49 protein-coding genes (2 of these 49 cut by a window edge) are annotated in these 57,671 nt (G+C 55.5%); 23 read left to right on the top strand and 26 right to left on the bottom strand.

The genetic code is table 11. From position 1 onward, the window contains the following. The 3 genes in view from arsJ to Q4606_RS01065 are tightly spaced (at most 46 nt apart) and all read right to left on the bottom strand, a layout consistent with a single transcriptional unit that may run on beyond the window. A protein-coding gene (arsJ, locus tag Q4606_RS01075) for an organoarsenical effux MFS transporter ArsJ (RefSeq protein WP_303594757.1) crosses the window boundary here: on the bottom strand, positions 1 to 763 show its 5' portion. Its footprint begins 431 nt before the window's first position; the window shows 763 of its 1,194 coding nt (coding positions 1–763); its start codon is at positions 761 to 763; its stop codon lies beyond the left edge, outside the window. Between the two features lies 1 nt (position 764). Beyond that, positions 765 to 1,769 (bottom strand): ArsJ-associated glyceraldehyde-3-phosphate dehydrogenase, encoded by a 1,005-nt coding sequence (locus Q4606_RS01070; RefSeq protein WP_303606410.1) that lies wholly within the window; start codon positions 1,767 to 1,769, stop codon positions 765 to 767. Between the two features lie 46 nt (positions 1,770 to 1,815). Further along, the gene (locus Q4606_RS01065; RefSeq protein ID WP_303606409.1) at positions 1,816 to 2,580 is read right to left on the bottom strand and encodes a metalloregulator ArsR/SmtB family transcription factor; all 765 of its coding nucleotides are present in this window, start codon (positions 2,578 to 2,580) and stop codon (positions 1,816 to 1,818) included. A gap of 101 nt (positions 2,581 to 2,681) precedes the next feature. Here Q4606_RS01065 and Q4606_RS01060 point away from each other — a divergent pair, with 101 nt between their 5' ends. The 5 genes from Q4606_RS01060 to Q4606_RS01040 all read left to right on the top strand — a co-directional run bounded on the left by Q4606_RS01060 (position 2,682) and on the right by Q4606_RS01040 (position 7,039). Continuing rightward, positions 2,682 to 4,010 (top strand): permease, encoded by a 1,329-nt coding sequence (locus Q4606_RS01060; protein ID WP_303606408.1) that lies wholly within the window; start codon positions 2,682 to 2,684, stop codon positions 4,008 to 4,010. 43 nt (positions 4,011 to 4,053) lie between these two features. After that, the gene (locus Q4606_RS01055; RefSeq protein ID WP_303594764.1) at positions 4,054 to 4,284 is read left to right on the top strand and encodes a thioredoxin family protein; all 231 of its coding nucleotides are present in this window, start codon (positions 4,054 to 4,056) and stop codon (positions 4,282 to 4,284) included. Positions 4,285 to 4,313: 29 nt separating this feature from the next. Further along, positions 4,314 to 5,030 carry an arsenical resistance protein ArsH gene (gene arsH / locus Q4606_RS01050; RefSeq protein ID WP_303594766.1) on the top strand — a complete coding sequence of 239 codons (717 nt, stop codon included), beginning with the start codon at positions 4,314 to 4,316 and terminating at the stop codon, positions 5,028 to 5,030. 9 nt (positions 5,031 to 5,039) lie between these two features. Continuing rightward, positions 5,040 to 6,110, top strand: a complete 1,071-nt coding sequence (arsB, locus tag Q4606_RS01045; protein WP_303606407.1) for an ACR3 family arsenite efflux transporter — start codon at positions 5,040 to 5,042, stop codon at positions 6,108 to 6,110. Positions 6,111 to 6,241: 131 nt separating this feature from the next. Continuing rightward, positions 6,242 to 7,039: an undecaprenyl-diphosphate phosphatase gene (locus tag Q4606_RS01040; protein WP_303606406.1), complete on the top strand. Its 798-nt coding sequence runs from the start codon at positions 6,242 to 6,244 to the stop codon at positions 7,037 to 7,039. A gap of 155 nt (positions 7,040 to 7,194) precedes the next feature. Here Q4606_RS01040 and uvrD read toward each other — a convergent pair whose 3' ends face one another. Then, positions 7,195 to 9,360 carry a DNA helicase II gene (gene uvrD, locus Q4606_RS01035; protein WP_303606992.1) on the bottom strand — a complete coding sequence of 722 codons (2,166 nt, stop codon included), beginning with the start codon at positions 9,358 to 9,360 and terminating at the stop codon, positions 7,195 to 7,197. A gap of 241 nt (positions 9,361 to 9,601) precedes the next feature. On the opposite strand from uvrD, the gene Q4606_RS01030 reads away from it, so the two are divergent. The 3 genes from Q4606_RS01030 to Q4606_RS01020 are packed head-to-tail and all read left to right on the top strand — an operon-like array spanning position 9,602 to position 12,869. Next, a complete protein-coding gene (locus Q4606_RS01030) occupies positions 9,602 to 11,215 on the top strand; it encodes a methyl-accepting chemotaxis protein (protein WP_303606405.1) in 1,614 nt (537 codons plus the stop codon). 41 nt (positions 11,216 to 11,256) lie between these two features. Then, positions 11,257 to 12,444: a hypothetical protein gene (locus Q4606_RS01025; protein ID WP_303606404.1), complete on the top strand. Its 1,188-nt coding sequence runs from the start codon at positions 11,257 to 11,259 to the stop codon at positions 12,442 to 12,444. An 11-nt stretch (positions 12,445 to 12,455) separates the two neighbouring features. After that, positions 12,456 to 12,869, top strand: coding sequence for a phosphate ABC transporter substrate-binding protein (locus Q4606_RS01020; RefSeq protein ID WP_303594774.1), 414 nt, complete (start codon positions 12,456 to 12,458; stop codon positions 12,867 to 12,869). Positions 12,870 to 12,938: 69 nt separating this feature from the next. Here the strand turns inward: Q4606_RS01020 and Q4606_RS01015 are convergent, their stop codons facing one another. Next, the gene (locus Q4606_RS01015; RefSeq protein ID WP_303606403.1) at positions 12,939 to 14,393 is read right to left on the bottom strand and encodes an NAD-dependent succinate-semialdehyde dehydrogenase; all 1,455 of its coding nucleotides are present in this window, start codon (positions 14,391 to 14,393) and stop codon (positions 12,939 to 12,941) included. Between the two features lie 172 nt (positions 14,394 to 14,565). Between Q4606_RS01015 and Q4606_RS01010 the strand changes: the two genes are divergently transcribed. Continuing rightward, positions 14,566 to 15,579 carry a histone deacetylase family protein gene (locus tag Q4606_RS01010; RefSeq protein WP_303606402.1) on the top strand — a complete coding sequence of 338 codons (1,014 nt, stop codon included), beginning with the start codon at positions 14,566 to 14,568 and terminating at the stop codon, positions 15,577 to 15,579. 8 nt (positions 15,580 to 15,587) lie between these two features. Here Q4606_RS01010 and thiI read toward each other — a convergent pair whose 3' ends face one another. After that, the gene (gene thiI / locus Q4606_RS01005; protein ID WP_303594779.1) at positions 15,588 to 17,042 is read right to left on the bottom strand and encodes a tRNA uracil 4-sulfurtransferase ThiI; all 1,455 of its coding nucleotides are present in this window, start codon (positions 17,040 to 17,042) and stop codon (positions 15,588 to 15,590) included. Between the two features lie 110 nt (positions 17,043 to 17,152). Here thiI and ppnN point away from each other — a divergent pair, with 110 nt between their 5' ends. Further along, a complete protein-coding gene (gene ppnN / locus Q4606_RS01000) occupies positions 17,153 to 18,535 on the top strand; it encodes a nucleotide 5'-monophosphate nucleosidase PpnN (RefSeq protein WP_303594781.1) in 1,383 nt (460 codons plus the stop codon). 23 nt (positions 18,536 to 18,558) lie between these two features. On the opposite strand, the gene Q4606_RS00995 is transcribed toward ppnN, so the two are convergent. Next, the gene (locus Q4606_RS00995) at positions 18,559 to 18,894 is read right to left on the bottom strand and encodes a cytochrome c (RefSeq protein ID WP_303594783.1); all 336 of its coding nucleotides are present in this window, start codon (positions 18,892 to 18,894) and stop codon (positions 18,559 to 18,561) included. A gap of 218 nt (positions 18,895 to 19,112) precedes the next feature. On the opposite strand from Q4606_RS00995, the gene Q4606_RS00990 reads away from it, so the two are divergent. Continuing rightward, positions 19,113 to 20,216, top strand: a complete 1,104-nt coding sequence (locus Q4606_RS00990) for an enoyl-CoA hydratase/isomerase family protein (protein ID WP_303594785.1) — start codon at positions 19,113 to 19,115, stop codon at positions 20,214 to 20,216. A gap of 20 nt (positions 20,217 to 20,236) precedes the next feature. Here Q4606_RS00990 and Q4606_RS00985 read toward each other — a convergent pair whose 3' ends face one another. The 3 genes from Q4606_RS00985 to Q4606_RS00975 all read right to left on the bottom strand — a co-directional run bounded on the left by Q4606_RS00985 (position 20,237) and on the right by Q4606_RS00975 (position 23,548). Next, positions 20,237 to 20,944: an ankyrin repeat domain-containing protein gene (locus tag Q4606_RS00985; protein WP_303594787.1), complete on the bottom strand. Its 708-nt coding sequence runs from the start codon at positions 20,942 to 20,944 to the stop codon at positions 20,237 to 20,239. Between the two features lie 70 nt (positions 20,945 to 21,014). Beyond that, positions 21,015 to 23,171, bottom strand: coding sequence for a tRNA(Met) cytidine acetyltransferase TmcA (locus tag Q4606_RS00980; RefSeq protein ID WP_303606401.1), 2,157 nt, complete (start codon positions 23,169 to 23,171; stop codon positions 21,015 to 21,017). After that, on the bottom strand, positions 23,171 to 23,548 hold the full coding sequence (locus Q4606_RS00975; protein WP_303594791.1) for a DUF2237 family protein: 378 nt from the start codon (positions 23,546 to 23,548) through the stop codon (positions 23,171 to 23,173). Before Q4606_RS00975 ends, Q4606_RS00980 begins: the two co-directional genes overlap by 1 nt. Before the next feature lie 233 nt (positions 23,549 to 23,781). Here Q4606_RS00975 and Q4606_RS00970 point away from each other — a divergent pair, with 233 nt between their 5' ends. The 3 genes from Q4606_RS00970 to Q4606_RS00960 all read left to right on the top strand — a co-directional run bounded on the left by Q4606_RS00970 (position 23,782) and on the right by Q4606_RS00960 (position 28,028). Further along, positions 23,782 to 26,073 carry an ATP-dependent helicase gene (locus tag Q4606_RS00970; RefSeq protein ID WP_303606400.1) on the top strand — a complete coding sequence of 764 codons (2,292 nt, stop codon included), beginning with the start codon at positions 23,782 to 23,784 and terminating at the stop codon, positions 26,071 to 26,073. Between the two features lie 171 nt (positions 26,074 to 26,244). After that, positions 26,245 to 27,453, top strand: a complete 1,209-nt coding sequence (locus Q4606_RS00965) for an OmpA family protein (protein WP_303606399.1) — start codon at positions 26,245 to 26,247, stop codon at positions 27,451 to 27,453. Between the two features lie 83 nt (positions 27,454 to 27,536). Then, a complete protein-coding gene (locus Q4606_RS00960) occupies positions 27,537 to 28,028 on the top strand; it encodes a DUF4124 domain-containing protein (protein WP_303606398.1) in 492 nt (163 codons plus the stop codon). Here Q4606_RS00960 and Q4606_RS00955 read toward each other — a convergent pair. Together Q4606_RS00955 and Q4606_RS00950 are read right to left on the bottom strand one after the other, a co-directional pair. Then, on the bottom strand, positions 27,985 to 29,241 hold the full coding sequence (locus tag Q4606_RS00955) for a methyltransferase (protein ID WP_303606397.1): 1,257 nt from the start codon (positions 29,239 to 29,241) through the stop codon (positions 27,985 to 27,987). The two genes, Q4606_RS00960 and Q4606_RS00955, sit on opposite strands and share 44 nt — an antisense overlap. After that, entirely contained in the window at positions 29,238 to 30,509 is a 1,272-nt protein-coding gene (locus tag Q4606_RS00950) for a D-amino acid dehydrogenase (protein WP_303606396.1), read from the bottom strand. The genes Q4606_RS00955 and Q4606_RS00950 overlap by 4 nt, the downstream gene beginning before the upstream one ends. Before the next feature lie 197 nt (positions 30,510 to 30,706). On the opposite strand from Q4606_RS00950, the gene Q4606_RS00945 reads away from it, so the two are divergent. Further along, positions 30,707 to 31,516, top strand: a complete 810-nt coding sequence (locus Q4606_RS00945; protein ID WP_303606395.1) for a TatD family hydrolase — start codon at positions 30,707 to 30,709, stop codon at positions 31,514 to 31,516. Further along, on the top strand, positions 31,513 to 32,721 hold the full coding sequence (locus Q4606_RS00940; protein ID WP_303606394.1) for an HD-GYP domain-containing protein: 1,209 nt from the start codon (positions 31,513 to 31,515) through the stop codon (positions 32,719 to 32,721). The genes Q4606_RS00945 and Q4606_RS00940 overlap by 4 nt, the downstream gene beginning before the upstream one ends. A gap of 6 nt (positions 32,722 to 32,727) precedes the next feature. On the opposite strand, the gene Q4606_RS00935 is transcribed toward Q4606_RS00940, so the two are convergent. The 5 genes from Q4606_RS00935 to Q4606_RS00915 are packed head-to-tail and all read right to left on the bottom strand — an operon-like array spanning position 32,728 to position 37,217. Continuing rightward, entirely contained in the window at positions 32,728 to 33,639 is a 912-nt protein-coding gene (locus tag Q4606_RS00935; RefSeq protein ID WP_303606393.1) for a lysine exporter LysO family protein, read from the bottom strand. Then, complete coding sequence (locus Q4606_RS00930; protein WP_303594805.1) at positions 33,639 to 33,959, bottom strand: DUF2288 domain-containing protein; 321 nt, start codon at positions 33,957 to 33,959, stop codon at positions 33,639 to 33,641. The genes Q4606_RS00935 and Q4606_RS00930 overlap by 1 nt, the downstream gene beginning before the upstream one ends. 40 nt (positions 33,960 to 33,999) lie before the next feature. Next, positions 34,000 to 34,407, bottom strand: coding sequence for a response regulator (locus Q4606_RS00925; RefSeq protein WP_303606392.1), 408 nt, complete (start codon positions 34,405 to 34,407; stop codon positions 34,000 to 34,002). After that, positions 34,379 to 35,530 (bottom strand): response regulator, encoded by a 1,152-nt coding sequence (locus Q4606_RS00920; protein WP_303606391.1) that lies wholly within the window; start codon positions 35,528 to 35,530, stop codon positions 34,379 to 34,381. The genes Q4606_RS00925 and Q4606_RS00920 overlap by 29 nt, the downstream gene beginning before the upstream one ends. A 28-nt stretch (positions 35,531 to 35,558) precedes the next feature. After that, positions 35,559 to 37,217: a diguanylate cyclase gene (locus tag Q4606_RS00915; protein ID WP_303606390.1), complete on the bottom strand. Its 1,659-nt coding sequence runs from the start codon at positions 37,215 to 37,217 to the stop codon at positions 35,559 to 35,561. 102 nt (positions 37,218 to 37,319) lie between these two features. Between Q4606_RS00915 and Q4606_RS00910 the strand changes: the two genes are divergently transcribed. Together Q4606_RS00910 and Q4606_RS00905 are read left to right on the top strand one after the other, a co-directional pair. Beyond that, positions 37,320 to 39,113, top strand: a complete 1,794-nt coding sequence (locus Q4606_RS00910; protein WP_303606389.1) for an ATP-binding protein — start codon at positions 37,320 to 37,322, stop codon at positions 39,111 to 39,113. Next, positions 39,100 to 41,097, top strand: a complete 1,998-nt coding sequence (locus tag Q4606_RS00905) for an ATP-binding protein (RefSeq protein ID WP_303606388.1) — start codon at positions 39,100 to 39,102, stop codon at positions 41,095 to 41,097. The genes Q4606_RS00910 and Q4606_RS00905 overlap by 14 nt, the downstream gene beginning before the upstream one ends. A gap of 55 nt (positions 41,098 to 41,152) precedes the next feature. Here the strand turns inward: Q4606_RS00905 and acnA are convergent, their stop codons facing one another. From acnA to Q4606_RS00890, 3 genes are all read right to left on the bottom strand, one after another. Next, positions 41,153 to 43,921: an aconitate hydratase AcnA gene (gene acnA / locus Q4606_RS00900; protein WP_303594816.1), complete on the bottom strand. Its 2,769-nt coding sequence runs from the start codon at positions 43,919 to 43,921 to the stop codon at positions 41,153 to 41,155. A gap of 130 nt (positions 43,922 to 44,051) precedes the next feature. Continuing rightward, entirely contained in the window at positions 44,052 to 45,575 is a 1,524-nt protein-coding gene (locus Q4606_RS00895; RefSeq protein ID WP_303594818.1) for a methyl-accepting chemotaxis protein, read from the bottom strand. A 73-nt stretch (positions 45,576 to 45,648) separates the two neighbouring features. After that, positions 45,649 to 46,227: an SCO family protein gene (locus tag Q4606_RS00890; protein ID WP_303594820.1), complete on the bottom strand. Its 579-nt coding sequence runs from the start codon at positions 46,225 to 46,227 to the stop codon at positions 45,649 to 45,651. A 144-nt stretch (positions 46,228 to 46,371) separates the two neighbouring features. On the opposite strand from Q4606_RS00890, the gene Q4606_RS00885 reads away from it, so the two are divergent. Then, positions 46,372 to 47,826, top strand: coding sequence for a tetratricopeptide repeat protein (locus tag Q4606_RS00885; protein WP_303606387.1), 1,455 nt, complete (start codon positions 46,372 to 46,374; stop codon positions 47,824 to 47,826). A 118-nt stretch (positions 47,827 to 47,944) separates the two neighbouring features. On the opposite strand, the gene Q4606_RS00880 is transcribed toward Q4606_RS00885, so the two are convergent. Beyond that, on the bottom strand, positions 47,945 to 49,393 hold the full coding sequence (locus Q4606_RS00880) for a rhomboid family intramembrane serine protease (protein ID WP_303594822.1): 1,449 nt from the start codon (positions 49,391 to 49,393) through the stop codon (positions 47,945 to 47,947). 193 nt (positions 49,394 to 49,586) lie between these two features. Between Q4606_RS00880 and Q4606_RS00875 the strand changes: the two genes are divergently transcribed. Then, positions 49,587 to 50,027, top strand: a complete 441-nt coding sequence (locus Q4606_RS00875; RefSeq protein WP_303606386.1) for an OmpA family protein — start codon at positions 49,587 to 49,589, stop codon at positions 50,025 to 50,027. A gap of 60 nt (positions 50,028 to 50,087) precedes the next feature. Here Q4606_RS00875 and Q4606_RS00870 read toward each other — a convergent pair whose 3' ends face one another. The 5 genes from Q4606_RS00870 to Q4606_RS00850 all read right to left on the bottom strand — a co-directional run bounded on the left by Q4606_RS00870 (position 50,088) and on the right by Q4606_RS00850 (position 54,216). Next, entirely contained in the window at positions 50,088 to 50,489 is a 402-nt protein-coding gene (locus tag Q4606_RS00870; RefSeq protein WP_303594824.1) for an MAPEG family protein, read from the bottom strand. A 2-nt stretch (positions 50,490 to 50,491) separates the two neighbouring features. Next, positions 50,492 to 50,734 (bottom strand): GlsB/YeaQ/YmgE family stress response membrane protein, encoded by a 243-nt coding sequence (locus Q4606_RS00865; protein ID WP_144777641.1) that lies wholly within the window; start codon positions 50,732 to 50,734, stop codon positions 50,492 to 50,494. A gap of 67 nt (positions 50,735 to 50,801) precedes the next feature. After that, positions 50,802 to 51,500, bottom strand: a complete 699-nt coding sequence (locus Q4606_RS00860; RefSeq protein ID WP_303606385.1) for a 1-acyl-sn-glycerol-3-phosphate acyltransferase — start codon at positions 51,498 to 51,500, stop codon at positions 50,802 to 50,804. Positions 51,501 to 51,547: 47 nt separating this feature from the next. After that, the gene (locus Q4606_RS00855) at positions 51,548 to 52,165 is read right to left on the bottom strand and encodes a class GN sortase (RefSeq protein ID WP_303606384.1); all 618 of its coding nucleotides are present in this window, start codon (positions 52,163 to 52,165) and stop codon (positions 51,548 to 51,550) included. Further along, positions 52,162 to 54,216: a marine proteobacterial sortase target protein gene (locus Q4606_RS00850; RefSeq protein WP_303606383.1), complete on the bottom strand. Its 2,055-nt coding sequence runs from the start codon at positions 54,214 to 54,216 to the stop codon at positions 52,162 to 52,164. Before Q4606_RS00850 ends, Q4606_RS00855 begins: the two co-directional genes overlap by 4 nt. 422 nt (positions 54,217 to 54,638) lie before the next feature. Here Q4606_RS00850 and pdsR point away from each other — a divergent pair, with 422 nt between their 5' ends. The 3 genes in view from pdsR to Q4606_RS00835 are tightly spaced (at most 16 nt apart) and all read left to right on the top strand, a layout consistent with a single transcriptional unit that may run on beyond the window. Then, positions 54,639 to 55,340: a proteobacterial dedicated sortase system response regulator gene (gene pdsR, locus Q4606_RS00845; RefSeq protein ID WP_303594833.1), complete on the top strand. Its 702-nt coding sequence runs from the start codon at positions 54,639 to 54,641 to the stop codon at positions 55,338 to 55,340. A gap of 3 nt (positions 55,341 to 55,343) precedes the next feature. Continuing rightward, positions 55,344 to 57,404 (top strand): histidine kinase dimerization/phospho-acceptor domain-containing protein, encoded by a 2,061-nt coding sequence (locus tag Q4606_RS00840; RefSeq protein WP_303606382.1) that lies wholly within the window; start codon positions 55,344 to 55,346, stop codon positions 57,402 to 57,404. Positions 57,405 to 57,420: 16 nt separating this feature from the next. After that, a protein-coding gene (locus tag Q4606_RS00835; RefSeq protein WP_303606381.1) for a DUF3422 family protein crosses the window boundary here: on the top strand, positions 57,421 to 57,671 show its 5' portion. Its footprint extends 1,057 nt past the window's final position; 251 of the gene's 1,308 nt are visible here — the first part of the coding sequence; its start codon is at positions 57,421 to 57,423; the stop codon falls past the right edge of the window.

Genomic DNA, 57,671 nt, shown 5'->3' with positions numbered 1-57,671 from the left:
CCCAGGTCGCCATAAAGCCCCCCACCTTCCAGAAATCCCAGCCAAAGACTGTATGCAGATAGACCGGCAGAGCCACCACAAACCAGACATCCCGAGCACCGAACAGAAACATCCTGGCAGCAGACAGCACGTTGATCGCCCTGCTTTTTGACAGAATCTCACTGAACCTGGGTTTGGCTTTGCTCTTACCCAGCTCTTGCTTGAGCAAGAATAGACTGGCCAGCCACACCAGCCCAAGCGCCGCCGCCATGATAATCACCGCGCCGGTGAAACCGGCCGACATCAGCAATACGCCGCCCAGAAAAAAGCCCACCCCTTTGAGGGTATTCTTGGAGCCGGTCAGAATAGCTACCCACTTGTACAGGGTGCCTTGCTGTTCATCAGGAACCAGCAATTTAATTCCGCTTTTGGCAGACATCTTGTTCAGGTCTTTGGCGATTCCCGATAAAGCCTGTGCGGCCATCACCCAGGGCACGGTCAGCATGGCCGCCGGCACAGCCAGCATGGCCAAGGCCGCGATCTGCAAAAACAGCCCGATATTCATGGTGCGGTTCAGCCCCATGCGGGCCCCCAGATAGCCTCCCACCAGGTTAGTCACGACCCCGAAAAACTCATAAAAGATGAACAGCAGCGCGATTTCCAGAGGCGAATAGCCCAGCTGATGGAAATGCAGCACCACCAGCATACGCAGGGCGCCATCGGTCAGAGTGAAAGCCCAATAGTTGCCGGTAATCACCAGGTACTGACGGATGGCAGCGCTCATATCAGGCAGCCCCTACCTTGCGCACCAACTCTACGGTGCGGTTGGCGTAACCCCATTCGTTGTCGTACCAGGCGTAGATCTTTACCTGAGTTCCGTTGACAACCAGCGTAGACAAGGCATCGACAATGGATGATCGCGGATCTGTCTTGTAATCTATGGAAACCAGAGGGCGCTCTTCATAACCCAGAATATCCTTCAGTTCGCCCTCGGCGGCTTCTTTCAGCAACCGGTTTACGGTGTCACGATCTGTTGGCATTTCCACTTCAAACACACAATCGGTCAACGAGGCATTGGTGAGCGGTATCCGCACGGCATGGCCATCCAAGCGCCCTTTCAGCTCCGGAAAAATCTCAATAATCGCGGTAGCAGAACCGGTGCTGGTGGGAATCAGCGAACTGCCGCAGGCTCTGGCCCGGCGCAAGTCCTTGTGAGGCGCGTCGAGAATTGTCTGAGTATTGGTCAGACTATGAATAGTAGTTATAGAACCGTGTTTGATGCCTAGCTTCTCGTGAATAACTTTAACCACAGGGGCCAGGCAATTGGTGGTGCACGAGGCTGCGGTAAGGATGCGATCCTGAGCCGGGTCGAAAATATGCTCATTCACGCCCAGAACAATGTTTTTAGCCCCAACTTCCTTGACCGGCGCAGTGGCTACCACGCGCTTCACGCCCTGATCCAGGTATGCCTGCAGCACCGCTACCTTCTTGTTGACCCCGCTGGCTTCAATCACCACGTCGCAGCCAGACCAGTCAGTGTCGCCGATGGCCTTGTTATGGGTAACCGTGATGCGCTTGCCGTCGATCAGCATCTCATCGCCACTGGCTGAAGCCTCGCGACTCCAGGCGCCGTGAACACTGTCGAAGTTCAGCAGATGTGCCAGGGTGTGAGTATCTGCCCCTGGATCGTTAATGGCTACAAATTCCAGCTCCGGCCAGCCCCAGGCTGCCCTCAATGCCAGGCGGCCAATGCGGCCAAATCCGTTAATGCCTACTTTGATCTTGTTCATGGCAGACTCCTCAAATAGGTTCGTAATCCGTGTATCCGGTTTTTGATCAGGGGCACTGCACCGCCGGGCGCTCAGACATAGCCTGCAATTGCACCAGGGGTGTTTCGATCAATGCACTATTATTGCGGGCGGTTTCATCCACAACCCGTGATATCCAGGCGGGTAGCCGGGGATTAAGGTAATAGTAGACCCACTGGCCACGACGCTCCGTTTCGACAAGGCCGGCATCGCGAAGAATCGCCAAATGGCGACTGACTTTTGGCTGCGACAGCCCAAAGGCCTCGGTCAATTCGCACACGCACAGCCTGGTCTGATCCCGGATCAGTAACAGGGCAGCCAGCCGCAACTCGTCGCCCAGAGCCTTGAATATGGTCACAGGGTTATAATCTTCAGGTCTCAGTGCTGTCCCTTTTTGATGCACCAGAGTGAACAGCCCTATCCGCTCTTTAAGCTCCTTCAGGGTCAGGGCAAATGTTGCACGGCGGTTACTGAGGGCAGGGTCCGGAAAATCCCAGGCAATCTGCTGCGCCCCTTCTCTAAAAGCCACACAATCAGTGGCTGCTTTATCACAGAGGGTGATCACGTAGTCCCAAGGCTCGTTCCGGAAGTGCGCGAGTGATTTGCTGTGCAACTCCTCGGTAGAAATCCCGGCTTCCGCCAACACTCTCAGAGCCAAAAGGTTTGGCTCCTTAGGCTGAGTGCCGGCACTGGCCACCTCGAACTGGTCCCCCGCCATATGCCGCAACAGCGCCTCGGCCATCAGTGAACGGGCGCTGTTTGCGGTGCAGATAAACAGAACTCTTCTTTTCATATAATTTTCCGCATATTCGGATTGCCATATATACGTTTTTTGCGATAATAGATTCTGAAAGTTACAAAGTAAAGACACTAACCCAAGAACCGGAACTTATTATGACGGACAGGCTTCTGACGATTTACCGGAGCAACCAGCGCGAAGGCAACCTTCTGTTCTTCATGATTATTGCGTTCCTGGCTATTTATTTCATACCCGCTGGCACCGCACGTTTCGACAACGCCGTCCTTGAGGCTATCCGGTTGACCAACTGGTACGCCCGCGAACACGTTATCCTGTGCCTGCTACCTGCGTTCCTGATAGCCGGTGCCATGGCGGTGTACATCAGCCAGGGTTCGGTGATGCGGTACCTGGGCCCCACCGCTCCCAAGCCCGTCGCTTTCACTGTCGCATCCGTATCAGGCACATTGTTGGCAGTTTGCTCTTGCACCGTGCTGCCGCTGTTTGGCGGCATCTACCGACGCGGTGCGGGTCTGGGAGCTGCAGTGGCCTTTCTCTATTCCGGCCCCGCCATCAATATTATGGCCATCGTGGTAACCGCCAAGGTACTGGGTGCTGAAATCGGCATTGCGCGGGCCGCAGGCGCCATTGCCTTCGCGGTGGTGATCGGCGCCATCATGCATCTGATTTATCGCAAGGAAGAAGCCCAAAGGTCCGTTAGCAATGCAAGGGGTTTTGGTGGTGACAGCGCGGAAAAACCCGCCGGCATCATTGCCCTGTTCTTTGCCCTGATGGTCGGCATTCTGGTATTTGCCAACTGGGCAGCGGCTGACAGCGACACCTGGATGGCCATTCACGCACTGAAATGGCCAATCACCGCCGCACTGGCGGCAGCCCTGGGTGGTTTGCTGATCTGGCGCTGGAACTGGCCCGCAAGCCAACTACTCATCCTGGCCGTTGTTGTTGCTGCCTTCGCAGCATTGGCCCCCGGCATACCAGAGTTGCCGTTCGTGATTGGTATGGGCGGGTTGATGCTGATTGCCACCCTGCGGGAAGATGACCAGGAGTGGCCCGTGCAGACCTGGGATTTTGCCAAACAGATCCTGCCATTACTGCTGGCTGGCGTATTCGTTGCGGGCTTTGCGCTGGGCAGGCCTGGCCATGAGGGCATGATTCCGTCTGAATGGGTGGCGCTCGCAGTTGGCGACAACTCACTGTTATCCACCATACTGGCCTCAGTACTGGGCGCCCTGATGTATTTTTCCACCCTGACCGAGGTGCCCATCGTCGAAGCGCTGATGGGCTCCGGTATGGGCAAAGGGCCAGCCCTGGCACTATTGTTGGCTGGCCCCGCTCTTTCACTACCTAACATGCTGGTCATCCGCACCATCCTGGGCACACAGAAAACACTGGTTTACTGTGCCCTGGTTGTGGTCATGGCCACCATCACCGGCTTTGCTTATGGTAACTGGTGGGTGTCCGCCTGATACCCTTACTGATTCCCTTACCGATACCCCGAAGGAGATCACGATGAAAATTACAATCTACGGAAGTGGCTGTTCCAAGTGCAAACAACTTACCGTCAATGCCGAAGAAGCCGCCAACGAACTGGGCCTCAGCTACGAAGTGGAAAAAGTCACTGACGTAAATGCCATCATCGATGCCGGCATCATGCGCACACCGGCCCTGGCCCTGAACGACGAGATCGTGGCGGAAGGGAAAGTGGCGAGCCCGGCCGACATCAAGAAATATCTGAGCTAAACACATTTTCAGGAAGTCTGAATCGCATTATGAAGCTGACAGAAACACCCAACATCAACCCCGACCTATTCCAGACACCAACAGCAGAAAAGGTCTTAGCAACGGCGCCCTCAGACCACGCGCCTCGCATTCTGCTGATGTATGGTTCGCTCCGCGAGCGCTCATTCAGCCGCCTGGCGGTTGAGGAGGCTGCCCGTTTACTGAATGCCATGGGAGCAGAAACCCGCACCTTCAATCCGCGCGGCCTGCCGCTGGCCGATGCCGAAGATGCCTCGCATCCCAAAGTCCAGGAACTACGAGATCTGGCGCAGTGGGCAGAAGGCATGGTGTGGTGCTCCCCCGAGCGCCACGGGGCCATGACCGGCATCATGAAAACCCAGATCGACTGGATTCCGCTATCTATGGGGGCCGTTCGCCCCACCCAGGGCAAGACCCTGGCGGTTATGCAGGTATGCGGAGGGTCCCAATCCTTCAATGCGGTTAATCAACTAAGGGTTCTGGGCCGCTGGATGCGCATGGTGACCATCCCCAACCAGTCGTCAGTACCCAAGGCTTACATGGAGTTCGATGACGATGACCGCATGAAACCCTCACCCTACTACGACCGCATCATGGATGTGATGGAAGAGTTGATGAAGTTCACCCTGCTGATTCGAGATCGCAGTGACTACCTGACCGACCGCTATTCCGAACGCAAGGAAAGCGCGGAAGAACTGTCTAAGCGCGTAAACCAGCGGTCGATCTAAGGAAAAGATATGAGCGAAAACATCGAAGCTTCAGACCTGAAACACGACTCAGGTGGCATGGACCTGTTCGGGCGATTTCTGTCGGTCTGGGTCGCCCTGGCTATTATCGCCGGCGTGGCCCTGGGACAGTTTGCCCCTGCGGTGCCTGAAACTCTATCCCGATTCGAATACGCCCAGGTGTCTATACCGGTCGCCATCCTGATCTGGGCAATGATTTTCCCGATGATGGCGCAGATTGACTTCAGCGCCATCGTGGACGTGCGCAAAGAACCGAAAGGGCTGGCTATTACCACCATCGTGAACTGGCTGATCAAACCCTTTACCATGTTTGCCATCGCCTGGTTTTTCCTGATGGTCGTATTTGAACCCTTTATTGCACCGCAACTGGCCAGCGAATACCTGGCTGGCGCCATTCTTTTGGGTGCTGCTCCCTGCACCGCCATGGTATTCGTGTGGAGCTATCTCACCAAAGGCGACGCCGCCTACACACTGGTGCAGGTTTCCCTAAACGACATCATCATGCTGTTTGCCTTCGCACCCATCGTAGTTTTCCTGCTGGGCATCTCCGACATTCAGGTGCCCTGGGATACGGTGATTCTGTCGGTGGTGCTGTACATCGTCATCCCGCTGGCCGCCGGCTACCTCACCCGCCGCACCCTGATCGCCCACCGTGGCGAACAGTGGTACGACGAGGTGTTCATGAAGCGGCTGGGGCCGATTACGCCTGCGGCGCTGATTGTCACCCTGGTGTTGCTGTTCGCTTTTCAGGGTGAAGTCATCCTGGACAACCCGCTGCATATTGCGCTGATTGCCGTGCCGCTGATTATCCAGACCGTACTGATTTTCTTCATCGCTTATACCTGGGCCAGACTGTGGAAGGTTCGTCACTGCATCGCCGCGCCAGGCGCGATGATTGGCGCCAGTAACTTTTTCGAACTGGCCGTTGCCGCCGCCATTGCACTGTTTGGCCTGCAATCCGGGGCGGCTCTGGCAACGGTTGTTGGCGTACTGGTGGAAGTACCCCTGATGCTGATGCTGGTAAAAATTGCAAACAACACCCGGGATAAGTTCCCCGCGTAATCAACTGTTCTCCGGCGCGCGCTGCTTTCGCGGGTCGGAGAACTGTAAAGCCAACGACCACCCTGCTAATATCCCGCCCATCCTTTTATCAGCTTGCACCCTGAACCTCTGACCCGAACGGAATCAAAAGAATGGATTTTTATCAGGCTCTTTTCCTTGGCCTCCTCCAGGGACTGACCGAATTCCTGCCGATCTCCAGCTCTGCCCACCTGATCCTGACTCCGGCGTTTTTTGGTTGGGAAGATCAGGGCGTAGGCTTTGATCTCTCCGTTCACATTGGCACCCTGCTGGCGGTAGTGCTTTACTTCCGGCGCGACGTTTTCGGTATTGCCAGAGACGGCCTGCTCTCGGTCGCGCAGCGTAAAATAACTGGCCAGGGCGCCTTGGCCTGGTACCTGGTGATCGGCACCATCCCCGCAGGTCTTGCTGGTTTGGCATTGCTGGACATGATCGATAATGAGCTGCGGGCAGTGGAAGTCATTTTCTTCACCACCCTGATTTTCGGCCTGCTTCTGGGCCTTGCCGACTGGCTGCCGAAGCGCCAGCGCAAGATGGACTCTCTGAACTGGAAAGACGCCCTGCTGGTGGGAATCGCTCAAGCCATTGCGCTGGTACCTGGCACCTCCCGTTCCGGCGTCACCATCACCGCGGGCCTGTTTCTGGGCATGAGCCGCGAAACCGCATCTCGCTTCTCGTTTTTGCTGGCAATTCCCATTATCGTGCTGGCATCTGCCGTGAAGTTACTGGAAGTGGCAACCTCGGATGTCATCGTGGACTGGAGCGGGTTTCTGATTGGCGGGGTAACGTCCTTCCTGATGGCCATTACCGCGATCCATTTCTTCCTGAAATGGCTGAACACCGTTGGCATGTGGCCTTATGTTATCTACAGGATTCTTCTGGCTGGGGTGATTTATGCGGTGCTGATGTAAAAGAGTACTGGCACAACCCTGGAAGCAGAGGCTGGGGCAGGCTTTTCAAAACACGCTCCTTGCGGCACATCCATGTGACGCTTGGGCTCCGCCATCCATGGCTCCGCACAGTTTTGAAAAGCCTGCCCCAGCCTCTGCCAACTCCAAAGCCCTGATTAGCAGGCCTCTAAAGGTGCATAAGCCAGTACCAACCACTTTGCCCCTTCATCAAAGTTCACCTGCACCCGCGTATGATGCCCGCTGCCTTCGGCGTTCAGAACAACACCCTCTCCAAACTTGGGATGTCGCACCCTTTGCCCCAGACTGAAGCCGGATTCCTTTGCCGAATCCTGGCTGAACAGACCTTCGTTCGGACGTTCAAGCATTGCAGGCCGGGTTACCGTATTGCGTAACCGCACTTCCTGCAGGCAGTCGCTGGGAATCTCCCGTACGAACCGGGAAAGCGCGTGGAACTTCTCCTGCCCATAAAGCCGGCGAGATTCCGCGTAAGTGATCACCAACTTTTTCATGGCCCGGGTGATGCCCACATAGGCCAGCCGCCGTTCTTCCTCCATGCGCCCCGGCTCTTCCAGAGACATGCTGTGAGGGAAAAGCCCCTCCTCAACACCGGCAAGAAACACCAATGGGAACTCCAGGCCCTTGGCTGAGTGCAGGGTCATCAGCTGCACACTGTCTTCGTGGTCTCCGGCCTGGGATTCGCCGGCGTCCAGTGCTGCCTGGGCAATAAACTCGGAGAGCGGATCCACGCCTTCCTCCACCTGAAAATCTGCAAGAGCGTTAACCAGCTCTTCCAGGTTCTCAACCTTGGCCTGGGCCTTCTCGCCTTTTTCACTGGCGTGGTAGTCCTTCAGGCCGCTGGCTTCGATGGTCTCCTTCATGAGGCCGTGAAGCGACGCCTCTTCCGCCTTGGCAGACAGCTCTTCAATGATATCTATGAATTTTTGCAAACCAGTTTTCGCCCGGCCTTTCACCTGCCCGGCTTCCAGCAGGCGCCCGGCGGATTCCCACAGAGAGATGCTCTGGTTACTTGCGTATTCACGCAGTTCCGCCAGGCTTTTGGCTCCTATCCCCCGGGTTGGCACATTCACCACCCGCTCGAAGGCTGCATCATCCCGGCGATAGTGCACCAGTCGCAGATAGGCCAGTGCATTGCGGATTTCCTGACGATCGTAAAAACGCAGGCCGCCGTATACCCGATAAGGAATACCCTGGCGCATGAGCGACTCTTCCAGCACCCGAGACTGGGCGTTGGAGCGATACAGGATGGCAGATTCGCTGCGCAGGTTGCCCTCATCAACCCAGCTGGAGATGCTGTCAGCGATGTAGTTGGCTTCATCCTGCTCATTGAATGCGGCATACAGGCTGATGGGCTCGCCCTCCACGCCATCGGTCCAGAGTTCTTTCCCCAGTCGGCCCTGGTTGTTGGCAATCACCGAATTGGCGGCCTTCAGTATCAGCTGCGTGGAACGATAGTTCTGCTCAAGGCGCACCAGCCGGGCATTGGGAAAGTCCCGCTGATACTGCTGTATGTTCTCGATTTTGGCGCCCCGCCAGCCGTAAATGGACTGATCGTCGTCGCCCACAATCGTCAGCGGAACCCGGTTGCTGGCCAGTACTTGCAGCCAGGCATACTGAATTGTGTTGGTGTCCTGAAACTCGTCCACCAGAATGTGCTGAAAACGCTGCTGATAGTGAGCCAGTATTTCTGGCCGATGCAGCCACAGCTCATGGGATCGCAGCAGTAGCTCACCAAAATCCACCAGGCCGCTCTGCTGGCAGAGCTGTTCGTAACGACGGTACACTTTCAGCATGGTTGATGTGAAATGGTCTCCAGGGTTTTCCTGGATATGGTCGGCCCGCAAACCCTCGTCTTTCTGACTACTGATAAACCACTGGGCCTGCCTTGGCGGAAACTGGCTCTCATCAATCTGCGCCTCCCGCATCACCCGTTTGACCATTCTGAGCTGATCATCACTATCCAGCACCTGGAAGTTCTCTGGCAGCCCCGCATCTTTCCAGTGCGCTCTCAGTAATCGATGGGCGATACCGTGAAAGGTACCAAACCACAAACCTCGCGCCGGGATGTTCATCATCTGCTCGATGCGGTAACGCATCTCTTTGGCAGCCTTATTGGTGAAGGTCACCGCCAGAATTCCCGTAGGCGGAACGCGATCCACCTGCATCAGCCAGGCAATCCGGTGCACCAACACCCGGGTTTTACCGCTCCCGGCACCGGCCAGAACCAACAAATGGTCGTTCTGTGCGGTAACCGCTTCACGCTGGGCATCGTTCAGGGAGTCGATTATGTGGGAGACATCCATGGGGGAGTTCACTGTAGTCCGGTGGATTGGGAATTCAGGCTGGAGATTATAACAACTCGGGGGCGAGCCTGCCCTGATCCCTTACGATCACCACTCGCGATGCGTAAATCCCACTATAAAGTGGCTGACAAACCAGCCGACAACAGAACATAACAGTACGAAACACAACAACCATTTCGTCTACCAATAGCCCCCTATAGACTCGCGCCGCGGATCCGGGTTAGCCAGTCAGGAAAAGACTATGTTGTCATCACTGAAAATATCACAAAAGCTTGGCCTGCTTGTGGGCATCGCCATTCTCGCCTTCCTGATCAGTCAGGGTTTCGCGTTTATAACCGAGCGTTCCAATTCTGATCGCCTGAGTGAAGTAAAAGATCGCCTCTATCCAACTCTGGAGCTAACCACCATCAATGAAGGTCAGCTGAAATTGATGGAACAGCAGATCAGTGGCTCGGTTACTACGGGGGATGACCAGCAACTGGAGGCAACCCAGGCTTACCGCGACACCATTACAACCAACCTGGAAGAAATCGCGGAACTGAACCCCTCCCAGGCCGGCACCATCCGCAAACTCAGCCGTGACCTGGACACCTACTACGAAAACGCCACCCGTATCGCGACTACAATCATTGATGGCTCAGCCGACTTCAGTCGTATCGGCGACGATGCCGCGCGCAATGCCGAACGCCTTGAGGAACTGCAAGCAGGCCTGAAGGCAATGCTGGAAAGCAACCGCGCCAAGTTCCAGGGTGCTATATCGGAAACCGTTGATGCTTCAAGCAAAGCTCAGGCTCTGGCTCTGATTATTCTGGCGGTTACCGTCATCGTATTGATCGCAATCAGCCTGGTAATCGGGCGCTCGATCTCATCCAGCCTTACCCAGATTATCGACTCTCTGAAAAACATGGCTTCTGGTGAAGGCGACCTGACTCGCCGTCTGAACTACGAAGGCCGGGACGAGCTCCGGGAACTGGTTAACCAGTTCAATCTATTCGTTGCGAAGCTACATAACTCTTTTGCCACCATCAGTGACGATGTGAACGGACTCAACACGGCGACAGGCCATCTGACTGAAGCCAGCAAGGCAAACCTGAAGCGCATCAGCAGCCAGGCTCAGGCTATATCCTCTACCCGCAACTCTGTTGACGAGTTGGTAAAAAGTGTCGAGGAGGTGGCGGGCTTTGCTTCCAGCGCCTCGGACCAGACTCAGGATGCGGCCCGTTTTGCCCAGTCGGGTCAGGAGAAAGTACAAAACAATGTGGCAACCATCCGGGAACTGGTCAACGAGATCGAGAATACCGCGGGCCTGGTCAACCAGTTTGACGAATTTTCCGCACGGGTAGGCGGCTTGCTCGACACCATCCAGACCGTAGCCGAACAGACAAACCTGCTGGCTTTGAACGCTGCGATTGAAGCCGCCCGAGCGGGCGAGCATGGCCGTGGCTTCGCAGTGGTCGCTGATGAGGTGAGAGGGCTGGCGGTCCGCACCCACAAGGCTACGGAAGAAATTCAGGGCGTGATTTCAGAGCTTTCCAAACTCTCATCCTCTGCCGTCACCTCCATGAAGTCCAGTGTGGCCAAGGCCCATGAAGGCGTGGAAGCAACCACCGAATCCGGGGAAATACTTTCCCGTATTCTGCAGAACGTGCAACAGATCAGTGAGCTCAATGAGCAAATCGCTGCCGCCACCTATGAACAAAGCACAACGTTTAACGAAGTCACCAATTACATGACGGATATGCACAGAAATGCTGAAGCCGTGATGGAAAGTACCGATGAACTGGATACCGTCAGCCGGGATATTCAGGGCGTCAGCAATGGCCTTCAGACTGTTGCCAGCCAATTCCGCGTCTAAACGAATTACGAAAACCTGAAAACCTTACGGATCGAAAACCTATGAAACAACTGCTACACCTTGCTCCCCTCGCCTTGGCCATTGCTGCGAACTCCGCATCCGCACAAAGCACTGACGACACATTGGCCCGCATGCAGGAGCAGCTTAACTCCATGCAACAACAGCTGAATGCCGCTAAGGATGACCGTGTTCGCTTCAACGGCTTTTTTAGTACTGGTGTAGCGCGCGCCAGCAACGACGCGGGGTACGCTGGCATCACAGAAGAGACCAATGTGGCAGATCTGAGCCTGATGGCATTACAGGGCACGTTTGACGTGACTGAAAAAACCCAGGCGGTTCTGCAGCTGGTCGGTCGTGGCGCCGATGATTGGGACCCGGAAATCGAGTGGGCCTACCTGAGCCACCGCCCCACCAACGACCTGCAACTGCGCGCCGGTAAAATGCGCGTTCCAATCTTCATGTACTCTGATTCACTGGAAGTCGGTTACGCTCAGCCCTGGGCTCGCCCGCCCCAAAGCGTGTATGGCCCAATTGCAATCACCAGTTATGTGGGTGCCGATGCAAGCTATAACTTCAACTTCGACAGTTCTTCACTCACGGCTACCGCTTTCACTGGTTTTACCGATGAAGACGGAAACTCTGGGGATGTAGAACTACGCAACATCGGCGGGCTGAACCTGACCTGGACAGATTATGTGTGGACAGTGCGTGGTGTTGCTGCCACAGCCGAAGCCAGCATTGACGCAACCAAGCTTGGAGAACTTGCTCCCGTACCTGTGAATAGTGTCCTGGCAGATGGTAGCCGGGGTAATTTCTACGGCATCGGTGCAAGCTACGATGACGGCAAGTGGCAGATAATCAGTGAAGTAACCCGAGTAGAGGTGGGCGGCAAGTTCCCGGACACTGACTCTGCCTACCTGTCCATAGGCCACCGTTTTGGAAGCTGGACGCCATACGTTGTAGCCGGGTGGATAGAAAGCAAAGATGAAGGCGAGCGCAAAGGTGCTTTTATTCCAGGCGTGGTCCCAGAATCAATCCTTAACTATCAACGCCAAGAATACAGCGTAGGTACTCGCTGGGATATTACCCCGGGAGTGGCTATCAAGGCGGACGTGACCCATGCTCGCGGTTTAGATAAAGGCTATGGCAACCTGAATACCGTTTATATGCTTTCAGATAACACCACAAGCACCAACGTCTACACCCTGAAAATCGACTCGGCGTTTTAACGGAGGCCCCCATGAAAAAGCTAAGCCTGATCTTTGCGGCCAGCTTGCTGGTCAGCCCCCTTGCACTGGCCGATGTCGTTGTTATCGGCCACAGTGCTGGCCCAGACAGCATCACCGACAATCAAGTGCGCGACCTGTACCTTAATCGCAGCAAGCAATTGCCCGACGGGCAGAAAGCAATACCCTTCGAAATGTCCGGAGGCGACCCAGTTCGTGCCCAGTTCCACGACAAGGTCACGGGGCGCAACGCCGCCCAGCTCAAGGCATTCTGGTCCAAGCAGGTGTTTACGGGCCGTGGCCAGCCACCCGCTGAATTAAGCAGCGCAGCTGCCATGAAAGCACGGGTCTCATCAACGCCCGGCAGCATTGGCTATATCGATGAGGCTGACGTGGACAGTTCTGTGAAGGTTATTCTGAAGCCGTAAAACGGTCGACAAAAACAAAGAAGGCGAGCCAACGGCTCGCCTTCTTTGTTTAAAAGGACAGGATTGAAGTCAGAAACCTCTTGGTACCGTTTGCGCTTCAACAAACTCGAATAAGCCCTCATGCCCGCCTTCACGACCAGTGCCAGAAGCCTTCATACCGCCAAACGGCGCTTCAGGTGTAGGTCCTGTGCCTGTATTCCAGCCTACATGGCCAAACCTCAGGCCCGCAGCCACTCGCTGGGCGCGCTCTGCATCCGCGGTGAATACATAGGACGCCAGACCGAATTCAGTATCATTGCCGGCATCAATAACTTCGTCTTCTGTGCGGAAGCTTGCCATCGGAACCAGCGGCCCGAAGGTTTCTTCCCGGAAGCAACACATGTCCCGCGTGACACCCGAGACAACCGTCGGTGGGAAGAACAGGTGGCCGTCACCCAGATCACCCGGCGCTTTACCCGCCACCAGTGACGCGCCCTTCTCAAGGGCATCTTCCAGGTGACGCTTAACCTTGTCGAAACCTGCTTTATTGATCAACGGGCCAAGGTCAACATCACCTGCAATTCCATCACCCACGGTCATTTTGTTCACGCGTTCCGCAAGCTTCTCACCAAACGCATCGATCACCTTCTCGTGCACGAAAATCCGGTTGGCACAAACACAAGTCTGCCCGCCGCCGCGAAATTTATTGGCAATCAGGTTGTCGGCTGCCGCGTCCAGATCCGCATCGTCAAACACGATAAACGGCGCATTGCCACCCAGCTCCAATGCCAGTTTTTTGACCTGTTCAGCTGTATCGACGATCAGCTTGCGGCCCACCTCCGTGGAACCCGTAAAGCTCAGCATGGGTACATCCGGGCTTTCGCACAGCACCTTGCCGATCACGCTGGCCTTGCCCATTACCAGATTCACCATGCCTTCAGGCAGGTTCACATGCTTGTCCATCAGTTTGAACAGAGCAATCATGGTCAGCGGTGTTTCACTGGCAGGTTTGATGACGGACGGGCAACCCGCTGCGAGAGCCGCCGAAAGCTTTTTGGCGATCATGCCGATGGGGAAGTTCCATGGCGTGATCAGCGCGGTGACGCCAACAGGCCGGTAATGCACGGTCCAGTTGCAGTCTTTCGGTGTTTCCGGAAGCGTGTGATCATCCAGCGCCTGAATGTGTTTTGAGCAGTAGTCAAAAAAGCCGGCCGCATAATCCACTTCGCCCTGGGCTTCGTTCAGGGGCTTGCCATGCTCCATGCACAGAATTCGACCCACTTCTTCCTTGTTTGCCCTGAGAGCATCACGGATATCTTCCAGCCATTTTCTGCGGGTTTCAATAGAGTAGGGACTTGTCAGACGAAGGGCAGATTTGCCCGCTTCAACAGCCGCTTTTACTTCGCTTTCAGGCATGGAAGCAACCTGGGCGATAACCTCACCCGTAGCCGGGTTATATACGTCAAAGGTGCTGCCCTGTTCATTGTCAGTCCAGCGACCGCCGATGTAGCCAGTCAGCTTTTCCAGCAGTGGTGACTCGATCATTTCGGCTCCTGTTATGTCAGTAACGGCACCAGTTGCAGTGCACGGTTGCGTCGATTGAATATGTCTTCCATAGTGGATGCTGAACCTCTAGCTGTAAAGTCGATAGTCCGGCTTTTGTCCATCCTCCGTCTTTGCCTATATTCGGAGAACCAGAAATTCAGGAGATCGGATAATGAAAGCGTTTTTCCATCCCGCGCAAGACAAGCACGCGCCTCGAACCTATTTCACCAGGGGCCAGATGCGTCAGCCCCAAGAGGTACCAGATCGCACTAACGAGATGCTGGAAGGCCTGAAAGAAATGGGCATACCAGTGCTACAACCTTCCGATCATGGTGCGGGACCGATTTCCAGAGTGCACGATCTGGGATATCTACGATTTCTTGAGTCCGCCCACCGTCGCTGGATGAAGATGGACGATTGGGGCGAGGAAGTTATTTCCAATATTTTTGTCCGCTCGCCCAATCACCTGACGGGTATTCTTGCGGAAGCCGCCCGATATCAGGCCGACGGCAGCAGCCCCATCGGTGAACACACGTGGCACGCAGCTTACTGGTCCGCACAAACCGCACTCGGTGCTGCAGATGCAGTGATGGCCGGCGATCGCACAGCCTATGCTGTCTGCAGGCCACCTGGGCACCATGCTCGCAAGGACGCTGCAGGGGGGTTCTGTTACCTCAACAACGCAGCTATTGCAGCCGAGCATATGAAATCCCGATTCCCAAGGCTGGTCATTCTGGATACAGACATGCACCACGGTCAGGGTATCCAGGAAATTTTCTATGATCGCAGCGACGTGCTTTATATCTCCATCCACGGCGACCCGACCAACTTCTATCCCGTGGTGACGGGCTATGAAAATGAACGCGGCGAAGGCGAGGGTTTTGGCTACAACATCAACCTGCCTATGCCCCACGGTTCCTCTGAGGAAGATTTCTTCGGGAAGGTTGATGAGGCTTTGGCCGCCATCCGGCTTTTCCAGCCAGATGCGCTGATCCTGACTCTGGGTTTCGATATTTACAAAAACGACCCCCAAGCCAAAGTTTCAGTTACCTCTGAAGGCTTCTGCCGTCTCAGCACACACATACGCCAGCTTGGCCTGCCGACACTGGTCGTGCAGGAGGGCGGCTACGATCTCGACGCTCTGAGCGAGAACGTTCAGCAGTTCTTCAGAGGCCTGGCCGGCTGAGGTACTAACTAAACGGTGGGCGCGTAAACCTTGATGTTTTCGTGCCCTTCCGCTTTCAGGTGAACGGCGTGCATTCGGCTCATGGTCCCGCGATCACAGTACAACAGATACTGGCGGTTGGCAGGAAGCTCTGCAATATGGCGATTCAATTCGTAGAACGGGATCGTCAGGACCTGGTTTCCGGTTAGCTTCAGCGGAGACTGCTCGCCTTCGGCCGGGTGGCGCACGTCAATAACAACATCGCTGATGGCCGGTGTTTTTACCAGATCGACCTCTTCCGGCGTGGTGATGGTGTCCAGCAGTTCGCTGACCGGTGTATCTTCACGAGCTTCTATGGCGCGCGCAAGGACCTCCGGATCCATTGCGGCTTCGTCGGCTTCCACACGGCCCAGCTGGGCTCGGGTGGACGGCTTCTGGGATATAACACCACAATACTCGGGCATACTACGGGCATAGGGCTCTGTGCCAATGTCCCGAGCAAGGCCAATAATGGTTTCCTTATCCATGGCAATCAGAGGTCGCAGAACCACTTCATCACTGGCTCGGTCCACCACGTTCAGGTTAGTCAGGGTCTGGCTCGACACCTGGCCCGCCGCATCGCCGGTCACCAGAGCAACGGCGTTGTTATTACGCGCAATCTCACTGGCGGCCTTCAGCATCTGCCTCTTGAGCACCACACCCCAGTGGCGGTGGCCGACCGACCGCATGATTTCTTCCACCACCCCATCGAAGGGCACAGAAATAAACTTGGCGCCGTGAGATGCTCCATAGCGATCCCACAGGTAGTGAACAACCTGCCGCACACCCACTTCGTGAGCCACACCACCCAGGTTGAAGAACAGAAAATGGCTGCGCAGGCCCCGGCGCAGCATCAGATAAGCAGCTACCGATGAGTCATACCCGCCAGACATCAGCGTCATTACGTTTTCGACACTGCCCAGCGGATAACCGCCCAGCCCCCGATGTCTGCGGTGGGCAATATGAAACTGACCGTCCCGCACCTCAATGCGCACTTCCACCTCCGGTGATCTGAGATCAACGCGGGCATCGTTAGCAGCTTGCATAAGCGCACTGCCTGTCAGCCGTTCCAGATCAATGGAGCGGAAATCGTGCTTACCATGGCGCCGAACCCGAACCGCAAAGCTTCTACTGTCCAGACGGCCAGCAAAGGCTGCAACCGCTTTCTGGGTAATATCATCAAGGCTGACGAACGGGAACTCAGCAATCTCCTGGATGGTCGAGATACCGGGAATACGCAGGAGCGCATCAACCACCGGGCCTGCCAGCCCCCTGTCATCGGGCACGTCAACGTCTACTCTGTCCCAGCTGCCCTCCACAATAATGTCGTGATCAAGGCGCGCCAGAAGTTTACGGATATTCTGGCGCAAATGCCGCATCTGACGGCGGCGAACAGGTTTGCTCTTGATGACAACTTCCGGTGCAGGGCGAATAAGCAGTTTCATAAATCGGCGTTTAGTCGGATGGTGTATGATTTGAAAGGCGCTTAGTGTAGCGTTTCGGCGCTGTGCCTCAAAATCGGGTTTTACCGCAACACTCTGGAGTTTTTCTGTTCATGATCGAGCCCACCATCAATGCTCTTGTATCACCTGAGGGCAGCCTGGAAATACTGTCCAATCACGAAGTCAATCTGCTCAAAGACAGAAGCGAAGGCGGCTTGTACCGGCTATTCCGCCAATGCGCACTGGCGGTGCTGAATACCGGTGTCGTGACCGATGATTGCCAAGACTTGATGGAAGCCCATGCGGATTTCGATATACGCCTGATACCACAGCCCAGAGGCCTGAAGCTGGAGCTGGTCAACGCGCCGGCGCACGCGTTTGTAGATGATGAAATGCTCCGGGCCATTCGTGAACACCTGTTCTCCGTTCTGCGGGATATTGTTTACACCCACTCCACGCCGCAGTTTGCCCGGATTATGGAGAGCAACGGGCCAGATGATCTGACCAACATGGTGTTTCATATTCTGCGCAATGCCCGGGTGTTGCAGCCCGGTCGCCAGCCCGACCTGATTGTATGTTGGGGTGGGCATTCCATCAGCCATGAAGAGTACCAGTACAGTAAAGAAGTTGGCCATCAGCTTGGGCTAAGGGAGCTAAGCATCTGCACCGGTTGCGGACCGGGCGCCATGAAGGGCCCGATGAAAGGTGCCACCATTGCTCACGCCAAGCAGCGGATTAAAAACGGCCGCTACATTGGCATTACCGAGCCAGGCATCATCGGCGCAGAAGCACCTAACCCTATCGTTAACGAACTGGTTATCATGCCGGATATCGAAAAGCGCCTGGAAGCCTTTGTGCGTTGCGGCCATGGCGTCATCGTCTTCCCGGGTGGCGTAGGAACTGCGGAGGAAATCCTCTACCTGCTCGGCATACTTCTGCACCCGGATAACGCAGACCTGCCCTTCCCCGTGGTATTTACCGGCCTGCCGGAAAACGCCGAGTACTTCGAGATGATCGACAAGTTCATCCGCAATGCTCTAGGGGACCACGCTGCCAGCAAATACGAAATCATTATCAATGATCCAGTACGGGTGGCACGGGCCATGAAAAAAGGTATGAAGGAAGTCGAGACCTTCCGTCGTGCCTTGCAGGATGCCTATTATTTCAACTGGATGCTGAAGATTGATCCGGTATTCCAGCTACCCTTCGAGCCTGATCATGAAAACATGCTTGCTCTGGAGTTGCATCGCGACCAACCAGTGCACCTGATTGCAGCGAACCTGAGGAAAGCCTTCAGTGGTATTGTGGCCGGAAACGTAAAGGAAGGGGGTATTCGAAAGGTGCAGGAGAAGGGACCTTTTGAAATCTCGGGGGATCCTACCCTGATCAGGCCTCTGGAGGCCATGCTGGAGCAATTCGTCGCCCAGGACCGGATGAAGTTACCCGGCTCTTCGGCTTATCGCCCGAGCTACCGGATCGTCAGTACAGCAACCTGAGCTGCTGTACTGATACCTGGCGCTTACTTTCCGCCTGCTGGCAGGCTTGAGTAGTAGGCTGCCAGATTAGCGATATCTTCATCACTCAGAGCCGCGGCCTGACCTTGCATGATGGCGGCCATACCACCGTTGCGCTCCTTGCTTCTGTATGCCTTGAGTGCGTTAACCAGATATTGTTCGTGTTGGCCCGCCAGATTAGCGTAGGTCGGAATCTGCGCGATCCCGTTCTGGCCGTGACAAGCGGCACAAACCGCTGATTTTGCCTTGCCCGCAGCAACATCGCCGGCAGCAGAAGAGACCGCAGGAACAGCGGCGCTCAGTGCAAAAAGCCCTGCAACAGCATAGTGTTTAAGTTTCATTATGGGTAACCTCTCGTCATCGTTTCAAGTTTTCAAACCGGTATTCTGAACCGGACAGCAACTGGCTGAAACTTATAGCACAGACATACAATTGCGCAAATGCCATAAATCAATGCGCCTGCTTCGACGTTGGTCTTCTTTAATTTCTATCCGGTTACAGAGACTGTACGAACAAAGCACGCTTAAGAGCTTATTTTTACCGCCCGGAGACTTCATTAATGTCTGTAGAGGTTCAGGAACTCCCCTGTCACGAAGGCCATATTGGCTTGTTGACTCTGGCTTCCCCCGCCACATTGAATGCACTCACTGAGGAGATGATCACCGCTATCAGGGACAGCCTGGAGCGCTGGGCTGTCGATGAGCGCATCTGTGTTGTAGTCATCAGGGGAGCAGGAGAAAAGAGCTTCTGTGCAGGCGGAGACATACGGGCTCTGTATCAATCATTAACGGGCGCCGGTAATCCCGAAGCCGCATTCAGTGTTTTCCGCCACGAATACGCACTCGACTATACGCTACACAGGTTTCCCAAACCCGTTGTGGGCATCGGACACGGCATTATTATGGGCGGCGGCCTGGGATTGTTTTCCGCCTGCCGGTACCGACTATTAACACCGGACGCCACCCTGGCTATGCCGGAGATCTCTATTGGTCTGTTTCCGGACGTTGGCTCAAGCTGGTTCCTGAATCGCCTGCCGGGGCGCCTGGGATTATTTATGGGCCTGACAGGTTGCCGCCTCAACATCACCGATTCTCTGCGCGTAGGCCTGGCCGATATGGCCCTGCCAACCAATGATCAGCAAGGCCTGTTATCAAGACTGCAGGAAGAACGCTGGAGTGGCCATAGGGCCTCTGACGACAGCCGCCTGCTCCGCTTGCTACAGCAACTTGAACTCCAGGATTACCGTGCGTTACCTGCCGGCCAGCTCGAGTTGCACGAGCGGAATATTGCAAAGCTGTGCGCGGGTGTCAGCCTGCAGGAGATCGTCGATCAGCTGTTGGCCGCTCGGGTAGACAGTGAATGGTGGCAAGCCTGCATGAAAACACTGGAAGGGGGCTGCCCGGTTTCCGCTCTGTTGATCTGGAATCAGCTCAAAAAGGCCCAGCAGATGTCACTGAAAGATGTGTTCCGCATGGAACTTGCCATGGTGTGGGAGTGCGTGCGAAGGCCCGATCTCACCGAAGGCATCCGGGCCCGTCTGATTGACCGGGACCAGAATCCGACATGGTCTTTCGCCCGCATCGAAGATGTTCCCGACGAAATTATTGAGGCCCATTTCCTGCCCGTATGGAACGATCAGACCGACCCCATGCAGTTGGAATAACAGGGGCCGCAATACGTTTTTTACAGTTCGGCCCCGGCCTGTACCAGCAACATCTCCAGGTCCTGGTGATTACGGGCCCGGGCCAGGTCCAGTGCGCTTGCACCATTCTTTGCCCGATAGTTCACATCCGCGCCTGCAGCCAAAAGCATTTCAGCCGTCAGCAGGTCACCGGTGGAAACTACTTTCATCAGCAGTGACTCGCCCCCCTGGCTGACATTAACGTTTGCCCCCGCTGCCAACAAAACCTTTACAACCGATAGTTGGCCCTGCTCTGCGGCGCGCATGACCGCTGTGCTGCCATGCACATCCATAGCATTTACTCTGGCACCAGCCGATAGCAGTAAGCGCACAAGCCGGCGATCACCCTGCCCTGAAGCCACCATCAAAGGTGTAATCTTGTTCGTCTCAGCAAGGTCTGGAGCCGCACCTTTGCTCAGAAGATACCATGCAATACGGTCAGCACGGGCGTGGACAGCAGCCATCAGAGGTGTGCCATCCCCGGTCAGGGTGTTCAGGGGCGCACCCGACTTTGTCAGGGCGCTTACGGCCTCAAAATCACCGTCAGCAGCAGCCCGATAAAGAGCCGTGCCGGATGCATTTTCAGTCTGGTGATCCAGATTGGCAGGAACCCCTCTCGAGGCGCACCCGGGAAGAGCAGTCAAAGCTGAAGCGAACAGAACAGACGATAACAGCACTGAGTATTTGGAGAAGCCGGATCCCTTGGCCATGATGAACAGTCTCTGTCAGATAAGTGGAGCCTATTCTGAGCAGGAGGCCCGCATAATTAAATCGAGCGGGTCACAACTCCGGTCCGTTCCGGAGAAGTTCACGAACCATAGCGCGCAAACGGTCCTCCCCGTCACGCTGGCCGGTGCACAAGCCTTCCCCTTGCAGCTCTGACCAACTCCACCCTTGCAGCACGGCCCGGCACCAAATACTCAGTTCTGTATGCTGACTGAACCAGCCCATAAGGCCCTGGGCCTGGCTGAGCTCCCGCAGAACTGGCACCATCAACTGAAAACCCCTGTGGCCGTCACCAAAGTTCTGAAGATCCCGGATATCCGCCAAATCCGGTGGAGATCCTGATGGTAGGTGAGCTGTCATATCCGCCAGGAGTCCGGGGTCCAGGTCTTTCCAGTTCAGCGGCACCAGGGTCAGCCAGTGCTTGGCCAGACGTGCCCGCACTTGCCGGACAAGAGATAGCCCTGCACTACTGTGAGCAAGAACCATCTGTACCGGATATTCCCCGCTGGTGGCCTCTTGTTGCAGCCCTATACGCACCAACTTCAGCCCACAAGAGGCCCAGAAAGCGTATAGATCCGAGCTGCCGCCGAAGCTGGTGCCTGTAAAGTCCAGCCCTTCACGTTCTGCACCAGCGGCCGCAGCAACTACCAGTCTATTCCCGATGCCTGAACGCCTGGACTGCGCTGTAACCGCTACCCTGATAATCCTCAAACCGCACTGGCTGGCGGCCTCCGGAAAACCACTATGGCTGGCCAGCGACTGGGGCAAAAGATGCCCCCGAACCCGGCGTTTGCCACTCGCTACCTGCGTTGCCAACTCTTTACTCAGCCCGCCTTCCACGGCGCCCCAGAGCACACCAACAGTTCTGCCGTTTACAAGAGCACGCCAGCTTCGCGCTGCGGGGTCGTCCAGCCATTGCCGAAGATCGCCCGGCGTTGTCCGGTAGTGCGCATCCACCAAAAGGCCAAATGCCTCAACAAGTTCCGCTTCGGTAGCCAGGGCAGGTTGCCAGGGCTCAATAACCACATCACCAACCGGCGTTTTCGGGAACTCGCCCGAACCCTGGTCGGCACCAAGTAGAAAAAGCCTGGATACCAGAGGCTCCAGAGGGTCGTTTTCGGCCCAGCGCACCGGTTTGGAAAGCACTTGGGACTGCCAATGCGGTGTTTCACTATCGAGCACATTGCGGAAGCGGATTGCAAACCCACGCCCTGCGCCCTCGTATCCGTGAACCGTAGAGGCGAAAGCGACTCGCGGCCAGCCCAGCAGAACACGTTTCAGCAAGGAAACCGGAAGGCCAGCCGCTTCATCCACCATAACAACTTCAGCTTCCGGCTTTTCTTGGAGCAGGTCGCGAACCGGCAGGTAACGCAGTCGCGCACCGGACGCCGTTTTTATCCAGTCATCACCTGCCTCCAGAACCTCGTCATCAAGGCTTTCCAGAGCATGCATGAACAAGGCACTAACATTTTGTCTTGAGGGCGCGGTTACCAGTATCTGTCTTCGACCCTGCTGCAATAACTGGGCTGCGGCCATACCCAACGCAGCAGACTTGCCGCGCCCACGGTCCGCAGTCACTACCAGGGGCCGACGACGACGGCCAAGCCCGAACGCAACAAGCTTGCGGATCAAACCCTCCTGATCGGGCGTTGTGGCGACCCTGAATTTATCGGTGGACGATGGCAATTCCAGAAGACTCAGGGCTTCCGGCGAGCCAAGGCGCACCCTGATAACAGAAGAGTCAGCCGCCAGAACGCCAGCCATGCGCTCCGCAAAAGGATGGAACTGGCAATGATCCAGACCGGTTCTCACGTAATCCGGATCTGCAAAATGGCCCCACGCCTCAAGAGAAGGCATCAACCAGAATAACAGCCCACCCGCTTTCAAAGTGCCCGCAAGCGCTGCAAAAGCATCCGGCGGATTTCCCTGCCAGCCATCCCATACAATCAAAGGTGTTTCACGGCCCAGCCACTGCCGGGCCTTCGACGCTTCAATCGTAGTGAGGCGGACGCCAAGCGCTTCACTTGTGCGTCCGACCCACAGCCCACCCTCCTGCGCTATGGCCGGAAGAAGCGCCTGCAACCATTGAACAGCGAGATCGCGGGGGCCCTCAAGCAACACCAGTCGCCGTTCTCCGCTTGCCACTAAACCGGATTGCAGTGAGCGCCAGGTATCAACGGCCGACGCAGGCAAGGCTGCTTCGGTACTCATTAACTGAGATCAACACCGTGGGTTTTCAGGTTTTCAAGAGCACAGTGCTCCAGAGCCCCCTGATGTGTTGCACGCAGCCGCACCCTGGGTGCGCTGCCCGCTTCAAACGCTTCGTGCCAGCGAGCGGCGCAAAGGCACCAGTTATCACCCGCTTTTAAACCGGGAAAACCGAAAGCCGGTACTGGCGTGCTTAAATCATTCCCGCGGGCTTTGGAAAACTCCAGAAATTCGTCAGTGACAACCGCACAAACCGTATGCGAACCGTGATCATCCGGCCCGGTATTGCAGCACCCATCACGGTAGAATCCCGTTTCGGGATCCGTCCCGCAAGTTTCCAGCTTCTCGCCTAATACGTTGACAGGCTTCTCAGTTTGCATAGTCGTTATCCTCTGATTTGGTGCTAGCAACAAGTCAGGGCCTTACCCAAAATACGCTGTGAATACATCCATGTACGCTCGGCTCCGCCATCCATGGCTCCGCACGATTTTGGATAAGGCCCCGCCTTGTTGCTCCCGAGTTTTTCAGGTGGATTTTCTAAAATACATATTCAGATTAACCAATTATGCGGCACAGGTACCCGCGCTGCCAGTTGGTCAGTACAATAGTACTTATGCCAACCGACACCCCCGAATCTCTCACTTCCGATCTGCCTGATTTTCTGACCGATGAGCAAAAGGCAATTATTACCGCCGGCTACGAGCATTCGGTGATCACCGCCGTCGCCGGCAGCGGTAAAACCTCCACCCTGGCCTGGCGAATTCGCTATCTGCTACGGCAAGGCCATGACCCCGACCGTATACTGGTGCTTATGTTCAACCGCAGCGCGCGGATGGATTTTGAGCGCAAGTTGCAGGAGGTCTGCCACCAGAGTGGGCTGGCGCTTCCGGAGATACGCACCTATCACGCCATGGGTCTGCGACTGTACAAGCGATTCGTACGGGAAGGCTACCTGCCAGGGTTCTCCGAAAAAATTCTGACCGAACAGGAAATCAGTTTCCAGGCCTGGCTATTGACGCGGCGGTTGGCACCGGAAGGTCTTGCGGATGAAATACGGCGCAACAAAAAAGACTATGTCGAGACAGCCACCGGGTTTATCGACCTGGTGAAAACCACTCTGTCACCGGCCGAGATCGTATTCGAAGAACTCGGCTACTCGGACAAGCACCGATATCTGATAGACCTGTTTCACAGCTTTGAACAGTGGCGCAAGGGCCAAAGCCGCATCAGCTTCGCAGATATGCTCTACGAACCAGTGATGGCGATTCATCAAAATCCGCCCCTGCAACGGCTGGTGGGCAACAAGATGGACCTGATTCTCGTGGATGAGTACCAGGATACCAACGAGATCCAACATCTACTGTTGCGCTATGTTGCTGGTGACCGGGCCCGTGTGACCGTAGTAGGAGACCCTGACCAGACCATTTACGAGTTTCGGGGCGCGAAGCCCGAGTTTATTCTCAAGCGCTTCAGCGATGAGTTTGAAAGCCCGCTGGAACAGACGCTCAGTTACACCTTCCGCTATGGCCACCGGGTTGCCCTCCTGGCCAACCACCTGATCTGTCACAACACCGGCCGCAAGGATGTGTTGTGCCACTCCCACGCCTCCACTCCCGCCACGGAGATCACCCTGCACAGGGTGGAGAGCGATGCGGATGCCGTATTGCAGATCCTTGGCCAGGGAACGGACGACTCTGTTCAGGGCGCGCTTGCAGACACGGCCATTCTGTTCCGGGTCTGGAGCCAGAGTGTGCCAATCGAACTCAAACTGTTAGCCCGTCAGATCCCCTACCGTATCGATGCTGGCAAAGGCGCACTGTTCAGTCGTGAGGTACAGGCCATCACGGCTTTATTGAAAGTGGTTTCCGGAACTTTGGGAACGCTCCCCGAGGAAGACAGACTGGAGCTCGCACAACTGCTTCTGCGCTTTCCTCATGTAGGCCTCAAGGAACCGGAGCTGGAGCAGTTAGCGAGATTTCTTGCCGGATTTGCCAATGGCTGGCATGAGCGTCTGCTGGCATTGGACTTTGGCGCGCTGGCGCCCATGGCGGCCCGGAAACTGCGCAAGCTGGGCGAGGTTCTGGAGCAACTCCAGGGCTATTCAGGCCCGGTAACAGGCCTGATAACGGTCTATGCAGAGCATACGGATCTCTATGAAGGCGTTCGCAGCCTGGCACTGACCCATGACGGCGCAGAAGAGCGCATCGATACCATTCACGGGTTTCGTGAGTACCTGAAGGGCCTGGATGTGAATGTTAAAGGTGCACTGGCCCACCTCAAAGCACTGCAACAACAAGCCAGCGAAAAGCAGGCCAGCGGAGGCGTTCTGCTCTCCACGATTCATCGTACGAAGGGGCTGGAATGGCCACGAGTAATCATTCCGGGCTTGCAAGAGAAGTATCTACCCCACAGTCCGCGATCCCAGGATGACGCTCGCGCAACCCTGGAAAGCGAACGTCGATTGTTATACGTCGCCATGACACGCACCCGCGAAAAGCTGCACCTGATTACCCGGCAGCCAAGCAAACAACCTCACCTGGATGGCGATCAGGGCCCCAGTCGTTTTATAGAAGAATGCTGCTTCGATCTGGCTGACGAGTTCGGGCGGTGGCTGGATGGACGAGTAACGGATAGCAACCGTTCGGTAAAGCTCGCCGCGCCACTGACACCTGTCAGCTCGCGTTACGCGGCACAGGAAGGCATCTCCCTTGAGGGCGATGCTCGGGCCTATGACAGCACCACATCCCCCCTGTGGCACCAGACGCGCCTCAATCACGCTATTTTCGGCCCAGGCTCCGTAGTCGCGGAAGATGAAAGCTCGTTCGAGGTCCATTTTACTAGCGGTGAAAAAATGCACTTCAGCAAAAAAAACGCCCACCTTTATTTCAGCGTTCTATCAACGTAACTCACAGAAAAGTGTGCTAGTAAGGCCGACAACACGTATAATTCCTAATGTAACATTAGTGATCAATTCTTTATTTTTCGTAACTCTTTGGTATAAGTTGCGCCCAGTGTGCAAATTAGCCACTTTTACGATACGACAGCTTTACAACGATAATCGAACAGGAGGTTCTGCATGAACATCATGCGTCCGATCGCGATGGCCGCCATCGCAGGTACTTTTGCGGCCCCAGCCCTAGCTGCTGAACGCCAAGAAACGGTTTACATCAACCCTTTCGCTGCTTATCAGCTTTTCGACGACGACCGTGACCTAAGTGAAACCGGCACGTTCGGCGTGGGTCTGGAATACCGGTTCAAGCCGAACTGGGCGATTGAGGCCATGTATTCCCGGGCTGATGCAGACCGTAAATACGTCTCAGGATCTTCAGACTTTGAAGAAATCCGAGTAGACGGCACCTACTACTTCGCCGCTCAGGATAAAGCCTGGAACCCGTATGTTTCTGCGGGTGTCGGCAATGCTGACTTTGGCGTAGGTGATGTTATCAGCTACAACACTGCTGGTACCGACCATGATGAAACCCGCGTTAACGTAGGTACAGGTGTTCGCTACAACGTAAGCGACGCCATCTCCTTGCGTGGCGACCTGCGGGAATTCCACGGCATCGACGAAAGCACTTTTGACACCCAGGTTTCTCTGGGCATCAGCTTCGCGTTCAACCGCACAGTTGGAAGTGCAGCACCTATGGCCCCGGCAGACACCGACAACGACGGTGTACCTGATTCCCGCGACCAATGCCCGGGCACCCCTGCTGGCGCATCTGTTGACAGCTCAGGCTGTGAGCCAGACGCTGACGGCGACGGCGTAGCCGACGTGCGTGATGCCTGCCCTGACACACCTCGTGGTGCCGACGTGAACAGCCGTGGCTGCGAACTCGACAGCGACAACGACGGCGTCGTTAACAGCCAGGACCTTTGCCCGAACACCGCTGCTGGTGCGGAAGTGGATGAAACAGGTTGTGAAGGTGTAACCGAAACCATCGATACATTCACCATTGAGGTGAAGTTCCCGACTAACAGCTCCGTGATCGGCAACGCCTACGATGCGGAAATCCGTCGTGTTGCAGACGCGCTTAAAGCCAACCCGGGCACCGTTGTAGAAATTGCCGGTCACGCTGACAATCGCGGCAAAGCCAGCTACAACGAATTCCTGTCACAGCGTCGTGCTGAAGCAGTGGCAGAGCGCCTGACCGGTGCACTTGGCGTGGATGCGGAAAAAGTGAGCGCGAAAGGCTACGGTGAAAGCGAACCGGTTGCCTCTAACGATACAGCGGCAGGTCGTGCTGAGAACCGTCGGGTTGAAGCCCGCATTCAGGTTCTTCGCTAATACCTGAGCTAGTATAGAAGCAAGTGAAGTCAGGAAAGGCGCCTTAGGGCGCCTTTCTTTTTGGCTGTTTCCGGGGGTAGCCCATGCTCAGATTATTGATCGGCCTGGTTTTTCCACTAGCGTTTGCTACTGCAACTCAGGCTGAAGTCTTTCGTTGCAGCGACGCAGAAGGAAACACGGTATTTTCCGACACGCCCTGTGGCGAAAATGCCGAAGCCATACAGATAAGAGACAACCGAATCGGGGGCCGTTTTAACCAGAACCTACCAGCCTCGTCAGCAGCGAAACCAGAGCCACACGAAAAAGTCGAAAAGGCCTCTGAAGCGGGTTCAGAGCCGGAAACCTGTCGTTTTATCAACTCCACCGACCTGCGTCGGTATCTGATCCGCGAACAGGTCGTCAAGGGCATGACTCGAGAGCATGTGCGCAGCGCATTCGGCAATCCACCGGAAACCTATGGCGGACCCCAGGAAGTCTGGATTTATCAGACCGACTATTACGGCGCGCTTTACGAACTAACCTACGTGTACTTCAAGGATGGCTGTGTCGAGCGGGTTGAGTACCGCAAACCCTGACCGCATCCAACAATAGATTCCTGGGTGTCAGCGACCGGGCGCAAAAATGACCAAGCCGCACTCTGTACCCCTGCTCTTCAAGATACATCGCATAATCCAGAACGAGCCATAGCTCCAAAGGCCGGCGAAACACATGCCGAATGAGCTCATGGCGGCGAACCTCAGCGTGACGCTGGACGCCATAAGCACGCCAGGCCTCAAAATCCGTACTAGCAGGCAAATGGAGCTGTTTTATTCCAGCTGCCCAGCTGCAAAAGGCGGGAAACCCCTTCCCAAGCAGCCGTGGAGAACAGGAAGGCAGAGACAGGTAGTCATCGGCACCCCGCAAGGCACGTTGCAAGCCGTCAAAACCCAGCCGCCACTGACTTAACGTTCTTGTTCGTTTTCTGACACCAGCCGGCGCCGTTACCGTTTCGCGCAACGCCAAACGCAGATCGCTGCGGTGCGGCACCAAGCGGTTCGCGTAATCCGTTGCTCGTTCCGAGAGTGCCTTATGAACGTTATCCACGGTTTTATGATAGCAACAGGGTGAAATACTCAGCCGCGGTAACCCAGCGGCGGCGCCCTGCATCAACAACTGCCGGTGAAGGTCGCCACAGGCATGCAAAGCTACACCATGGGTGTCATCCGGCAAGGGCAGGTTCTGCGCCATTACATCCCGACAGTGGATCTGAACGGCGTCTCCAAAGTGCTCTGCAAGCCGGTTACCGCCGGCCACCAACTCGGGATTCCACTCATAGCCGTCAACGCTTTGGTGACCCTGAGCGGCCAGTGTTCGAGACAAGTGCCCTTTGCCGCAACACCAGTCAAGAATCGGTTGCTGCAACGGTTTTAGTGCTGCCGTAAAAGCACCCGCCTGCTCCCGTTTCCGCCCGGGCATGTCCTTTGCCCTGACTTCCGGTAGCGTCGCAGCCATAACATCAGCGGGCCGGGGTGACAGTTCTGGCAGCTTAACCATGTCAGAGTAATAGCCCAGTTCTGGCACGAACCGTGACGCTTTTTTCACCACCACCCCGGGGTCCCCCTCCAGTTCGTCGCATTCGGCATCGGTGAGTTCTGCCACCATGCCTGCAAGCTCTGGATAGAGTTGAACCCAATCCGGTCGCGGCTCTGTAAACGGAGCCGGCTGCCATATGGGCTGATGCAGAACCAGCCAGTCGTTCAGCGCTTTCCACCGCGAGTAATAGGATTCGGCGCAACCTTGAACACTCACTCCTGATAGCGGCCCGGGCGAAATGCATCCAGACAAACAGCCGGCTCTGCGCCGTCTATCACCTGGGCAATGACATCTGCACTGCCCGCTGAGAAAGTCCAACCGAAGGTCCCGTGACCTGTATTGAGATAAAGATTACGACGCGGACCACGGCCAATAATGGCGGGACCATCAGGCGTCATCGGGCGGAAGCCCGTCCAGGTTTCTGCGGCATCCAGATCGGCGCAACCAGGATAGCGGGACTCAACGGATTTGCGGATGGTGGCGATGCGCGCTTCGGGAATATCCCGATTGAAGTCCGCCAACTCCACGAATCCGGTAGCACGCAAACGGTCACCCAGGCGCGTCGACACGACTTTGTAGTTATCGTCGTGAATCGTTGAAACCGGCGCCTTTTCGGGGTTCTTCAGCGGCGCTGTAATACTGTATCCCTTAACCGGGTAGATAGGCAGTTTAAGGCCAAGGGGTCGAACCAGCTCCGGAGACCAGCAACCAGCGCTCACTACAAAGGCGTCTGCCGCCAGCGTTTCCTGCTGGCCACTTTCGCTACGCAGAACAACCGATTCGACTGTCTGGCTGTTAGCCGTTAGCCGCTCCACCTGAACGCCATACCTGAACTGGACGCCTTTTTCTTCGCAGACTTTCGCCAACTCTCGTGAAAACAGATGGCAGTCGCCAGTGCCGTCGGTGTCGTAACTCAGGGCACCATAAAGTGGGCCGTTGCCGGCCATGCCCGGCTCCGCCTCGTATACCTGCTCGGGCGTCAGCAGCCGGGAGGCGATCCCCATCTCGCTCAACAGCCGTTGTGTGCCCCGGTACGCTTCCAGCTCTTCAGGCTTGCTGGCAAGATGCAGCAGGCCGCGATGTCCGCCGTCAAATGCCAGGTCCAGCTCCTCTTCCAGTTTCAGAAAGCGTTCACGGCTATGAATCCCGAGGCGAAGCATGGCGCGCTTGTTAAAACCGAACAGGCCGGGTGACCAGGCATAACGAAGTGTTGAAAACATGAACTGTATAGCGCCCAGAGAAGGTGGCATATGCAATTTCAGGGGACCATCCTGCTTAACCAGCCAGGGCAATGCCTTGAACACCATGCCGGGATCTGCCCAAGGGTATACCACGCCGTAAGAACGCTGGGCCGCGTTGCCTTTGCTGGTTTCATTGCCGGCCATTCCATGACGCTCAAGGACCGTCACCTGATGACCGCGACGGTTCAGTTCAAAGGCTGTGGTTACACCCACAACGCCACCACCAATAACGACAACGTGCATCCGCTCCTCCATCCTGAATGAAACCCGAACCAGCCCCAAGGGGCAACATTCATCAAGGAAACTCCCTATCTATGAATGTAGGCCCTTAAACGTACAGCTGATAAGATTGCTTTCTTAAGCCCCACCGCAAGCCTAGCAGTCAAACTTAAAGAGTAGCAGTCGAACTGACTGCCTGTACCGGAGCCTAGCACCAGTCCATGAGTAAAAAACGTCGCGAGATTCCCGTATTCGACCATCCGATCATCGAGACCCACTGCCACCTGGATTACCTCAAGGATCGACCTCTGGAAGAAACTCTGGAGGAAACCCGGCGGGTGAATATCGAGCGGGTGATTACTATTGCGGTCGCGCCGGGCAACCTTGCGCAAGTGCGTGAACTCAGCACCAAGGCCCCATGGCTCTTCGGCACTCAGGGCATCCACCCCCACGAGGCGGAAAGTTACAGCGATGCCATTGACGCCGAAATACGAACTCATGCCCGGGACGACAAGATCGTTGCGGTTGGCGAAATCGGGCTGGATTATTTCTATGACAACGCCGATCGCGCCATTCAGCGTGATGTGTTCCGGCGCCAGCTTCAGATTGCCTGTGACAACGACCGTCCGGTAGTTATCCACAGCCGTGACGCAGACGAGGATACAATAGCTATACTCAAAGAGTTCGAGCAGTCTCTCAAACGCCGCGGCGTCATTCACAGCTTCACGTCGGGACCGGGGCTTGCAAGATATGCACTGGATCAGGGCTGGAATCTCGGCTTTAATGGCATTACCACTTTTAACAAGGCAGAAAACGTACGGGACATTGTTCGTATGGCTCCCATCAACCAGATCCTTCTGGAGACTGATGCCCCGTTTCTTACCCCCGTACCCTACCGTGGCCGGGAAAATGCGCCTTTCTATCTGCCATTTGTAGCGGAGAAGATTGCCGAAGTGAAAGAGCTGCCACTGGAGGATGTGATTGTGCATACCTATAACAACAGCTTGCGAACGTTCTTCCCCGCACAATGATCAAACGCATTCCCATATCCGCACTGAAGGTCGGCATGTATATCAGCGACCTCAACAATGACTGGATTCCCCACAATACCCAGCGCAGGCGCGGCGTAGTCAAACGGGAAGAAACCATTGAAAAAATCCGCAAAATGGGTGTGCAGTTTGTCTATATTGATGCACAGAAAGGCGCAGATACTCAGGATTCCGAAACAGCCGAAGAAGTAGAAAAACGTAATGAAGCGGCGCTGCAAATAGCGGGTGAACAGAAACCCGGCATTACGCCAAAGGTCTCTCTTTCAGAGGAGATGGCAGTTGCTCTTGGAATTCATTCAGAGGCGCAGGAGCTGGTTGGCAGTTTCATGAACAGCGCCAAGATCGGTGCCGCCATCGATATCGCGCCGATACATCAACTGGCGGACGAGCTGCAAAACTCGGTTACCCGCAATGCCAATGCGCTGGGTTGCCTGGGGCGCATCCGCGAAAAAGACAACTACCTCCTTGAGCACTCGGTAAACCTGAGTGTCCTCATGACCCTTTTCGGACAGTATCGAAAGCTCCCTGCTGATGTCCTGCACCAGACTGTTGTAGGCGCACTGCTCCACGATCTGGGAAAAATACTGACGCCTGATGAGGTGCTACATAAGCCTGGACGCCTGTCACCAGAAGAATATGAAGTCATGAAGCTTCATGCCAGGCACTCCCGCGACATTTTGTCTGCAACCGAAGGCATCGGCGAACTCACCGTGATCACGGCGGCCCAGCACCATGAGCGCCTGGATGGCACAGGTTACCCGGAGGGCCTGAAGGGCGATCAGATCTCTGTATACGGGCGCATGGTTGCCATTACCGATGTGTACGATGCCATTACCGCCGATCGCGTGTATCACCGCGGCATGACGCCTACCCAGGGCCTCAAGAAGCTTCTCGAGTGGAGCGGCAGTCATCTGGACCCGGCACTGGTTAAGCAATTCATCCGCTGTATCGGGCTGTATCCAGTAGGCTCTCTGGTTTTACTCGACAGTGGGCGGCTCGGTGTTGTGATTGAAATAAATGAGGAAGATCAGCGGTTACCCGTTGTCCGGGTGATGTATCACACGAAATTCCGGATGCCGATTACCGTTACAACCATCGATCTCTCAAAAGCCGGTAGCCAGGACCGCATTCTTCGCGCCGTTGACCCGAATGAATACCGGATTGATGTGCGCAAGTTCCTTTCCTGAGGCTCTCTAGCCCAGAGAGAGAAACACACCCATCAGAACCGGCGACAGAAAAGACAGCAGGAAACCGGAGGCGATAGCCACAGGCACACAGCTTAGACCACCGTTGCTGCGGATTACCGGAAGCGTAAAATCCATTGACGTAGCTCCTCCATAACCGATAGCCATGGCTGGCCGACTGCCGATAACCAGCGGGATTATGGCCAATGCAATAATTTCGCGAAGTACATCATTCAGAAATGCCACACCGCCCCATGCAGGGCCAAGGGCCTCCCCAATCACGATTCCGGAAAGCGAGTACCAGCCAAATCCAGAGACCAGGGCGAGCACATCGTGCCAGGGCAGGCCTAGCACAGGCATAAGCAACACGCCCGCCAGCAAAGAGCTGAGCACCAGCACAATCGCGATGCCCAGCCCCTGGGTGTTCATCAGCAGCTTGCGCAGGGAAAGCCCCGCATTACGCAATTGCAGGCCAATCAAAAACAGCAGAAGCATCAAAGACCAGGTAGCCAACTGCTCGGCTTGCGGCAGTTTCGGCAACAGGAAATAGCCCGATAACACCCCGGCCAGCACTGCAAACAGAGGCTTGAGGCCAGCCATGAAAAGACGCAGGTAACCAGCCCTGCCAGAGTCGGCATCTCTTGGCTCAGGAGGCATGGGGCGCCAGCGATGTAGCAGCCACAGGCCCAGCATATTGGCAACAAACAGAACCGCTACCAGAGCCGACATCTGCCCTGCCATAGTTCCCAGCTGCCCCGTTAAACCCTCCATCTGACCCAGAGCAAGCCCCAGCAGCGCCAAAATGAAATACACCAGCACTTCAACGGAATAATGAATCGCTGTCATCAGTCGGCGGTTTTTCAGCGTCAGGGCAAATCCCAGAAACAACGGTGCAAGAATCAGCAAGGCACCCGTCAGCATCAGTGCACCGACGCGTCGGAACGATCCTGAATCAGCACCCAGGGAGCTATAACCACAGCCCAGAGCTCGGCATTGCGTTCATACCAGGCGCGGGCCAGGTCGGGTGAAACATCCCCCACGTCGCCCGCAGCGAGCCACTGTTCAAAGAGGACGCGGTTATCTGCTGTCAGCTCACTGGCCACATCCAGAAGGTCCAAATTGTTGCTCACGCGCACTATCTGTCCACGGGCATAGTAGGTTTGCAGTTCGTGCCAGCGTATGCGGGAGGTTTCCAGGTTAAGCCTGGCTTTGATTTCATCGTTGTTGCGGGAAGATGACATGAGAGCCTTTTCGGATGATGACAGTAAAACCGGCGAGAGCTTAACCGATTGCACTGGCCTGATTCCAGATTTCCCTTATCTCGTCGGCCAGTGTGAGCGGATCAAACGGCTTTGGAATCACGCCAGCCGCACCCTGTGTCAGGTAACCCTGAACTTCATCGCTCTGAACCTTCGCAGTCATGAACACCGCAGGTATTTCAGCATAACCCGGTAAGCGCCGGATGGCCTCCAGGGTCGCGGGACCATCCATCACCGGCATCATGACATCCAGAAGGATCAGTTGGGGCTGACATTCACCAATCTGCTCCAACGCCTGTTGTCCTGATTCACAGGCCGTGAGTTGAAACCCGCCAATGGCTTCCAGAGCCAGTTCCGCTACCGCGCGAATATCGGGCTCATCTTCAACCATCAGAATACGATTAAGACCGCTGTCTGGCGTCATCTTCATCCTCCTCGATCCCCAGCCTTCGTAGTAGTGTGCGACACTCAGGGCTTTCGGCCTCCTCCGTTGCCAGCAATGCGGCCGCTCGCATCACCAGTTTCGATCGGCTTACGTTACCCCGGCTCAAAAAATAGACAGCACCAATCAATTCCCGAAGATCCAGCGGCAAATGCCACTGCACCTTGATCCGGTTACCCAGCTTTTCGGCCCAGCCGGTAATGGCCGAATCGATCTGTTCAACGTCTGGCGGCTCCCCACTCTCATCACACTGGTTTTGCAGCACCTTCAAGGCGGCCAACTCTCCGGCCTTACTCAACAAGCCTGCCGTGTAATACAGAGCAGGGTTTTCTCCCACCTTTTTCGCCAGCGCGCGGGCTTCCTCGGCCACTCGCAAAGCCTGCTCCTGTTCAATACGCGCACGTTCACCCAAGCGCGGGCAGGCCAGCTTGCCGGCAATATCCAACGACAGCGCAAGAGCCTGATTCAACGCCATAGCAACACCAATCGAGCTGATGGCCTCTGCGGGTGTTTTCACCGGCGTGCCCGAACGCCGAAATGAGGCGCTGTTAGCCACATCCAGCATTTTTGCACTCAGCGCAGGCTCCTTGCTCCATTGTTCCGCGAGGAAACGCGCACCCAACTCGTCACGTTTCTCCATAAGCGCCAGAATTTCAGCAGTATCGATCTGGCCTGGTAGTTGAATCGCGGAGTTACAGGCAGCTTCCATTTTTTCAGCCAGGGTGACGGAACCTTTATCATGGTCAACGGGCAATGGCGCCAGCGCTGTCAGCCGCTGGTGCAGCGCGTCTACCTGAAAGGGCTTACTGATGTAGCCGCTAATGCCCAGATGGGCTGCCGCCAGAATGGAGTCGCGGTCTGTGCGGCCACTGATCACCAGAACAGGAATTTCAGCGCTGGTTTGCCTGACCACACGAATCAACTCAAGCCCTGAACCATCCGGCAGGTTCCTGTCGGCAATCACCAGATCAGCCGGCTCTTCCCGCCAGCTATCGCAAGCTGATTGAAGCTGCGTACACAGCCGGATTCTGGCTCCCGGATAGGCGCTCGCCACAACGGTTTCCAGCAGATCACCAACCAGCTCATCGTCTTCGAGAATCAACACATACATCGTGGGGCTCTCAATGTGCAGTTAAAGATCACAACAGGCTCCTTGAATCCACGCTGACGCCATTACGGCCTGCACGTTTGCGCTGATACAGTGCCCTGTCTGCCGCTTCGATAGCTTGTTCAGCGGACCCATAGGCGTTCAATGTGGCAACGCCCGCGCTGAGGCTGACAGAGAACTCTTCAGTGCCAACGTTAAATGCCAGTCGCGCAAAATCCTGGCTCAGCGCTTCAAGCACCTCAACGGCTTTTTCCAGTGAACATTCGGGCAACACGACCATAAATTCCTCACCACCATAGCGACCGATAATATCCGTATTCCGCAATCGGTGGCGCAACAGGTTGGCCAAAGCCTTGATCACCATATCCCCCGCGCCGTGGCCATAGGCGTCGTTTACCTTCTTGAAATGATCCAGATCCAGCATAGCCACAACAGAATTGTGCCCGCTACGGGCGCTGCGCGCATACTCGCGGCCAAGCTCGGTTTTAGCGAGTGCGTGCTTTAACAAACCCGTAAGACTGTCCAGCGACACCAGTTTGTCGAGCTGTCGGGCGCGATAACAACGCATTCGTACCGTTCGCAACAGGAACTCATCAGATACCGGCTTGGTAACAAAATCATCACCACCACGGGCAAGTGCATCGAGTTGCCTGTTGCGGTCCTCTTCGGAGGAAAAGAAAATAATGGGTAAACTGAGCCACTCGGCCTGAAATCTCACCATCCTGGCGAGCGCCGGACCGTCGTAAAGCCCCATTTGCACATCCATTAACAGGATGTCCGGCCGGAACTCTGACAGTTCTGAAAGCAAGTTTGATGGGTCGCCCAGAGCCCGGACCTGCAAGCCCCCGCTAGTGAGCACTAATCGGTAGTGCTCCAGCAACTCGCGGTCGTCATCCAGAATCATCACCCGACCAGTGAGCGTTGCAAGTCCCTCGGCCAGGAGCTGCTCTATGCGATCCGCAAGAGCGGGGATATCCTGCGGGTCATCACAACAGGCATCTATGCCGAGGCAAGCCAACCGGTAACGGGTGGCAAAGTCAGGAGCCTGGCTGAAACAGATCACCGGCAGATCATGTAGTCTCGACAACCATTGCACACCCTCATCCTGCAAAAGCGTATCCCTGACCATGACCAGATCAACGTCATCCATGCCCTCCGGCCACTCATGGCCATTCCTCAGGCTGCGCAGTCGGTGACCGTATAGCGCCAGGCCCTCTGAAACCAATTCCGCAAGCTCTTGGTCAGGTTCAAGAATCAGCAGCACAGGCTGATTATCCGTTTCTGCCAGCCTGGGCTGATGCCACTCGGTTGAGACTGGCTCGGCAGTAACTAAAAGGTTGCCAAGGCCGGCAATATCGTCTTCATAACCGGCGCTCAACAACTGCTTCAACTCTAGTCGTATACTTTCGCTGTCGGCTCCATCAGCAACCTGATCTGCCAATGGCTTTATAGCGATTTCGAGTTTCCGGGCCTGTTCGCCAAGCAGAGTAAACCCCAGTGTGCCCGCCGAGCCTGCCAGCCTGTGTAAAAGCTGATAGGCAGCAACCAGCTCACCGATGGTTTCAGGATTTCGGGATGCGTTGAAAATACTGGCGACCAAGCCTTCAATTTCACGTATCGTTTTATCTCGAAAACGATTACGAAGGGTCTCCAGTTTTTTCTGCACCTCACGAGTAGGGCTTTGAGGCATAAAGGCTCTTGCTGATCAAAGCGCACAAGCGCTGTGAATTCTATTTCAGTTGATGTTCAATCAAAGCAAGTTTTCCGGCAAATAGCCAGACAGGAGCAGGTTTTGGGTCATTTATCTCTGGGTACGCGCCTTGCCGTAATTATCATCCTTGGCAGTCTGGCAATCGTCGGTTCTGTAATTTATGCCGCTTACGGCGCTTTACTTGAGGACTTTGAAAAAAACCTGGCTGCCCAACAGGCAAACGAAACAGCCCACATCTCCAGCCTGGTCAGCCAGAACCTGGAGCTGCGCACCAGCGCCCTGGCCCAGTTCGCCGCCATGCTTGGCCATAGTGGCCAACTTCCACCTCAAGAACCACTGACAAAACTCCTGCAAAAGCAGCAAAAACTGAGAGAGCTGTTTCCCCACAGCCTGACCATTCTGTCTCCAAACGCTATATTACTGGCTGAAAACACCTATGTACCAGGCAGGGTTGGCACCTATTATGCCGACCGGCCCCACTGGAAAGCGGCGATAAAAACCCGCCGCCCGGTCATCAGCCGCCCTATTATAGGCAGGGCAACGGGTATACCGCTGATGGTTTTTATAGCACCCATTCTGACAGATAGCGGAGAGCTCCTCGGCTTTCTCAGCGGCACCCTGCAAATGGACCAGGCGCTGCTAATACCAAAACATGTGCGTGAGGATGCTATTAAAGACGCAATCTTCCTGGTGATTGACACTGCAAACTTCCTGTTCGTAGAAGGCTCCCGCAATAAAACCATAGAGTACTTGCCAGACCCGGGAGAAAATTTGCTGATCGATGCAGCTCTGTCCGGCATCCCTTTTGGTGAGGTTGAGACTGCCTCGGGTGAGACGTTGATCTATGCCACAAATCACCTGCAGCGTCTGGGCTGGTTATTTATCCGCGCCGTTCCCAAATCCCTTGCGACCGCCCCCGCCGAGCAGGCTTTCGTACGGTTTTTTACCATCAGCATAGGGGTAACCCTCGGCATAGTATTGCTGACGTACCTGGCACTCCGATCGACAACCGTATCGCTCACCCAGATGACACGGCGTATTCGTTCAATGATTCAGAAACCTGAATCCTCCCGGCGTCTTATAGAGCGAGGGGCCCCCGAGGTGCGCGATCTGGCACAGGCATTCAACCAGTTGATGGATGAGCGTGATGCCAACAACCAGCTCAAGGACAACTTTGTTTCCAATGTCAGCCACGAGCTACGCACTCCTTTGACCTCAATGAATGGCGCTTTGCGACTGCTCAAGTCGGGCACAGCAGGGGAACTCCCGGAACGCGCCCAGGAGATGACGACGCTGGCCCTGCGCAACGGCGAGCGCCTGCAGCTACTCATCAACGATCTGCTCGATTTCAACAAGCTTTCAAGTGGCAACATGCGGGTGAGCTTTCAGACCGAAAACCTGCGGAAGCTGCTTACGGAAACGGTCAGCGGCAATGAGGCCATGGCGCGGGAGTTGGGTGTCAGGCTCAAAGCCTCAGACATACCCGCGATATCCTTACAGACCGACGGGCACAGATTGCGACAAATTCTGGACAATTTCGTCAGCAATGCCATCAAGCACTCGCCTCAGCAAGGTCTGGTTACACTTCATGCTGAAGAAGTCGATCCATACCGGCTTCGAATCACTGTGAGCGACCAGGGCAAAGGCGTACCTGAAGAGTTTCGGAGCCAGATTTTCGAACGCTTTGCCCAAGCAGAAACAGGCACAACCCGTGCAACCAATGGCACCGGCCTTGGCCTTGCAATCAGCCGACAGCTTGCAGTCCTCCTGGGCGGAAATACCGGCTTCTACAACAATAACGGCGCACATTTTTGGGTTGAGCTACCAATGGGCGACGTTAGCTCGCCAGAGGAGCATGCCCATGAGAGCGCCTGAGTTTCCAGCCAATGAAAGCGCAAGGCAGGTAACGCTGGATCAATTGCGTATTCTCGATACACCTCCCGAAGCACGCTTCGATCGGCTGACACGAATGGCAGCAAGGCTGATGGACGTGCCAATATGCCTCTTTTCATTGGTCGACCGAGACCGGCAGTGGTTCAAGTCCTGTATCGGCCTCGGTGTCAGCGAAACCCCGAGAAGCATTTCGTTCTGCGGGCACGCCATTTTAGACAGGTTGCCTCTGGTGGTTGAGGATGCGCACGAAGATGAACGCTTCCAAAACAACCCCCTGGTAATCAGTGACCCGAACATCCGGTTCTATGCCGGGATGCCCCTTAACAGTGCGGACGGTCAGACCCTTGGCACTCTGTGCGTTATGGACCGGAAACCGCGCAAGCTGAACGAAGACGATCTGCAGTGCCTGCGCGATATCGCAGATTGTGTCGAGGAGCAGATCAGCGCACGCAAACTGGCGATTCATCACCGGGAACAGGAACTGCAAGAGCAAAACGAATCCCTGATCATGCTTGCACAGCTCGTTGACATGGTACCAGGCGGCCTTTATCAGTTCCGCCGCTACCCGAATGGGGATCTATGCTTTCCTTTCAGCAGCAAGGGGATTGAACGCTCGTTTGGTGTAACCCAGAAACAAGCACTGGAAGATGCGTCTTCACTGTTTAAGTTGATCCACCCCGATGACTTACCGGCTGTATCAGCTGCGATTGATGAGTCCGCAAACCAACTTAGCACCTGGTCTATCAGTTTCAGGATAATGGGGCCAGACGGCGACTGGCGCTGGATCGAGGGCCATGCCAGACCTCAGGAGCTTGCAGACGGCAGCACCATATGGCACGGCTATCTGGAAGATATCGATGAGAAGAAACGGGCTCTTGTAGGATTAGAGGAAAGCGAACTTCAACTTCGGCGCCTGTTCGAGCTCGCGCCCAACGGCATCCTTCTTGCGGACTACCTGACGTCAGAAATCATCGATGTAAATGCGGCCATGCTTAAATCGACCGGCTATAGCAAGGATGAGTTCCTGAAGCTGGACTATCGCAATCTTCTTACTCGTGACCACGTATCACGGCGGGCTGAAGCTCTGGAGCAACTAAGAAAGACGGGGTATTTTGGCCCCATAGAGCAGAATGTGATCAATCGCGAAGGCGGCATCTACCCCGTTATTCTGCACAGCATGCTGATACGGGACTCATCAGGGAACAAGTTGCTTTGGGTACTGATGGAGGATATCTCCGAACGCAAAAAGATCGAACGTATGAAAAACCGGTTCGTTGCCACCGTCAGCCATGAGCTGCGCACGCCGCTTACGTCGATAACGGGCGCCATCGGTTTGCTGGCCGGCGGAGCAGCTGGAGCTCTTCCCGCAAAAGCCCAGAGTATGATGGAAATTGCGAAACGCAACGCCCAGCAACTGGCCACTTTGATCAATGATCTGCTGGATATAGAAAAGCTGGTAGCCGGCAAGCTGGACATCCACCTAGAACAACAGCCTTTGCAGCCTCTGCTTGAACAGGCGGTCATTACGAACCAGCCTTACGGCGCGCAGCGCAAAGTCACCATCGATCCCGCCCCCAATATTCCCGGAACCGACGTATACGTAGACCACCAGCGGTTATTGCAGGCACTCAACAACCTGATATCCAATGCTATAAAGTTCTCACCAGACAACGGCCGCGTCCAACTGTCGGCCCGGCACGAGTTGTCAGAAGGGAATCCAACAGTCGTTATTGGCGTGAAAGACAGCGGACAAGGTGTTCCGGCCGCTTTTCGCGACCAGATTTTTCAGCGTTTTGCGCAGGCAGACAGTTCCGACACCCGCAGTAAGGGCGGAACCGGTCTGGGGTTGGCCATCACGAGGGAGCTAATTACCGTAATGGGCGGCGAAGTCGGCTTTGAGTCTATACCCGGACAAGGCGCTACCTTCTGGATACGCTTGCCGGTAACAAACACCGATGCCCAATAAAAAACCGGCGACCTTGCAACAGGTCGCCGGTTTCAGCTGAACCAAACCAGATGGCTCAGGCAGACTTGAGCATTTCACGCACCACATAGTGCAGGATGCCGCCGTGGACGAAATACACGGCTTCGTTGGCCGTATCTATCCGCGACTTCAACTCACAACTTTCAGTAGAGCCGTCCTTGTAGGTTACTGTCATGGTGAGTGTCTCACCCGGCGAAATGTCACCCGACAACCCGCTGATACTGATGGTTTCTTCACCGGTCAGTTTGAGGCTCTTGCGATCCGTGCCTTCCGGGAACTGCAGCGGCATCACGCCCATTCCGATCAGGTTGGAGCGGTGAATACGTTCATAGGATTCCGCCACTACAGCGCGAACACCCAGTAACCGGGTACCCTTGGCAGCCCAGTCGCGACTTGAGCCGGTTCCATATTCCTTGCCGGCAATCACAACAAGGGGTGTCCCCTGCTCCTGGTACTTCATGGCGGCATCGTAAACCGGCATTTGCTCCCCGGTAGGTACAAATTTCGTGAAGCCACCTTCAACACCATCCAGCATTTCATTGCGGATGCGCACGTTGGCAAAGGTGCCACGCATCATCACCTCGTGATTACCGCGGCGGGAACCGTAAGAGTTGAAGTTCTTGGGCTCAACTCCCCGCTCTTGCAGGTATTTACCAGCGGGACTGTCGGCGCTGAACGAGCCGGCCGGGGAAATGTGGTCGGTGGTCACCGAATCCCCCAGCAAGGCAAGAATATTCGCATCGACAATATCCTCCACCGGATCCGGTTCCGTGCCCATACCTTCAAAGAAGGGCGGGTGCTGGATATAGGTAGAATCTTCTGACCACTTGTATACCTTGGTATCTGGCACTTCAATGGCCTGCCAGGTGGCATCTCCATCGAACACAGCGGCGTACTCGGTGCGGAACATGTTGGTTTTGACCTTTTCCACAGCCTCCGCGACTTCCTGCTGGCTCGGCCACAGGTCTTTCAGGTACACCGGATTGCCATCCTTATCCTCACCCAGTGGGTCTTCCGCCAGGTTCAGCCGCACATTACCGGCCAAAGCGTAAGCGACAACCAAGGGTGGCGATGCCAGCCAGTTGGTTTTCACCAGCGGATGTATACGGCCTTCAAAGTTACGGTTACCAGACAACACCGAGGCCACCGTTATATCACCATCCGCAATGGCTTTTTCAACCGCGTCCGGCAAGGGGCCAGAGTTACCAATACAGGTCGTACAGCCGTAACCCACAAGGTCAAAGCCAAGTTTATTCAGGTCGCCCTGGAAGCCGCCCGCCTCCAGGTAATCGGTAACCACTTTGGAGCCCGGCGCCAGAGAGGTTTTCACCCAGGGTTTGGTTTTAAGACCTTTGGCCACCGCTTTCCGGGCCACGAGCCCGGCAGCCATCATCACACTCGGGTTGGATGTGTTGGTGCACGACGTGATAGCGGCAATCACTACTGCGCCCGGATCAAGGCGCGTCTTCTCGCCGTTCATTTCCAGCGGCTGACTCGACGGGTGGTGGTAGCTGTCATCCACACCCACAGCTGTCTGACCGCCCTCTGACTCCAGATTGCTCTCACGGTTGTCAGCTGCATCCGGCGCACCCTCGGCCGTTGCCATCAACAGCTCGAAGGTTGATTTCATATTCTTCAGCGCAACCCGGTCCTGCGGCCGCTTTGGCCCGGCCATACTGGCTTCCACGTCGCCCATATCGAGTTCCAGGGTAGCTGTGTATACCGGCTCATGACCGGGTTCACGCCATAGCCCCTGAGCTTTGGCATAAGCTTCAACCAGTTCTATCTGGTCGTCGTCCCGGCCAGTCAAACGCAGATATTTGAGGGTTTGCTCGTCCACCGGGAAAAAACCACAGGTTGCACCGTATTCCGGAGACATGTTGGCGATAGTTGCACGGTCTGCCACTGGCATGTCTTTAAGACCGTCACCATAGAATTCAACAAATTTGCCAACCACGCCTTTTTTACGAAGCATTTCAGTAACGGTGAGTACCAGATCTGTCGCAGTAATGCCTTCACGCAATTTACCGCTAATCTTGAAGCCCACTACTTCCGGTATGAGCATGGATACCGGCTGGCCAAGCATCGCCGCTTCAGCTTCGATACCGCCGACACCCCACCCAAGGATGCCCAGACCGTTAATCATGGTGGTATGGGAATCTGTCCCCACCAGCGTGTCCGGATAGGCGATGGTTTTATCACCCTGTTCTTTGTGCCATACGGTTTTGCCAAGATACTCGAGGTTCACCTGGTGGCAGATACCGGTTCCCGGCGGTACCACACGGAAGTTATCAAAAGCTTGCTGGCCCCAACGCAGGAACTCATAGCGTTCCTGGTTACGCTCCATTTCAATGGCTACGTTCCGCCCAAAGGCAGAAGCATCACCGAACTCGTCAACCATGACCGAGTGGTCAATTACCAGATCTACAGGGGACAGCGGGTTGATAAGCGCAGGGTCGCCGCCGGCCACTTTAACGGCCTCTCGCATCGCGGCCAGATCAACCACGCCGGGCACGCCAGTAAAGTCCTGCATCAGCACCCGAGCCGGTCGGAACTGAATTTCGGTATCCGAGCGTTTATCTTTAAGCCATTGCACCATGGCATCAACGTGGCTTTGATCCACAGTTACACCATCTTCGTTGCGCAACAGGTTTTCCAGAAGCACTTTCAGTGAAAACGGCAGTCGGTTGATGTCACCGAGGGACTCCGCAGCTTTGGGCAGACTGTAGTAATGGAAGGTTTTACCTCCAGCGCTCAGGCTGGTCAGTGTATTCAGGCTGTCTTTGCCAAGGCTCTCATTGGACATGGTATGCCTCCTACGATGAATTGCTATCCTATTACTATTGCATCGTTTCGGCAGACTTCAACTCACGGTAATTGATGTTCGCCATTCAGCCTGTGAATGGCGAACATCAAAGCAACGCTCAGCAAAGCTGTTAACGCGTCTTGTATCCAGCAATCAGTGTGTCCACTTCTGCAATCATACGTCCGATATCTACAGCCATAGCCTGAGACTTTGCCGCCTCTTCAACAACATCCTGGCTTTGCTCAGCAACCTGCTGAACACTTTGGTTGATCTGTCCGGAAGCCACGGCCTGCTGTTCGGTAGCAGAAGCAATTTGCAGGTTCATGCCGTTCACCTCAGCAATTGCCGCTTCAATATCCGCAATCGCTTTGCCTGTCTGCGTCATTGCCCCCAGGGTCTCCCGCGAACGAGTCTGGCCCATTTCAATAGCAGCCAGAGTACCTTCTGATACGTTGGCCAGGCCATCAATCGTGGCGCGAATTTCTGTAGTGAAGGCCTGCGTACGCCGTGACAGATTGCGAACTTCATCCGCCACCACAGCAAAACCGCGGCCGTGCTCGCCGGCACGGGCAGCCTCTATGGCTGCGTTCAGGGCAAGCAGGTTGGTCTGGTCTGAAATATCATTGATTGAGGCGATAAACGTGCCGATTGACTCAACTTTCTCTACCAGTTCGCTAACCATGCGCGAAGAATCCGTGAGCGCGGTATTGGTGGCTTCAGTCATGCGCATGGCGCTTTGAATATGACGCGTCCCCTCAGCTGAGGCTTCCGACGAGCGCGAAGCAGACTCAGCTGCAGATTGCGCGTTGCGGGCTACGTCCTGAATCGTTGCGGTCATCTCATTGGTAGCAGCTGCTGCTTGATCGGTCTGAGCCCGTTGTTCTTCTATGATCCGATTTGTTGAGGTACCTGCTGCCGTCAGTTCTGCGGCACTCGAATGTAGCTCTCTGGAGAGGCCCCGCACAGACTCGATCAATTCTCCAAACTGAGCCACCATGGTATTAAACGCTGTGGCCGCCAAATCACCGTTGGCGTTCTCCAGGCGACCGCGCAGGTCATGCTCATGATCGAAAGCGTTAATCAGTGCAATAATCTCACGCGAGCGCTTCTGCTCAGCGCCCATTCTGATCGCGAAAAACGACAATATACCGCCTTCAAAAACCACAAAAGCTGCATGCAGTGCGGTAATGGACCAGCTGCAACCATAATTGAACAGCATCAACGGCATGCCACCGATAACCGCTTCCGAGAGCTGCAATGCTGTCAGCACCAAATGGTGTATCGCGATGACTGCGGCAGCGGCAACCACTGGCAGCCAGTCGCGGTAGGCGATTGTGAGCGCCAGCGCTGCGAATATATGGAAATGCATTTCGATACGCCCTAGCTGGGCCTGAATCATGGTGGCTGAGAACAGCATGAGACACATGCTGAATAGCACACCACAAGCGCGGGTCCCACCCAGCCAGTTATAACCAGCAATGGCCAATGCGCCGATTCCCAGAGATGCAGGGACCGCAAAGCTATAGGTTCCGTACCCCCAGGGCACTAGCAGGCCCACTACAGGCACATGAGCCAGTAACAGCCAGAGAATTCTTCGATCTGCCCTGAGCAGTTCCTGCTGGTGCAGGTGTTGAATATTATCAGTTGAATTCACAGTAACACCTCAAATTGAAACAACAGCTGAACCAGCCTGTTCGAATGATAATCCTGTAGCTTGCTTTGGTATTTCAGCTCTCGCCCTGCCCCATAAGCCGAGCAAGATCGGCATTCACCCGCTGCAAATCCAGCTCGGGCGACGCGTACAAAACCTGCCGACGGTTGTCCGCTGTTACTACGTAAAGCCGCGCGCCGTGGTTAATTTCCTGGCTCGCGCCGCCCTCACGGGCTGCAAAATCGCCGTATTCGTTTGCGAGCGCCTGGGCTTGCCGGAAATTCTCTGGCCTCACAGCGCGGAAATTCTGGCCCAATACCTCCATAACGCCGTTAAGTTCCTGCTGACTGTCGTTTTCAGGATCCAGAGTTACAAACACAAACTGCACGGGGTAATCAGACCAGTGATCGTGCAACGCCTTGAGGTTCAGCAATTGAAGCGGGCACACAGTGCCGCAGCTTCGATAACCGAAAAACACCACATTGAGGCCTGCGTCAGGTACTTTTGCACCCGGTAAAGATGGAACAGGCACATTGGTTTTATACCCGTAAAAGCCGGTTTCCCCGTCGACCCTGTGCAAAAGCCCCTGCGCAAAGGGCAAAGCCACAGCCATAGCCAGTGCTGTCAGCAGAAGAATGAAAGGGGCAGATTTCATAGGCGGAGTCATGCCGTAGGTGTGGAGGTGTTTTTCAAGAACTGGGTGCCTAATAGTGGTTTACGGCCATGCCGGCATATTCTTTAAGAGCCATATTTGCGATCATAAACGTATATTTATATTCAGGCAGGGCTTCCTCCGACCATGAAACATGATTGCCACTACCACCCGGGTGACCCTGCCAAATGGCACTGCGGCGAATGCCAGATTCATTACTGCACCCGCTGTATGCCCGATGCTGACGTTCGCCAGCGCAAGGCGCTGTGCCCGAGTTGCAGCAAAGCCATGCGCTATCTCGGAGCAGCAACGGAAGTAATACCCTTCTGGAACCGGATCGGATCTTTTTTTCATTACCCGTTCCACTCTGATCCACTGATCGTCATTGCTATCTGTACACTGGTGCCCCTGATTGCGCCCGCCAATCTGATCGGGATTCTGATCTGGTTACTACTGGCACTGGCACTGTTCAAATACACCTATGCGGTCATCAACCACACTGCCGAAGGCCACCTGAAACCGCCCTCGGTATCCGTCGCCTTTACGGGCAGCGGGTTTAACATTGTTATTCTCCAGCTACTGGTTTTCATTTTCATGGGCGGCCTGGTCGGCGCAGCCGCAATGCTGGGCGGCCCACTATTGATGTTGCTGGCATTGGCTTTTGTCGTACTGGCGTTGCCCGCCAGTATCATGGTTCTGGCCATGGAACGTTCCGTGGGCGCAGCGGTAAACCCGATGAATCTGGCGGTACTCATTTCCCGCATCGGCAGCCCCTATTTTTTACTATACGGCTACCTCATTCTGCTCACGCTGGCCTCTGGCGTGGCCCAGGATTTTGCTCACAACCACTTCCCCTTCTGGTTTTCTCAGCCTTTATCCGGTTTTTTGAACAGTACCTTTACACTGGTACTGTTCAATATGTTGGGTTACCTTTTATTCCAGTATCAGGAAGAGCTGGGGTTCGCCTCGGACATTCAGGACGAGACTGCGGCAGTCGATATGCAGCAACGGGATCGTAGCACCCGTTTCGATGCAGATATTGACATGAATCTAAAAGACGGCAACTACGATCGCGTTCAGGGCATGTTGAAGGAAGCACTGAAGCGAAACCGGGAAGATCCGCTACGCATCGGCCAGCTCTATCAGCTGTTGGTGGCCAGAAACGACATCACGGAGCTTTACCATTTCCACCCACGGATTTTAGACTGGCTGGCAAGCCGGAGCGACGGTGAAGGCATAGCTTCATTGCTCGGCATGCTTGAAGCGGCAGAACCTGGCTTCAAACTGGATGACCCGGAGCTCGCAGTGCGCTGTGCCCGCTGTTTATACCAGCGCGGGCAATACAAACCGGCCATACGGCTGCTGCAGGACTTCCATAAGCGCTTTCCGGAAAGCGATGAACTGGCTCCGGCCTACCTGCTGATAGCACAAAGTCTGGCTAATGGCCTGGACCAGTGGGAAAAGGCGACGGCTTACCTGACCTTTATCCAGAAGCGCTGTGAAAAGCACCCGCTACACGAACAAATTCCGGTTTATCTGGCTCAAGCGGAGAAGCAGGAGCTTCTTAAAGGTCCAAAGGCCTCATTTGCAATGCCTGACTAGGGAAGCTGGGTGTGGGGCTCTCCAAAACCGTGCGGAGCCATGGATGGCGGAGCCGAGCTTACAGGGACGTATTCACAGCGTGTTTTGGAGAGCCCCACACCCAGCTTTCCGTAAACCATCAGCTCGCCTGAAGCAGCTGCCGATAATGACGCGCCTTGGGCTCCATCTGTAGCTTCTCAAACTCTTCAGCAAGTAACCGGCAAGCCTCCGAAGTCAGCAACGGATCATCAGCACTGCGCAGGCGTTCAAACGCTTTTTCTGCGGCCTTGAGGTCGTGCTGCTTGAGGCTGGTGAACAACACCCGGTTGTGATCCTCTGCATCAAGTGGGTGGTAGCTCTCCCCTTTACTCAGGTATTCCTGCCAGACCGCAATCATCTGTTCCGGCTGCCTGCGGCTCAGACTAACGTTCATCAACTCGCGGGTACGGGACTGGTACTCGGGTAGGTCGGGGCGAAGTTTGGCCAGGTTATAGAGATGCTCCAACAGAATGGGCCTGTCCGGATAGTGCTCACGCAACGCCTCGAACTGACGCCGCGCCAGCTCGAAATCCATACGCCCAAGGCTTGCCATGGCCTGGGCATAACCGGTTGTAAAGCGATCGTCCTGTTCAGCCTCTTCCGGTTCAAAAAACTCCTCGCGCACTTGCAGCCAACTTTTACCCAACAGCCACACCAACCCGGCACCCGCCAACAGGCCGCCAGCATGCGCCATATAGGCGACGCCGGTCGCCCCGGCGAACCAGTAATCGTAAATTTCCTTGCCCAGCCACACCGGCAGTACGGCCAGCGCGGGCGCCCGGAAGTAGTTGAAATACACACCAAGAAAATAGAAAAACCGGATTTTCTTCAAACCGTAGATGGCTACGTACATACCCATCAATCCGGATATTGAGCCGGATGCCCCCACAAGCGGAATATGACTGCCAAGCGAGAAAACGGTGAATACAACGCCAGACAATGCGCCACACATAAGGTAGGCAATCAGAAAGCGCCCAGGGCCAAGCGCCTTTTCGACGGTAAAGCCAAGCAGAAACAGGAAAACCAGGTTACCAATAATGTGCCCCCAGCCGCCGTGAAGGAACTGGTAGGTAATCAGGGTATACAACGACAGTTGCGCAGGAATAAGCCCAAGCTGCTCGGCGCTCAGGCGCTGGATGTAGGTTTCTTCAATATAGGTTCGTTGTTCCAACCAGCGCACCCGATCAGCCGGGGCCCAGATCACATCACGATTCTTTAGCAAATACTGGTAAAACTCACGATCCATGAGCAGGCTGACCGCCAGCCAGAAATCTTCGCCTTCTGCTCTCAGCTTCTGAAAGCTCTGCAGTTCGAAAACCAGTTCCTCTTCGCCTTCAAAACGGATTTTTCGTTGCAGATAGTCCTCATAGGCAGGACCTTCCAATAAAGGCAAATTAGAATCTACATAAGTATCAACGGCTTGCTCAATTTTTCGGCTGTCTCCACCCTGGTAAAACAGGAAAACCAGAAGACAGGTAAACATCAGCCCAAGGGTTACCCAAGGCGGGCGCTTCCAGTTAACCGTGTTCTCAGCAGGAATTATCAGCATGGGTGGTCACAATTCATCATAATCTGTCCCTGAAAAACTGCTTTCTATCATACCAGTGTCTTATTTTTGCGTTTAAATGATTTTCAGCGTGAATGTCATGTCGACCATCCGCCAATTGCCGTTATTTCCGCCTCAGCCAATAGTGGGCGGGAATAACAAGAAAAACCAGAGACCTGGAACAAGGATACTGCAAATGACCGTACTCGTACTGGACAACCCGGAGCTGATTGCGCAAGCCGCCGTGGCACATGGCTTTAACCCAGCCACCCTTGTGACAGAAGGCAAGCGCCCACATCGGCTCAGATTTCACTACGGTTTCAACAAACACGCTCTGGACGCTTTAGATACAGAGATTATCCTGCAACACGCTGCCTATTTGCGACAGCACCCTGGCGTCAGCATCCTGATTCACGGGCATTCTGATAATTTTGGAGCCGAGGACTTTAATCGTTTTCTGTCCAGGCAGCGGACTAATGCTGTAGCAAGGCTTCTGATAAAAGAGGGAGTTGCAGAATCCCGCGTTCTGGTTGCCAGCTGGGGCTCAGCCCGTCCATTGGCTACACCAGACGACCGGGCTGCCAATCGACGGGTAGAGCTGGAATACCTGAGCAGCGATATGGCAAAAGCACAATAGAAAAAAGGCAAAACGACCCGGGGCCGCGAGTGTGCGGCCCCAGAGTTTTAACTGAAACGATCAGCCATAAACCTGCCAAACATTCCACAAAAGCAAAAGCGCGGCAACCAGAATGGCCAGCCAGGTCAATAAAATGCCAATGGCCCGAGCTTTATGTTCCTCCCCATGGCCATTGATCATGCCCCAGGCATGAAGGATCCGACCGACCACCAGGGCCATGCCTGTCCAGTAAACAAGGCCGCTTGCCACCCCGTTCAGCTCCGCAATGCCCAGCATGATCAGGCCAAGCGGTGCATACTCTACAAGATTACCGTGGGCGCGGACGGCCGCTTCAAAATCGCGATCGCCGTTAGTACCCATGCCTTTTTTGAACTTCAGGCGGAATTTCACCACCTGTAACGAAAGCACCAATAACAGAATACCAAGAACGGCAGCAAACACTCCGGTAACAGGTACAATCATAATCAGCGTTTCCTGATCTGGCTGACAATAGCCAGCAGTAACACGGCACCTACAGTTGCGGTGACCAGCTCACCAATAGCGCCCTGGGCAGCCAACCCCAGCAATCGAAAAACAAAGCCGCCAATAAACGAGCCGACGATACCAATACCAATATTCGCCAGCACGCCGAAACCACGGCCTTTCATGATCAGGCCTGCGAGCCAGCCGGCAACACCACCAATAATCAGAAACAGAATCAGGTTCATCGTTTTCTCTCCTTGCTGGAAGTCCTTTGAGAGACTCTTTATACAGAGTAATCAGGCCAGGCGCACCTCAGAGGTCGGCGATCGCCTCAGCCATCTCTTTGTGGCAGCGCGCTATCAGGGCAGGAACATCCTCAGTGGTTAGCCCTGCTGTTTCCACCGGGGGCAGAATCCGCATAGGTACCGGCTCACGCCTGCCCAGCCAACCCTCGGTTTTATTCCTATACTCAGCAGCGCACACCATCACAATCGGCGCTCCGGCCGTAACCGCCGCGTAGAAAGCGCCTTTTTTGAATTTCTGCAGCCCCCGGCCTTTGCTTCGAGTGCCTTCCACAAAAACCCACAGGCTTTTATTCTCGCGAGTGATCGCCTCGCTGGTGGCTTGCATGACTGCAACGGCTTTGCGGGAGCGGGCGCGGTTCAATATCACATTCCCACCCAGCCAGAATACCCAGCCAAAAAATGGGATCCAGACCAGTGATGACTTGCCAACAGTTACAGTGCGAGGCGCTACCAGATCACCAACCACGAAAAGATCATCGTTGTATTGATGATTGCAAATAGCCACCACAGGGCGGTCTTGAGGCATTTGCTCTGCGCCTTCCAGGGGGCGTTCCATGCCAAGTATGGCTCGGCCCGTCCGCGCTAGCGCTATGGCCAGCAGGCGGTTATTGTCAGGGTTAAATGGCCTGAGAATGAAGAATGGCAAGGCGAGTATACAAAGCACCGGAACACTCATCCAGGCCAGAAATTTTCTGATAAAGCCCATACGAAAAACTCTGCAACGGGGTTTTGGCGCACAAGTGTACGCCAAGTTCACAGCCCAGCAACAGTGTGGATTTTCCCTGAGGCGCTTTGGCTGAGAACGCCAGAGGTTTGAACACCTTCGGCACGGGCTTCAACAACAAACCGCAGCGGCCCACCCGCATCCATGGTGTCAAACGGGTAACAGGTAACCAGCAAAAGCGTACCTGCAGGCAACTTGTGGGTATCGATGAACTCCGAACGACTGTCCACAATTCTTGTTTCCTGTACCCGATACCCCTGCCATTGCCCCTCACGGTTTTGCAACTGAAGTTCATTGCCGGGCTCCAGATACTGCAGGGGTCGGAAATGAGTGTCTCTGTGGCCAGCAATGATGACCGAGCCCTGCTGATCTTCCAGGCCCATCATCTGACCCGGCCCGAATGCCAGGCTCTCCCCGTGGACACCCGCCAGTACAATCATTGAATCTCCAAGCTCCGGCATGGACAGTTTCGCCACCGGCCAGGTATCGGCCCAGGGCCAGGGCCGGGATTCCGTTTGCCGGGCCTGGCTCTCGGCCCAGGCAATTGCCAATAATTCCTGAGCGACCACCGCCTTCAGCGGAATCCAAAGCCCGAAGACCAACAACGTGGCAGAGCTTGTTATCAGCAACAACAGCAGGCGGCTCATAGGTATGCCCGCCTGCGCAGCAGTACAATAGCGACAGAGAACATCAAACCAAGCAATCCCAGAGCAACAAGCAAGGGTGCAACCGTTGCCGTTTGCGGGTAACGAGCCATACCAGGCTGACTTCCAGCCGGCAGAAGCGTTGGCAACTGATCCTTTACCAGAGTGCTTTCAGGATCCCGAGCCGGCGTTTTATCCACCGCCACAAAACTTGTGTAGGGTGACACCAGGCTATGTTCAACAGCCAGACTGGTTACCCTCGCTTTGTCCGGCTCCTCGCCGGCTATCCGCGCTTCGTCCAGAAGACTGTCAATTTTCTCCCGGGCCCAGTAACGATTCAGGCCCGAACCAGAGGCAGCCTGCTGCAAATCGAGGCTTTTCTGCCAGGTTGCACCGCCCGGCAAACGGCCCGACACACTCAACTCACCAACGGGCGGCACTCCTCGCACTACCTGTAACAGCGGCTCTCCTTGAAACAGATCACCGGGGCGACGCGGAAAGCTGTCTTCCTGCATTGATGCCGACAGGCTGGGCCAACTCACCTCGATATCCGTCAGCACTGGCGCTTCCATGGCCGCAAACAATCGGACCAGAGGGCCGCTGATATCTGCAGGATCCTGTACAGCGGTATAACTGCCGCGCCCCCAGCGTGCAGCTTCACGCATAAAGTGCCGGTTAGGCGCAGAACCTATAGCAACCGTGAACAGCCTTTGATCACTCAGCTGACGACGGATCTGGCTGAACAGCGCCGACTCATTGCCAACCGCACCATCGGTCATAAACACAACCTGGCGCACTCTTGATGATTCCTCTGGTGACGTACCTTCCGAAAACTCGTCTGCACTCATGCGCTGGCTTTCCAGAGCCATAGTCAGTGCCGAAGCCATTTCCGTGCCCCCATCTGCTTTTAACCGACTTACATACTGGCGCGCACGGGCCAGATTGTTCGCCGTTGCCTGCTCCGGCTGAACAAACAAAGCGTGCGGCTGGGAATTGAACTGAATCACATTGAACCGATCACCGGGTGCCAGTGTCTCCAGCCCCAGTTGCAACGCCTCCCTTGCCTGCTGAATAGACTCCCCCGCCATGGACCCGGAGGTATCAATCACAAACGTCAGCTCCCGTGGCAAACGGGTTTTACCAGCCCGGCCAGGCACCACCATAGCCAGCAGATAATCCTCACCTTCCCATTGCTGATGAAAAACAGCGGCGCCCGGCTCCTGGCCCGCAAGCGGCTGCCAGCGCAATACGAAATCCCGGTTCATCACAATTTCTCCAGCCTGTGGCTGAACCATCATCACCTGCCCGTCCTGCCGGGAAGCCAGCTCATGGCTGGGACTGGAGACCCGTGCCAGTGGAAGACCAGCATCAATAGTGAACCTGACCGACGCCCGATGACTGTCGGCAGCTACATCATCCACATCCACCGTAAACGGACTGATGGCATCCGCATCCGGAACCTCCGTGGTAGGTACCGCCCAGCCCCCCTGCCATTCCTGTGGCCTCGCCGCCAAAGGTGCACCCGGCATATAGCGCGGGGTTAGCGTTGTGGGCACAGTCAACTCAAAAACCCCATCCCTATAACTCACCAACTGCTGATAACTCAGCTCCACGCTCACCGTCTCTCCCGGCGGAATATTCGCTACCCGGGTAGTAAACAGATTCGGCCGCTGCTGCTCCACCGTAGCCGCATGACGCCCCGAGTCCCGAGCTTTCTCATAGGTTTTCTTTGCTTCTTCACGAGGCTGAACCTCACCAACAATCGTACGCTCCCCTACCTTCATCGTGAGTCCGTATACACTGGCCTTCTCCGGCAAGGGAAACACAAACACTCCTTCCCGCCACTGATCACTGGTGTTCCGGAATGTTCGTACGAGCGTGCTGTCTGCAATCAGGCCGCTAACGCGAACATCAAAATCACTCCCCAGCACCAAAGCGGGCTCCTGCCACTGGCCCTTACCGTCAACAAAATGCAGCACACCTGCGGAATCCTCATTGCCAGTATTGGCTTCGGCATAGATAGGCTGAACAAACAGCACCAGCAACATTGCCATCCACAAACTTACGCCCTCCATAAAGCGTCTAACACGATGTGAGCGCCATGCACCTAGCCCTCCCGAGCGGCTGGCTCCCCTCCCGAAACCGTGCGGAGCCATGGATGGCGGAGCCGAGCGTACAGGGATGTATCTACAGCGTGTTTCGGGAGGGGAGCCAGCCGCCTGGGAGGGCGGACTCAGACTAAACGGGAAGGCACTATATTTAGAGGCGATGGCAGAAAACATCATGGCAAGATCCTTTAGCTACACGATTCAATAAGACGTAGCCATTTCAACAATCTGAAAAGGAACTCCCATGGCAGAATCAGACATTCCGCCCACGAAAAATGATGAATTATGACAACACCGCAAGCTAACCTTGTTCTCAAAGCCTGCCGTGTTTAAATAGAGCCCAACAACCACGGACAACAGCCAGAACCATGAAAAAACACCTGGTCCTGATAGAGGACGAACCCGCCATCCGCGACAACTACCGCGCCGCCTTCGAACGCCGCGGCTATCGTGTATCCACCTACGGTGACCGTTCTTCTGCCTGGCAGGTACTACGCCAGGCCCTGCCCGACCTCGCCATCATTGACGTCGGCCTGGGCGACGAGCCCGAAGGGGGCTTCACTCTGTGTCAGGACCTGCGCTCATTATCAGCAACACTGCCCGTCATCTTCCTGACCGCCCGCGACAGCGATATCGATTCCGTGCATGGACTCCGACTTGGCGCTGACGACTACGTCACCAAAGACATGAGCATGGAACACCTGCTGGCACGGGTCACCGCCCTGCTGCGCCGGGCAGACGCCTGGGCAGAGGCACTGCAAAAGCCGGATGAAGTGGTAAACCGTGGGCGCCTTAGCCTCAACGTCGATCGCATGACCGTAGCCTGGGATCAGGCTGCAATAGACCTCACTGTTACCGAATTCTGGATGCTGCACGCACTGGCACAGCACCCCGGCCACGTACGCAGCCGCGACCAACTGATGGAGGCAGCCAGCACCCACCTGGACGACAACACTGTGACATCCCATATCAAACGCATCCGGAGCAAATTCCTGCAGCTCGACAGCGCCTTCGATGGCATCCAGACCGCCTACGGCATGGGCTATCGCTGGAACGCCCGTGAGCTCTGATTCGTGACCCTCAAACGTCAGCTGTTTGTTGCCAGCCTGTTGATGCTCCTGATCCCGTGGGCGGGCCTGCAATTTGTGCTGGAACTGGATCAGGCCCTGCGACAGCAGGCTCTCCAGCAGTTACAGGATCAGGCTGAAAGACTGGCGCAAACCTCCGGGGATCTCAGCCTCGGGCTTCCTCCTGTGGCACCCCGAACACCCGCCATTTACGTGGAAAATCTCAACAGCCCCCTCAATCTGGACGGCTACAGCGCTGACTGGCCAGGTTACGACGAAGGAGAACAGTTCCAGCCCTGGCAGTCTGCCGCTCAGCCAGAGGTGCCAACGGATAACACTGGGCAGCCTACCCTGCGCTGGCAAGCGGCTACCGATCAGCACCACCTGTACCTGTTGATACGCATCGGGAACCGCCAGCCCGTGTTCTTCAAGCCCGATGCGCCAGATCAGGTTCATGATCGACTCTATCTCTGGCTGGAGCCTCCGAGCGGGAATCTGGACCCGGACATCCGGCCCGCCTCATGGCTCATCCGAACCCCCGCACCCGGCAAGGTCTACGCGACTGTTTACAGCACGACGGGTACCGAACAGAAACCCGATTACCGCATCAGTGGCTACTGGCACAGTGTGGGGGGCGGCTGGCAGCTTGAACTGGAGCTCCCTAAACCGCCGCGAGGCAGTCGCCTGGGCTTTAGCGCGCGGTGGCAGGAAAGCCCGGAATCGGCGCAAATATCCACGCCTACAAACCCCCTACCTATTCTGGTCGAACGCAAACCCGAGCTGGAGCGGCAACTGCTCCAGGAAATGAGCAGAGGGCAAATTGTCCGGTTGGTTGAGCCTGCAGGCTGGGTGGTCGCGCAACAGGCAACGCCCGCCCGGCAAGCACAGCCAGAATTCGAAGCACTCAGCCCTCTGCAGATTGCTGAGCACATCAGCCTGAATGCCCTGAGGGCGCTGGTACAACTTTACCAACCCACACCTTCAACCCTGGCCGCCAGCACCAACCGGCTCGATATGCATGCCCTGACTGACGAAGGTCTTGTCCGACATGAGGACAACAGCGTTTGGCTGATGACGACTCAACCCGTATTCGGCGGCCGGACTCTGGTACTGGAACAGTCTCTCGATCAACTTCTGACGCTGTCGGGCTCGGCCCTGGGTTCCGTCATCGCCCGCAGCATTCTTATCATCATCGGCCTGACCCTGGTGCTACTGGGCTACGCGAGCTGGCTGTCCTGGCGCATCACCCGTTTACAGCGGGCGGTCAACGCCAGTATCGATAAGGACGGCCGGATTACCGGCACCGTGCCTGCCTCAAAGTCCCGGGATGAACTGGGGCAGCTACAAAATCATTTTGCCCAGATGGCCGACCGGCTGCATGGCTATAACCGATACCTGGAGAGTTTTTCCCGCCGTCTTTCCCATGAACTCAAAACCCCTGTTGCCGTTGTTCGCTCATCCCTGGAGAACCTAACCCACAGCACCACGGACGAAGAGCGCTCGCAATACATAGGGCGAGCGGCTGCGGCTACGGAACGTTTGCGGAAAATTCTCAATGGTATGAGCGAGGCAGCCCGACTGGAGCAGAGCTTTGATCATGCCGACAAGGAAACGTTTGACCTTGCAGACGTCATCAGCCAGGCGACTGCGGCCTACCAGACCCTGGATGAGCATCACCAGTTTCAGTACACAGGGCCGGTGTCTGACGTAACCCTGACTGGCTCCCCTGAACTGATCGTGCAACTGCTGGATAAACTGGTGGACAATGCCCGGGATTTCACACCACCTGATGGCCGGATCATCACTGGCCTGGAGCGAACCGAGAACTCGATTTGTCTGTCTGTGTTCAACGAAGGCTCAGCTCTGCCAGCTAACCCTGACACCAGTATTTTCAGCCCCTTCGTATCAGTGCGAGAAGGCCGGGAAGAGGGACACTTGGGCCAGGGACTGTTGATTGTCCAACTGATCGCTGATTTTCACAACGGGCGCGTAGAAGCGGTTAATGAAGCCCAAAGCAGCATTGACGGTGTCTGTTTCCGGGTTATCATTCCGGCCACCCATTTATAAAACAGGCCCCCTCACCGTGAGCGAGCTACTTGAATCTCTTGAGATTCACCCTCTCAGGGACGATCTCTATAACGAGCTGCATTCCCGGCCTTACCAGGTTCTCCCCAGTTCCGCCCGGGTTACCCACATTGCGGTGCTAACCACACCGGCCCAACGCGAGCAGCAGTTTAAACATCTGCAGGCCCTGTCTGAGCAATTGGGCTATCCGGCCCCCGAGCAGGAAACCGGTTGTTTAGAGCAAACATTCGGAACACTGAGGGTGCGCAG

This window comes from Marinobacter sp. 1_MG-2023 (genome assembly GCF_030549045.1).
Taxonomy (GTDB): domain Bacteria; phylum Pseudomonadota; class Gammaproteobacteria; order Pseudomonadales; family Oleiphilaceae; genus Marinobacter.
The sequence above is the reverse complement of the archived record's forward strand: the minus strand, read 5'-3'. Positions and strand labels throughout refer to the sequence as shown.

What these genes read in the sequence shown, in the direction of transcription:
- Q4606_RS00850 (WP_303606383.1), bottom strand. Translation starts at nt 54,216, where the DNA reads ATGGCAATGTTGCTGGTGCTGTTTGTTCAGCCTATCTATGCCGAAGCC.
- Q4606_RS00945 (WP_303606395.1), top strand. Translation starts at nt 30,707, where the DNA reads ATGAGTAAAAAACGTCGCGAGATTCCCGTATTCGACCATCCGATCATC.
- Q4606_RS00975 (WP_303594791.1), bottom strand. Translation starts at nt 23,548, where the DNA reads ATGCAAACTGAGAAGCCTGTCAACGTATTAGGCGAGAAGCTGGAAACT.
- Q4606_RS00865 (WP_144777641.1), bottom strand. Translation starts at nt 50,734, where the DNA reads ATGAACCTGATTCTGTTTCTGATTATTGGTGGTGTTGCCGGCTGGCTC.
- thiI (WP_303594779.1), bottom strand. Translation starts at nt 17,042, where the DNA reads ATGAAACTGCTTATTCGCCCTGCACCGGAAGTTGTCATCAAGAGCAAA.
- Q4606_RS00925 (WP_303606392.1), bottom strand. Translation starts at nt 34,407, where the DNA reads ATGAAGATGACGCCAGACAGCGGTCTTAATCGTATTCTGATGGTTGAA.
- Q4606_RS00860 (WP_303606385.1), bottom strand. Translation starts at nt 51,500, where the DNA reads ATGGGCTTTATCAGAAAATTTCTGGCCTGGATGAGTGTTCCGGTGCTT.
- Q4606_RS01060 (WP_303606408.1), top strand. Translation starts at nt 2,682, where the DNA reads ATGACGGACAGGCTTCTGACGATTTACCGGAGCAACCAGCGCGAAGGC.
- Q4606_RS01020 (WP_303594774.1), top strand. Translation starts at nt 12,456, where the DNA reads ATGAAAAAGCTAAGCCTGATCTTTGCGGCCAGCTTGCTGGTCAGCCCC.
- Q4606_RS01025 (WP_303606404.1), top strand. Translation starts at nt 11,257, where the DNA reads ATGAAACAACTGCTACACCTTGCTCCCCTCGCCTTGGCCATTGCTGCG.
- Q4606_RS00960 (WP_303606398.1), top strand. Translation starts at nt 27,537, where the DNA reads ATGCTCAGATTATTGATCGGCCTGGTTTTTCCACTAGCGTTTGCTACT.
- Q4606_RS00950 (WP_303606396.1), bottom strand. Translation starts at nt 30,509, where the DNA reads ATGCACGTTGTCGTTATTGGTGGTGGCGTTGTGGGTGTAACCACAGCC.
- Q4606_RS00915 (WP_303606390.1), bottom strand. Translation starts at nt 37,217, where the DNA reads ATGCCTCAAAGCCCTACTCGTGAGGTGCAGAAAAAACTGGAGACCCTT.
- Q4606_RS00990 (WP_303594785.1), top strand. Translation starts at nt 19,113, where the DNA reads ATGTCTGTAGAGGTTCAGGAACTCCCCTGTCACGAAGGCCATATTGGC.
- Q4606_RS01065 (WP_303606409.1), bottom strand. Translation starts at nt 2,580, where the DNA reads ATGAAAAGAAGAGTTCTGTTTATCTGCACCGCAAACAGCGCCCGTTCA.
- Q4606_RS00905 (WP_303606388.1), top strand. Translation starts at nt 39,100, where the DNA reads ATGAGAGCGCCTGAGTTTCCAGCCAATGAAAGCGCAAGGCAGGTAACG.
- acnA (WP_303594816.1), bottom strand. Translation starts at nt 43,921, where the DNA reads ATGTCCAATGAGAGCCTTGGCAAAGACAGCCTGAATACACTGACCAGC.
- Q4606_RS01070 (WP_303606410.1), bottom strand. Translation starts at nt 1,769, where the DNA reads ATGAACAAGATCAAAGTAGGCATTAACGGATTTGGCCGCATTGGCCGC.
- Q4606_RS00965 (WP_303606399.1), top strand. Translation starts at nt 26,245, where the DNA reads ATGAACATCATGCGTCCGATCGCGATGGCCGCCATCGCAGGTACTTTT.
- Q4606_RS00880 (WP_303594822.1), bottom strand. Translation starts at nt 49,393, where the DNA reads ATGCTGATAATTCCTGCTGAGAACACGGTTAACTGGAAGCGCCCGCCT.
- arsH (WP_303594766.1), top strand. Translation starts at nt 4,314, where the DNA reads ATGAAGCTGACAGAAACACCCAACATCAACCCCGACCTATTCCAGACA.
- Q4606_RS01015 (WP_303606403.1), bottom strand. Translation starts at nt 14,393, where the DNA reads ATGATCGAGTCACCACTGCTGGAAAAGCTGACTGGCTACATCGGCGGT.
- Q4606_RS00855 (WP_303606384.1), bottom strand. Translation starts at nt 52,165, where the DNA reads ATGAGCCGCCTGCTGTTGTTGCTGATAACAAGCTCTGCCACGTTGTTG.
- Q4606_RS01010 (WP_303606402.1), top strand. Translation starts at nt 14,566, where the DNA reads ATGAAAGCGTTTTTCCATCCCGCGCAAGACAAGCACGCGCCTCGAACC.
- Q4606_RS01055 (WP_303594764.1), top strand. Translation starts at nt 4,054, where the DNA reads ATGAAAATTACAATCTACGGAAGTGGCTGTTCCAAGTGCAAACAACTT.
- Q4606_RS00995 (WP_303594783.1), bottom strand. Translation starts at nt 18,894, where the DNA reads ATGAAACTTAAACACTATGCTGTTGCAGGGCTTTTTGCACTGAGCGCC.
- Q4606_RS00885 (WP_303606387.1), top strand. Translation starts at nt 46,372, where the DNA reads ATGAAACATGATTGCCACTACCACCCGGGTGACCCTGCCAAATGGCAC.
- Q4606_RS00920 (WP_303606391.1), bottom strand. Translation starts at nt 35,530, where the DNA reads ATGTATGTGTTGATTCTCGAAGACGATGAGCTGGTTGGTGATCTGCTG.
- Q4606_RS01040 (WP_303606406.1), top strand. Translation starts at nt 6,242, where the DNA reads ATGGATTTTTATCAGGCTCTTTTCCTTGGCCTCCTCCAGGGACTGACC.
- Q4606_RS00935 (WP_303606393.1), bottom strand. Translation starts at nt 33,639, where the DNA reads ATGCTGACGGGTGCCTTGCTGATTCTTGCACCGTTGTTTCTGGGATTT.
- Q4606_RS00930 (WP_303594805.1), bottom strand. Translation starts at nt 33,959, where the DNA reads ATGTCATCTTCCCGCAACAACGATGAAATCAAAGCCAGGCTTAACCTG.
- Q4606_RS00970 (WP_303606400.1), top strand. Translation starts at nt 23,782, where the DNA reads ATGCCAACCGACACCCCCGAATCTCTCACTTCCGATCTGCCTGATTTT.
- Q4606_RS01030 (WP_303606405.1), top strand. Translation starts at nt 9,602, where the DNA reads ATGTTGTCATCACTGAAAATATCACAAAAGCTTGGCCTGCTTGTGGGC.
- ppnN (WP_303594781.1), top strand. Translation starts at nt 17,153, where the DNA reads ATGATCGAGCCCACCATCAATGCTCTTGTATCACCTGAGGGCAGCCTG.
- Q4606_RS00940 (WP_303606394.1), top strand. Translation starts at nt 31,513, where the DNA reads ATGATCAAACGCATTCCCATATCCGCACTGAAGGTCGGCATGTATATC.
- Q4606_RS00890 (WP_303594820.1), bottom strand. Translation starts at nt 46,227, where the DNA reads ATGAAATCTGCCCCTTTCATTCTTCTGCTGACAGCACTGGCTATGGCT.
- Q4606_RS00870 (WP_303594824.1), bottom strand. Translation starts at nt 50,489, where the DNA reads ATGATTGTACCTGTTACCGGAGTGTTTGCTGCCGTTCTTGGTATTCTG.
- uvrD (WP_303606992.1), bottom strand. Translation starts at nt 9,360, where the DNA reads ATGGATGTCTCCCACATAATCGACTCCCTGAACGATGCCCAGCGTGAA.
- Q4606_RS00980 (WP_303606401.1), bottom strand. Translation starts at nt 23,171, where the DNA reads ATGAGTACCGAAGCAGCCTTGCCTGCGTCGGCCGTTGATACCTGGCGC.
- pdsR (WP_303594833.1), top strand. Translation starts at nt 54,639, where the DNA reads ATGAAAAAACACCTGGTCCTGATAGAGGACGAACCCGCCATCCGCGAC.
- Q4606_RS00985 (WP_303594787.1), bottom strand. Translation starts at nt 20,944, where the DNA reads ATGGCCAAGGGATCCGGCTTCTCCAAATACTCAGTGCTGTTATCGTCT.
- Q4606_RS00875 (WP_303606386.1), top strand. Translation starts at nt 49,587, where the DNA reads ATGACCGTACTCGTACTGGACAACCCGGAGCTGATTGCGCAAGCCGCC.
- arsB (WP_303606407.1), top strand. Translation starts at nt 5,040, where the DNA reads ATGAGCGAAAACATCGAAGCTTCAGACCTGAAACACGACTCAGGTGGC.